Annotated in this window: 41 protein-coding genes and 1 tRNA gene; 11 read left to right on the top strand and 31 right to left on the bottom strand. The window is 60.5% G+C overall.

The window, feature by feature from the left end; genetic code table 11:
• The 11 genes from DXB98_RS07135 to bilR all read right to left on the bottom strand — a co-directional run.
• A partial coding sequence (locus DXB98_RS07135; RefSeq protein WP_117743641.1) for an NADH-quinone oxidoreductase subunit C occupies positions 1–509 on the bottom strand: 509 nt, incomplete at its 3' end.
• Positions 509–1,084, bottom strand: coding sequence for an NADH-quinone oxidoreductase subunit B family protein (locus DXB98_RS07140; RefSeq protein WP_117743642.1), 576 nt, complete (start codon positions 1,082–1,084; stop codon positions 509–511). The genes DXB98_RS07135 and DXB98_RS07140, both read right to left, overlap by 1 nt.
• 12 nt (positions 1,085–1,096) lie before the next feature.
• Positions 1,097–3,979 carry a proton-conducting transporter membrane subunit gene (locus DXB98_RS07145; protein WP_117743643.1) on the bottom strand — a complete coding sequence of 961 codons (2,883 nt, stop codon included), beginning with the start codon at positions 3,977–3,979 and terminating at the stop codon, positions 1,097–1,099.
• 260 nt (positions 3,980–4,239) lie between these two features.
• Complete coding sequence (locus DXB98_RS07150) at positions 4,240–4,635, bottom strand: helix-turn-helix domain-containing protein (protein ID WP_117743644.1); 396 nt, start codon at positions 4,633–4,635, stop codon at positions 4,240–4,242.
• 698 nt (positions 4,636–5,333) lie between these two features.
• On the bottom strand, positions 5,334–6,041 hold the full coding sequence (locus tag DXB98_RS07155; protein ID WP_117743645.1) for a hypothetical protein: 708 nt from the start codon (positions 6,039–6,041) through the stop codon (positions 5,334–5,336).
• Between the two features lie 89 nt (positions 6,042–6,130).
• Positions 6,131–6,421: a hypothetical protein gene (locus DXB98_RS07160; RefSeq protein WP_117743646.1), complete on the bottom strand. Its 291-nt coding sequence runs from the start codon at positions 6,419–6,421 to the stop codon at positions 6,131–6,133.
• Between the two features lie 14 nt (positions 6,422–6,435).
• Positions 6,436–7,275 (bottom strand): hypothetical protein, encoded by an 840-nt coding sequence (locus tag DXB98_RS07165; RefSeq protein ID WP_117743647.1) that lies wholly within the window; start codon positions 7,273–7,275, stop codon positions 6,436–6,438.
• The gene (locus DXB98_RS07170) at positions 7,276–7,713 is read right to left on the bottom strand and encodes a hypothetical protein (RefSeq protein ID WP_117743648.1); all 438 of its coding nucleotides are present in this window, start codon (positions 7,711–7,713) and stop codon (positions 7,276–7,278) included.
• Positions 7,714–7,767: 54 nt separating this feature from the next.
• Positions 7,768–8,253, bottom strand: coding sequence for a hypothetical protein (locus tag DXB98_RS07175; RefSeq protein ID WP_147330311.1), 486 nt, complete (start codon positions 8,251–8,253; stop codon positions 7,768–7,770).
• Between the two features lie 330 nt (positions 8,254–8,583).
• Positions 8,584–9,888, bottom strand: coding sequence for an ATP-binding protein (locus DXB98_RS07180; RefSeq protein WP_117743650.1), 1,305 nt, complete (start codon positions 9,886–9,888; stop codon positions 8,584–8,586).
• A 257-nt stretch (positions 9,889–10,145) separates the two neighbouring features.
• Positions 10,146–12,176 (bottom strand): bilirubin reductase, long form, encoded by a 2,031-nt coding sequence (gene bilR / locus DXB98_RS07185; protein WP_233505123.1) that lies wholly within the window; start codon positions 12,174–12,176, stop codon positions 10,146–10,148.
• Positions 12,177–12,830: 654 nt separating this feature from the next.
• On the opposite strand from bilR, the gene DXB98_RS07190 reads away from it, so the two are divergent.
• Positions 12,831–14,180 carry a CdaR family transcriptional regulator gene (locus DXB98_RS07190; protein WP_117743652.1) on the top strand — a complete coding sequence of 450 codons (1,350 nt, stop codon included), beginning with the start codon at positions 12,831–12,833 and terminating at the stop codon, positions 14,178–14,180.
• On the opposite strand, the gene DXB98_RS07195 is transcribed toward DXB98_RS07190, so the two are convergent.
• The 5 genes from DXB98_RS07195 to DXB98_RS07215 form a co-directional block, all read right to left on the bottom strand.
• Positions 14,167–15,159 carry a flavodoxin family protein gene (locus DXB98_RS07195; RefSeq protein ID WP_117743653.1) on the bottom strand — a complete coding sequence of 331 codons (993 nt, stop codon included), beginning with the start codon at positions 15,157–15,159 and terminating at the stop codon, positions 14,167–14,169. The two genes, DXB98_RS07190 and DXB98_RS07195, sit on opposite strands and share 14 nt — an antisense overlap.
• Before the next feature lie 195 nt (positions 15,160–15,354).
• The gene (locus tag DXB98_RS07200; RefSeq protein WP_117743654.1) at positions 15,355–16,431 is read right to left on the bottom strand and encodes an NADH-ubiquinone oxidoreductase-F iron-sulfur binding region domain-containing protein; all 1,077 of its coding nucleotides are present in this window, start codon (positions 16,429–16,431) and stop codon (positions 15,355–15,357) included.
• A 17-nt stretch (positions 16,432–16,448) separates the two neighbouring features.
• On the bottom strand, positions 16,449–18,581 hold the full coding sequence (locus tag DXB98_RS07205) for an FAD-dependent oxidoreductase (protein WP_117743655.1): 2,133 nt from the start codon (positions 18,579–18,581) through the stop codon (positions 16,449–16,451).
• Between the two features lie 133 nt (positions 18,582–18,714).
• Entirely contained in the window at positions 18,715–20,220 is a 1,506-nt protein-coding gene (locus DXB98_RS07210; RefSeq protein WP_117743656.1) for an FAD-dependent oxidoreductase, read from the bottom strand.
• A gap of 255 nt (positions 20,221–20,475) precedes the next feature.
• Positions 20,476–21,054 carry a DUF1097 family protein gene (locus DXB98_RS07215; protein WP_117743657.1) on the bottom strand — a complete coding sequence of 193 codons (579 nt, stop codon included), beginning with the start codon at positions 21,052–21,054 and terminating at the stop codon, positions 20,476–20,478.
• A 142-nt stretch (positions 21,055–21,196) separates the two neighbouring features.
• Here DXB98_RS07215 and DXB98_RS07220 point away from each other — a divergent pair, with 142 nt between their 5' ends.
• The gene (locus DXB98_RS07220) at positions 21,197–22,093 is read left to right on the top strand and encodes a LysR family transcriptional regulator (protein ID WP_158553174.1); all 897 of its coding nucleotides are present in this window, start codon (positions 21,197–21,199) and stop codon (positions 22,091–22,093) included.
• 249 nt (positions 22,094–22,342) lie between these two features.
• Here DXB98_RS07220 and DXB98_RS07225 read toward each other — a convergent pair.
• Positions 22,343–22,419: transfer RNA gene (locus tag DXB98_RS07225), tRNA-Met, on the bottom strand.
• Between the two features lie 196 nt (positions 22,420–22,615).
• Between DXB98_RS07225 and DXB98_RS07230 the strand changes: the two genes are divergently transcribed.
• Positions 22,616–23,389, top strand: coding sequence for a type III pantothenate kinase (locus DXB98_RS07230; protein WP_158553175.1), 774 nt, complete (start codon positions 22,616–22,618; stop codon positions 23,387–23,389).
• Positions 23,390–23,494: 105 nt separating this feature from the next.
• Here the strand turns inward: DXB98_RS07230 and DXB98_RS07235 are convergent, their stop codons facing one another.
• From DXB98_RS07235 to DXB98_RS07250, 4 genes are all read right to left on the bottom strand, one after another.
• Positions 23,495–24,691 carry an ATP-binding protein gene (locus DXB98_RS07235; protein WP_117743660.1) on the bottom strand — a complete coding sequence of 399 codons (1,197 nt, stop codon included), beginning with the start codon at positions 24,689–24,691 and terminating at the stop codon, positions 23,495–23,497.
• 252 nt (positions 24,692–24,943) lie between these two features.
• On the bottom strand, positions 24,944–25,645 hold the full coding sequence (locus DXB98_RS07240; RefSeq protein ID WP_117743661.1) for a hypothetical protein: 702 nt from the start codon (positions 25,643–25,645) through the stop codon (positions 24,944–24,946).
• Entirely contained in the window at positions 25,646–27,391 is a 1,746-nt protein-coding gene (gene folP, locus DXB98_RS07245) for a dihydropteroate synthase (RefSeq protein ID WP_117743662.1), read from the bottom strand.
• Positions 27,392–27,485: 94 nt separating this feature from the next.
• A complete protein-coding gene (locus DXB98_RS07250) occupies positions 27,486–28,238 on the bottom strand; it encodes an NAD-dependent protein deacylase (protein ID WP_117743663.1) in 753 nt (250 codons plus the stop codon).
• Between the two features lie 135 nt (positions 28,239–28,373).
• Between DXB98_RS07250 and DXB98_RS07255 the strand changes: the two genes are divergently transcribed.
• Positions 28,374–29,192 (top strand): exodeoxyribonuclease III, encoded by an 819-nt coding sequence (locus DXB98_RS07255; RefSeq protein ID WP_117743664.1) that lies wholly within the window; start codon positions 28,374–28,376, stop codon positions 29,190–29,192.
• A gap of 350 nt (positions 29,193–29,542) precedes the next feature.
• Here DXB98_RS07255 and DXB98_RS07260 read toward each other — a convergent pair whose 3' ends face one another.
• From DXB98_RS07260 to DXB98_RS07270, 3 genes are read right to left on the bottom strand one after another with little or no spacing between them, the layout of a single operon-like run.
• Positions 29,543–30,256 (bottom strand): DUF6580 family putative transport protein, encoded by a 714-nt coding sequence (locus tag DXB98_RS07260; RefSeq protein WP_117734767.1) that lies wholly within the window; start codon positions 30,254–30,256, stop codon positions 29,543–29,545.
• A gap of 4 nt (positions 30,257–30,260) precedes the next feature.
• Positions 30,261–31,715, bottom strand: a complete 1,455-nt coding sequence (locus DXB98_RS07265) for an ABC transporter ATP-binding protein (protein WP_117743665.1) — start codon at positions 31,713–31,715, stop codon at positions 30,261–30,263.
• Positions 31,715–32,602, bottom strand: a complete 888-nt coding sequence (locus DXB98_RS07270) for an energy-coupling factor transporter transmembrane component T (protein WP_233505124.1) — start codon at positions 32,600–32,602, stop codon at positions 31,715–31,717. Before DXB98_RS07270 ends, DXB98_RS07265 begins: the two co-directional genes overlap by 1 nt.
• A gap of 199 nt (positions 32,603–32,801) precedes the next feature.
• Between DXB98_RS07270 and glmU the strand changes: the two genes are divergently transcribed.
• From glmU to gltA, 6 genes are all read left to right on the top strand, one after another.
• On the top strand, positions 32,802–34,214 hold the full coding sequence (glmU, locus tag DXB98_RS07275; RefSeq protein ID WP_117743667.1) for a bifunctional UDP-N-acetylglucosamine diphosphorylase/glucosamine-1-phosphate N-acetyltransferase GlmU: 1,413 nt from the start codon (positions 32,802–32,804) through the stop codon (positions 34,212–34,214).
• Positions 34,215–34,405: 191 nt separating this feature from the next.
• On the top strand, positions 34,406–35,392 hold the full coding sequence (locus tag DXB98_RS07280; protein ID WP_089573682.1) for a ribose-phosphate pyrophosphokinase: 987 nt from the start codon (positions 34,406–34,408) through the stop codon (positions 35,390–35,392).
• Positions 35,393–35,844: 452 nt separating this feature from the next.
• Entirely contained in the window at positions 35,845–36,972 is a 1,128-nt protein-coding gene (locus DXB98_RS07285) for a hypothetical protein (RefSeq protein ID WP_117743668.1), read from the top strand.
• A 351-nt stretch (positions 36,973–37,323) separates the two neighbouring features.
• Complete coding sequence (gene pth / locus DXB98_RS07290; RefSeq protein WP_199407150.1) at positions 37,324–37,953, top strand: aminoacyl-tRNA hydrolase; 630 nt, start codon at positions 37,324–37,326, stop codon at positions 37,951–37,953.
• A 196-nt stretch (positions 37,954–38,149) separates the two neighbouring features.
• Positions 38,150–38,989: a sulfide/dihydroorotate dehydrogenase-like FAD/NAD-binding protein gene (locus tag DXB98_RS07295; protein ID WP_006235793.1), complete on the top strand. Its 840-nt coding sequence runs from the start codon at positions 38,150–38,152 to the stop codon at positions 38,987–38,989.
• Positions 38,980–40,389 (top strand): NADPH-dependent glutamate synthase, encoded by a 1,410-nt coding sequence (gene gltA / locus DXB98_RS07300; protein WP_117734771.1) that lies wholly within the window; start codon positions 38,980–38,982, stop codon positions 40,387–40,389. Before DXB98_RS07295 ends, gltA begins: the two co-directional genes overlap by 10 nt.
• Positions 40,390–40,622: 233 nt before the next feature.
• On the opposite strand, the gene DXB98_RS07305 is transcribed toward gltA, so the two are convergent.
• Both DXB98_RS07305 and DXB98_RS07310 read right to left on the bottom strand, forming a co-directional pair.
• Positions 40,623–47,222, bottom strand: a complete 6,600-nt coding sequence (locus DXB98_RS07305) for a leucine-rich repeat protein (protein WP_117743669.1) — start codon at positions 47,220–47,222, stop codon at positions 40,623–40,625.
• Positions 47,223–47,395: 173 nt separating this feature from the next.
• Positions 47,396–49,444 (bottom strand): hypothetical protein, encoded by a 2,049-nt coding sequence (locus DXB98_RS07310; protein ID WP_117743670.1) that lies wholly within the window; start codon positions 49,442–49,444, stop codon positions 47,396–47,398.
• A 226-nt stretch (positions 49,445–49,670) separates the two neighbouring features.
• On the opposite strand from DXB98_RS07310, the gene DXB98_RS07315 reads away from it, so the two are divergent.
• Entirely contained in the window at positions 49,671–51,074 is a 1,404-nt protein-coding gene (locus tag DXB98_RS07315; protein WP_117743671.1) for a helix-turn-helix transcriptional regulator, read from the top strand.
• Between the two features lie 51 nt (positions 51,075–51,125).
• Here the strand turns inward: DXB98_RS07315 and DXB98_RS07320 are convergent, their stop codons facing one another.
• From DXB98_RS07320 to DXB98_RS07340, 5 genes are all read right to left on the bottom strand, one after another.
• On the bottom strand, positions 51,126–51,749 hold the full coding sequence (locus DXB98_RS07320; RefSeq protein WP_055251542.1) for an AAA family ATPase: 624 nt from the start codon (positions 51,747–51,749) through the stop codon (positions 51,126–51,128).
• Positions 51,750–51,920: 171 nt separating this feature from the next.
• Positions 51,921–52,559 (bottom strand): amino acid ABC transporter permease, encoded by a 639-nt coding sequence (locus DXB98_RS07325; protein WP_117743672.1) that lies wholly within the window; start codon positions 52,557–52,559, stop codon positions 51,921–51,923.
• A 3-nt stretch (positions 52,560–52,562) separates the two neighbouring features.
• On the bottom strand, positions 52,563–53,309 hold the full coding sequence (locus tag DXB98_RS07330) for an amino acid ABC transporter permease (protein ID WP_117743673.1): 747 nt from the start codon (positions 53,307–53,309) through the stop codon (positions 52,563–52,565).
• Positions 53,310–53,334: 25 nt separating this feature from the next.
• Positions 53,335–54,210 carry a transporter substrate-binding domain-containing protein gene (locus tag DXB98_RS07335; protein ID WP_117743674.1) on the bottom strand — a complete coding sequence of 292 codons (876 nt, stop codon included), beginning with the start codon at positions 54,208–54,210 and terminating at the stop codon, positions 53,335–53,337.
• A gap of 8 nt (positions 54,211–54,218) precedes the next feature.
• On the bottom strand, positions 54,219–54,950 hold the full coding sequence (locus tag DXB98_RS07340; protein ID WP_055251548.1) for an amino acid ABC transporter ATP-binding protein: 732 nt from the start codon (positions 54,948–54,950) through the stop codon (positions 54,219–54,221).
• Between the last annotated feature and the right edge of the window lie 343 nt (positions 54,951–55,293).

Here is a 55,293-nt window from a genome sequence, read left to right on the forward strand (position 1 = left end):
GCAGCGCCCTCCCCCGCAGCAGCCGCAGCCGCGGCGGCCTTCTCGGCCGCGGCCTTGCGCGCCTTGGCCTCGGCGGCGGCACGGACCTTCATGGCTTTCTCGCGCGCGGCCTTCACCTCGGGCGTGATAACGCTCATGGGCTCAGCAGTCGAAACCTGGTAGAAAAAGCCCTTAAAGTCAATCTGCATGTCGGTGATGGCAAGCCCAAACAGATCGTGCGCTTCGTTTTCAAACGGGAACACCGCCGGATAGTACGAGCTGATGGACGGAATCTCCTGGTACTGGTCGATGCCCTCGACTACCAGGTTCTCAATCGCATAGCTGCCGTCCTGCACAATATGCTCCTGAGCAGCACGAACGTTGATAAACGTATAGACCAAGCGATACGTGCCGTCGTCGACGTTGCGCTCGGCGTGCATTTGCACAAAGCGCGCGCCGACGCCCTTGAGCGCCTGGACATGCGACAGGAGCTCGTCGATCCCAACGGTGGTATAGATAGCCTTTTGCATTACTCGGCCTCCTTTGCAGCGACGGGCGCGGCGGGCGTCCCAGCGGGCGTGTCGCCGGCCCCCGCAACTGCCACAAACCCGTCCTCGCCCAACTCAACGCCACCGTCCCAGGTAGCGGCACCTCCCACGGTGAGCGGGTCGCCACCGGCACGCATCACGGCCTCCTTCTGGTCCAGAATGCCGCACGCCTCCACGATGGCATCGATCACGGTCTCGGGGCGGATGGCGCATCCGGGCGCGTACACGTCCACGGGAATCGCGCGGTCCACGCCGCCGATCACGTTATAGGCATCGCGGAATACGCCGCCCGAGCACGCGCAAATGCCGCAGGCCACCACGCACTTGGGCTCGAGCATCTGGTTGTAAATCTGGCGCACGACGGGCAGGTTCTGGGCATTGACCGACCCCGTCACCAAAAAGATGTCCGCATGCTTGGGGTTGCCGGTATTGACCACGCCAAAGCGCTCCGCATCGAACAGCGGCGTGAGCGAGGCCAGCACCTCGATATCGCATCCGTTGCAGCTCGAGCCGTCGTAATGAATAACCCACGGCGAGCGCGACATTTTTTGATCCATGGATGCCGCCTCCTAAATAAACACGTCAACGAGGATGGGCATAAGGTTGAGCAGGCCAAACACCAGCGCCACGCCCCAGCCGAGCTTAAAGCAGCTGCGCCAGGTGCTGCGTGCGAAGGTGTTGTCGATCAGCACCTCGACAAAGTACGTCGCAACCATCACGACCAGGGCTACGACCCAGCTCACCGGGTTGTCCCAGACAAAGAACATGCCCACCCACATCAAAAACAGCACGGTCTCACACCAGTGCATAAGGGTCATCTTGGCCAGCGTACCGCCGCTCATCTCGGTGGCGACACCCTGGACAATCTCTTGATGCGCGTGATGCGAGTACGAAAGGTCAAACGGCGACTTGCGCAGTTTGATGGTGAGCACCGCAAGCAGCGCCAAGAAAATGGGCGCACTGTACGCGATGATGGGCGCCGACTGCCCCGTCACGGCGATGGAGTCGAAGCTATCGGTGGCGAGATACAGACCCACGCTCATCAGCAGAACGGCGGGCTCGTAGCTCATAACCTGCAGCAGCTCGCGGTCGGCGCCAACCTGGGCAAACGGGCTTTGCGTCGAGGCGGACGCCAACACCACAAAGATCGCGGCGAGCGTCACCATAAAAGCGCACAACAGCGTGTTGGAACCCGACACAAAGATGCCGCCGCCCACCACGGTAAAGATGAGCGCGCACGCCATGTAGGTATCATCCATGGTGTTTACGCTGGCAGGGGCCTTGCGCAGCAGCTTGGCAACGTCGTAGAAAGGCTGGAGCAGGCGCGGACCCACGCGGCCCTGCATGCGGGCCGAAAGCTTGCGGTCAACGCCGTCGATCAAACCGCCCACAAGCGGCGCCAGCAGGGCGAACGCCACGGTACCAATAAATATGCCCACGACGCCCGAACCTTCAAAATACTTACCGCGCAGCACCGAGGGCGCGCTCATGGCAAGTCTCTCGGGCCCGATCCACGCGCAGCACAGCAGCGCAAACAAGATAATGCTGCAGCACACGACGCTGCCCGCGGGGCCGATACGCTTCTCGCCAAGGGCGTCCTCCGAGTACCAATTGCGCTTTTCGGCCTTCACCTCGTGACCCATCGAGCCACGGAAATGGCGGTAATTGTCGGTCCCCACGCCCGAAAGATATACGTTTACGTGCGGCTTGTTGCTCACGCGGAATGAAGTCAGCAGCACCACGGCAATAAACGCCACGATAACCACCATCAGATACATGGCATCCTTGCCAATAACGTACGGCACGCGGCCAAACACCATGGCCAAGTAAGGCGACACCAGACCGCTCGAGATAACCGGGAACGCCACGCAACACAGAATCAGCAGCGCGGCGATGGTGTTGAGCGCCATCCATTCGGTCTTATGGACATTGACCTCAACGTTTTGAGCCGTGGGGTCGACGCCCGAAAGCTTGGCAAGCCACTTGCCCCAGAAGAAGAACGTCGCGGCCGAGCCAAAAGCAAGCACCATGATCATGAGCACGTTGCCGGTCTGCGCAAACGCCACCAGGGCGCCCCACTTGGAAACGAGCATGCCAAACGGCGCCACAAACATACCCATGATGCCCAGCATCATCAGACGCGTCAGGTGCGGCATGCGGCTGAACATACCGTCCATGTCCTCAATGTTACGGCTGCCGATATGATGCTCGGCGGTGCCCACGCACAGGAACAGCAGCGACTTGGCCACCGTATGGAACAGGATCAGGAAGATGGCCGCCCATACGGCCTCGGGCGCGCCGACACCCAAGCAGGCACTGATGAGGCCCAAGTTGGAAATAGTGGAGTACGCGAGCACGCGTTTGGCGTTGCTCTGCGAGATGGCCATGAGGGCAGCAAGCAAAAACGTGATGGCGCCCACACTCGTAACCATAAAGCCGGTCACGGGATAGATGGCATAGAGCGGGCTCAGCTTGACCATCAGGAACACGCCGGCTTTGACCATGGTTGACGAGTGCAGCAGGGCGCTCGTGGGCGTGGGGGCAACCATGGCGCCGAGCAGCCAGGTGTGGAACGGCATCTGTGCGGCCTTGGTGAGTGCGGCGAGCGACAGCAGAACGACCGGCATCACCAGCAGCGCAGATTGCGCGGTACCAGCGCCGGCAAGATCGATCATGCCCGAGATGGTCAGCGGCATGCCGCTAACGTGCAGGTACATGAGTCCGACCAAAAACGCGATGCCGCCCAGCATGTTGAGGATGATCTGGGTAAAGGCGTTTTTAATGGCCTCGGGCGTGCGCGTGTAGCCAATCATAAGGAACGAGCACACGGTGGTGATTTCCCAACCGCAGAACAGCCACTCAAGGTTGTCGCTCGTCACGATGACGAACATGGCCGAGAGGAACAGGAACATGAGCGCCAGGAACTGCGGGCGACGGTCGGGCGCAGTCTGCCCGCGCAGTGCGGCCTCGTGCTCGTCGTGGGCCTGGAAGTCCTTCATGTAGCCCAAGGCGTACACGCAGATCAGGCTGCCGACGATGCCAACGGCGAGGACCATGATCACGCTCATGTAATCCAGGTAGAGCGGCGTAGCGGTGACGGCTTCGACCGCGGGCAGCGTCATGGCCGCAAAGGCGACCGAACCCACCAGCTGGACGATGCCGAGCACGCCGGTAAGCACACTCTTATATTTATGCGCGTTGTACAGGATGACGGCGCACAGGATCACGTCGATGACGGAGCTGATGATCGAGAGCACGTGCGAGGTGCCGGGGGCAACCTCAAAGCTCTGCGGACCCGTGCCAAAAAATAAGACGGCAACTACAACCGTTGTCGCCATAATGACGCCGGAGCCTACAAGCCCTACCGCATCGCGAGCACGGTCACCGCGCGCAAGCAGCATGCCCAGCGCCGGTACCAGCGGAAACAGGGTAAGGAAATACAGTAGCGTCATACCATCACTCCCCCATGCAAAAACGCTATACATGCATTACGTTATAGCGCTAATTTGAGCACCTGAAGGCGGGCTTTCGGCCAACTGTGAAACTTTAGACGTGCGAGGTAAGAAGCCTGTCCGTATTGAAGCAATATGGCGGGCCCCGTCGCGGCAGTGCAGGGCGCGCGCCCCATTACATGACAACCTCCTCTGCTCCGAAAGAGCCTTTAGAGGGGCATCGCGATAGAAAAAATGCACCCCGTAGGCGCACGTTTTCGCTACTCCGCTTTCTTGGCGCGTGGTTTACGACCGCGCGGCTTATCAACCAGCGCGGCCTCGCCGCCGTCGCGATACTGGCGGCACCAGGCCTTAACCGAAGACTCGCTGGGAATCTGGTGTTTGATCATGGCCTCGCGAACCGTCATGCCGTTTTCCAGGCGATCCTTAACTACGGCGAGCTTAACCTCGTACGAATACGTGTGATGGTGAGTGCCCGCGTTGAGCACGGCATCGGCACCGCCCACGGCATATGCGCGGGCCCACTGACGAGCCGTTGCCTGGGGAATGCCAAGCTCCGCGGCGAGGGCGCGATGACCGACCCCCTCTTGGAGGACCTCGACGGCGCGCTGCCTAACCTCAGGCGCATGCGTGCGAGTCCTAGTTGCTTCTGACATACCTGCCACTTCTTAGCCTTAACCGTTAATCTGCTTTCTTACGTGCATGTTAGATAGTAGCATTTTGCTGTTCGCGCGTAGCAGTTAATTGAAAATAGCAACGGCGGCATCTGGGCATTTGCCATTTATTTGCGACATTTCTTTACGTTCTATTTACGCAGCTAGTTAGCTCGCAGCTCATTGAGGGTGTTTTACCAACCAGATTGATATCTTTTTGTTTGGCTCGGTATGGTTTGCGTAATTATTAACCCCTCCTAGCCCCTAAGTTAACGCGGCGGGCCTTCCGTTTACTCTCCAGCTTTCCGCTTAACTTTCCAGCTTTCCACCCTAGATGTTAAGTTAAGTGGAAAGCTGGAAAGATGCTGGGAAGTCGGCAAAGCTAAAACGCCTTTCTCCAGCGGCAGCTGGACAGTTAGTTCAGATTCGTATTTTTTGACAGCGCCGAAACTCTATTCTGGCCCCCTGAGAAGCCCCGTTGGCAGCTCACTAAATGCAAATCGAGCTCATATCGGCCAGCTAACCATAGTTCTGGACTGTTTTTTGCCCCAAAACGAGCGCCGGATGCGCCTGCTGCGGTCTGGAATTATACGTATCTGAACTAACTGTCCAGCGGAGTCCAAGACTGGGATCGCGCAGACTAGGGGGGGGCGGCAACTGGGTGGTTGCCGCCCCCCTTGCGAAGCTAGTCGGCTTCGGAATCAGTGATCGATGCCGTTGAGGTTCACCCTCGTGAGCGTATAGGTCACATAGTCGGGCGATTGAGGCGTTGCGCTCGCCATGTCACCCTTAACCAGGCTCGCTGTCATCACCAAGCGATAGTTCGCATAGAACCGACTCGGCTCAACCTGCGTTTTGACCGTAACAGTAAAGGGCAGGCTAAACGTAGTACCAGCGTTCTGCGTTTTGAATTTGCCATTCTCCTTCGTGTCGGTGAAGGTAATCGCATTGCCCTCAGCTTTAACCTCGGCAAGTTCACTCGCCCCCGTTACATAGTTGGAAATGCCATCCGTTACGTTCTCATACAAACCATCGGTCCCGCTGCGGACGCACCCGATCACGCCGCCAAAAAACGCGCCCGGCACGCCAGAGGCGTCTTTATTCTTATGTGCAATAGAGGCCGCCTTGCCCGAGTATTCAATGTTCAGATTACTCACAACGCTACCGTAGCTATACGGGATCAACCCAGAAAGCGCACCTGTGTCCTTGGAGTTGCGGATCTTGATAGCCGCCTGCGTAGCTACCTGCGACGAGCCCCTCAGATTACCAACGATAACGCCACGGAACGGGTAACCTTTATTACCCAAGCCCTGAAAAACGGCAGCGTCCAGCTCAAGCGTGTCAATGCTTTCCCCCTTGTCGTTCTCCGGCTCGATGCTGTAGTAGGCACTCTGGAGATAGCTATGCATCGTCGCGTCGTCAAGCGTATCTTTGGGGTCGGTTTTGTTAGGCTCGACCCGTCTCTCTCATGTTTTGCTCGCCTGCTTGTAGACGTACGTCACTTCATTACTAGCATCCGCTGGGCACGGTCGAGCTCGTCGCTGCTAGGCGTACCCATGTAGCCCGTGAGCAAATCGCTCGCAAACAGGCTCTGAGCGGTACCCGTCGCGGCGACGGACTTAAGAAATCCGTTGGCGATGTAGGCGGAATAGGTAAAGTAACCACCCATCACGAGCGCCACGGCGCAAACAAGTGCGATTGCCGCCACAACCAGCTTGTTCTTGACTAGGCTTTTGCTTTTTGCCAGCTGCTCGCGCTCGGCATCCTGCTGCTTCTCCCGCTTCTCCATGTGCGCCCCCTCTCCTACTTACCGCTCGTGTTGCGCGCGATCAGGTAGATCACATCGGTCTCTTTGGCGCTCTCGTCCCACGAAAGCTTGATGATAAAGTTGAGCGTGTCCTTGCCATTCGAGCCGTCGAGTGTCTTGGCGTTGAGTTCGCTTTTGCTGAACACCTTGAAACGGTAGAGCGGGCGCGCGTTGCGCTGGACGTTTTGATAGTCCTTGAATGTAGGGTCGCTTGCGCCCTCGCCCGGCACGGCTGCCAGGCCGTCGCCCGGGTCGTTGATGGGCGTGAAGCTCTTCAGCAGATCCGTTTCAGACATTTTCATGCTATAGGGCTTGCCACCCGCAGTGCCGCTCACGTCGGGAGTATCACCTAGGCCCTGATTCTCGGCTTTATACAGCTCGATAGTGAGACCTTTAATATTGGTCGTATTCGCAAGCTGCAGCTCAAACCCATCGCCGCCCGTCTGCACGCAAAACGGGCGCTTGAGCGTCACCGTGTTGCCGGTCTTGGTATCGCCGTATTCGGGGTTGTAACTCAGGTCGATCTGCTCGGCGGCCGTAGCGTTGGGGCCCAGCACCTTGAGCTCTGCCGGCTCCTTGATCTTGCCGACGGTGGAGCCGCGATTGGCATCGACAAACCATCCGAGCGTCAACCCCAGCAACACGAGAAGCACGGCCAACAGGCCCATGATGGCCAGGGATTCGCGACGATGGTTGCTGGTCCACGTCTTGATGCACTCGATGCGGCCAACCGGACGTGCTTCGCCGTGCGAGCCGAACCCGTTGCCGCCGGGGTTTGCCGCTCCTTCGTTGTGTTTGATATCGCCCTGCTCGCGGGCATTAAGCTGCTCGTCCATTTATTTATCCGCCTCCTTGGCGGTAAAGCGCACGCGAATGTACTTGATGTTCTTGCCGATAACCTCGTCGGCGTTGTTGTAGTAGCTGGCGCAGGTTTCCACATCCGCAGCGAACATGCCGGCTCCGACAGGCGGAACCGCACTAGGCGCCTGACCTGGCACACTCGTGCTATCGGCGCGGAAATGGCGCGCGTGGTTACTGTTGATGTCGCCGACGAAGGCTGCGTATCCCGCGGCGGGGTCCGTGCTCGCAAAAAGGTTGCCGCCGTAGCCGGCGTTGCCCGTGCGAACGTAGCTCTTAAACTGCTCCGGCCAAATCCAGTAGAGGGTTTTGGGTACGGTTTTGGTCGTATTGTTTGAGCCCTCAACGCGAAAGCTCCTCGCCGGAATGGCAAAGCTCTGCGTGATGACGGTAACGCTGGCTCCGTCCTGGGTCACCGTGGTTGTCGTGGGAACCAGCGGATTGGAGTAAAAGCCAGAGGTGTCTTTGCCCTAGAAAACCAGGATATGACCGCGCACCAAATCTTTAAGCGAGTTGATGATCTCTTCGTTTTTCGATGCGTCCGCGGCGGTGCCCGTACCCGCAGCGCTCGTCTGGACAGAAATCTCCCAGGTCATCTCCACCGTGATATCGTGCAGGTCGTTGCAGAGCGGCTTGACGTTGAGCCGGAGCTGGCCCGCCGATCCCGGAGAGAGACTGCCATCGGCACTCATGTTATTGAGGTTGAAAAAATTGTTCACGGCAAGGCTTGTACTGTCCGACGCGTAGTTGTCCTGGGCGTCGTACTTGCCCGCCGTGCCGTCCTGCGTTCCCGAGAGCACAAACCGCGGGCCCTTCGCCGCGATCGTGCTTCCCGTGGCGCTCACTCGGTTATTCGCGGAAAACCAGGCCAGGCATGCAAAGATGGCAACGATGGCGGCCAGCACAAACAGACCGCTCACCAGGAAATCCTTCCAGAAATCCTTGAGGGTCCGCACATGCTCGTCGGCAGCTTGGCGGTACTCGGCCGCCGTCTTGTGCTGCTAGAGCTCGCTATGTCGGTCCATGCCACTCATCGTTTACGTTTGCCCTGCTAGTGGGCGTGCCATCCTTTCCGCTTGGTCGTGCTCAATCCATTGCTCGTAGGCATAGAATTCAGGCAGAATACAACACCATACGATAAGGCAAGAGAATAGCATTGACCTGCGGTTTTCTCCACAACACAAGCCTTAATGATGTCTTAAAAGTCGAGCCCTTGGTGCAAAGTAACCTGACCCCCTTGCACCAATCCGTAGCACCGGGCAGCGGACGCACGACGTACCGCCCCCTTAACACCCCAACGCGCGCACGGGTATCACGTAGATACCGTTCTCGACCTCGCGGGCGTACTCACCCACCCCCACAATCACGGCCATAAACTCCGGTTCGCGTGTGCGTGAACGAGGATTTCCACAGACCTTCTTGCGAACGCGCTTGAGGCTCTCGACGCCGGCGCTCGCCTTATCTTCGCTCACCTTAATCTCAAAGGCGGCCCACCGTCCATCGGCTAGCTGCACGATGGCATCGCATTCAAGGCCCGAATCGTCGCGATAATAGCGCACGGGCGTACTATCCAGCAGGTCGAGCGACCGCGCGTAGACCGAAAGGTCGCGTATGACCATATTCTCAAACACCAGACCAAATGTCTGCCAGTCGGCAAGCAGTGCCTGCAAGGACATGCCCAGCAAGGCGCAAGCAAGGCTTGGATCTGCCAGATAGCGCTTGGGTTTGACGGTAAAGCGTCGTTTGTCGCGCGCGGCGGGAACCCAACCGGGGACCTCCTCGAGAATGAACATGCCTTTGAGGGCATCCAGGTACCTACGCACCTTGGTCTCGTCGGCAAACGCTGCGGGTTCCTCCTCGGCACCGAACATATCCATAAGAATCGTTTTATACGTGGTCGCCCGTCCCAGATTGCGCGCGATCGATGCGGAGACTCGACGAGCAATATCGGGGTCGAGACCAACCGCCGGGAAGCTGCTCGAAAACGTGGTGTTGAGATATTCGCGGGCGATGAGCTGGGCGTCAGCCGAAACCATATCGATCGCCTCGGGCCAGCCGCCGCGGCAAGCGGCTTCGACAAGCCCCGGCGTATCGCCATCGCACCGGCAGGGCTCAAAACGATGCTCAAACAAGCCCGCCAGGCTCACCTTGCCGTTAGACTCACCTGTCTCGACAAGCGTCATGGGGTGCATGCGGACGCGGCCGATGCGGCCGGCTCCACTATGCGCTGGCGCCTCCGCCTTTGAGCCAAACGCAGGTGTGGCGGAACCCGTGAGGATATAGGCGCCGCGCGTACCCCGGGCACGGTCGACCTCGTGTCTAACGTAGTCCCAAATCTGGGGAACGCGCTGCCACTCATCGATAATATGCGGACGGTCTCCCAGCAACATCATCGCCGGGTCGGCACGCGCGAGGTCGAGATTCTCGTCGACATACGAGACGGACGCCCCGTGCTCAAGCGCGGCCCACGTCTTGCCGCACCACTTGGTGCCTGCAATCTCGACCGCGCCAAAGACACGAAGGTAGCGCTCGATTTGCGCATCCACGATACGTGGGATGTATCCGTCCCGATGTAGCCTCTCGCCTGCCATGAGCCACCCCCGCAGATTTCCAGTTCCTGCTTTCTGATTCTTCTATTCCACTGTAGCAAATTCGGATTTTCGGGTGGTTGCGATTCGGATTTTCGTGTTCATATAATTCGGATTTTCATGTTCTAAAGAGTCGGATTTTCTGGTGCATGAAATTCGGATTTTCTGAACCCACTGGTCAGGGGCGCCCTCATTGACAAAAAGGCGGGGAGCGCCGATACGGCACTCCCCGCCCACTCAATACGCGATAGCTTTCTTACTTAGAGCTCGTTGGCCGCGTGATACGCCGTGCGGATAGCGCTCGCAATGTCGGCGGTGCGCTCGCCCGAGCAGTCGCCCACGCAGGTCACGGGCACCGTCACGCCGTCCAGGTCAAACGCGTTGGCCTTGGAGCCCACGGCCATCACCACGTAATCGCAGGCAATCTTCACCGGCTCCTCGGCACCGTCCTCGGTGGTGCGAACGGCCTCAACGCCCTCGTCGGTAATGGCGGTCAGGCGGGTCTTAACATGCTGCTCAACGCCATGCTCGGCAAAGTCGCTCATAATCAGCGGCAGAATGGTCTCGGACTCGCCCGCGGCAATCTTGTCGAGCATCTCGATGATCGCCACCTCGCAGCCGTGCTGCAGCAGGTACTCGGCAGTCTCGGTGCCCACCAGGCCACCGCCAATGACGGCGACGCGCCCGCTGAGCTCCACCTTGCCGGCCAGCACGTCCCAGCTCGAGACAACCTTCTCCGAATCGGCACCGGGTACGGGAATGACCACATCGTGCGCGCCCACGGCCACAATCGCGGCGTCGGCGGCGTTGAGGTCCGCGGGGCTAGCGGTGTGGTTGAGCTCAACCTTCACGCCCAGGCCGGGCAGAATCTTCTCGTAGTACTCGACCGAGCGCATGATCTCGTCCTTGCGCGGAGGCGCGGCCGCCAGCACAATCTGGCCGCCCAGATGGTCGCTCGCCTCGTAGACGGTCACGTCGTAGCCGCGCTTTGCCGCCACGCGCGCTGCCTCCAGGCCGGCAATACCGCCGCCCACCACGGCGATCTTCTTGTCGCCCTCGCCCGGCTTAATGGCGATGGTCGCCTCGTCGCCGTTCTCGGCATTGAGCACGCACGAGATGTATTTGCGGTTTTGGATCGCGTCGACGCAGCCCTTGTTGCAGTTGAGGCACTCGCGGATGGGCTCACCTGTAGCGGCCTTAAGCGCAATGTCGGGGTCGCACATGAGCGAGCGGCCGTACGCGACGATGTCGGCCGAGCCGTCTTCCAGGATCTTCTCGCCGGCCTCGACCGAAACAACGCGGCCGACGGTTGCCACCGGCACGGAAACCAGGGCCTTGACGCGCTCGGCCACGGGCAGCGTCCAGTTGTAGGGCATGGCGCCCATGGGCGGAATGGTGTCGCCCATGTTGCCGGTATGGTTGGCCTGTGCGACCTGGATCATATCGATGCCCGCACCCTCGAGCAGCTTGGCGAACTCGCAGGCCTCATCGGGCAGCAGGCCGCCCTTGCCGCGCGGCGTGCCGTCGGGGTTCTCCATGATCACGGGGAGCTTGTACTCCACCATCAGCTCCGGCGCGGCCTCCTTAATAGCGGCGACGACCTCGAGCGCGTAGCGGACGCGGTTCTCGAACGATCCGCCGTACTCGTCGGTGCGCTGGTTGAGGATAGCCGAGCACAGCGAACCCACCAGACGGTCGCCGTGGACCTCGATGGCGTCGATCCCGGCCTGCTGCGCGCGGGCGGCCGAAGCGGCGATGGCTTCCTTGATCTGGGTGAGCTGCTCCACACTCGCCTCGTTCACAAAGTGCTGCATGTCGTGGTGCAGCTTGGCGTAGGCCTGTTTGCGGATCTCGTTGGACTCGGCCATCTTGGCGGCAAAGGTCTCCTCGTCGCCGGCGGCCTTGGCCTCCTGCGCGGCCTTGGCGGCGGCCATTGAGCCCATGACCATGCGGCCGACGCCGGGGACGTCGTACTCGGGGTGGAACAGCTGCAGTGCGACCTTGGCACCGTGCTTGTGGACGGCGTCGGCCAGTGCCTTAAACGTGGGGATCTGAGCGTCGGTCGCCAGCTTGGGCGTGGGGCTTGCGGTCATAACGGGAGCGACGTCGCCGATGACGATGTAACTCACGCCGCCACGGGCCAGGCGCTCGTAAAAAGCCAGGCTGCGCTCGCCGATGGAACCGTCGCGCTCCTCGTAGCCGGTGGTAAGCGGCGGGAACATAATGCGGTTCTTGAGCTCAAGGGGGCCAACCGTAATGGGTTGAAGCAGCTTAGACGCAGGTGTGGTCATGGACATTCCTCTCTTGTAGGTGCGGCGGCGATGATGCCGCGTAGTTGTCTAGAGGATATGGCATGGGGGCACAGCGGCACAACGAAAATCGGCGGATAGCAGGTAGCGACAGATGGATGGGGCGAGACGACCCTTCGGTTTGTCTCGATCTGTAACAGTTACTCGGCATAATCCGTCCCTCGTGTTACAGATCGAGACATTCCCCTCGGCCCATCCTCAGCAATCTAAATCTGTAACACCTAGACCCACTTTTGGCCCCTACCCGTTACAGATCGAGACAAACCAATCTGGCCTGACGAAAGATCTAAAACTGTAACAGTTACTCGGCAAAATGGGCACCAGATGTTACAGATCGAGACAAACGGGACCCGCCTGCAAGAAAATCTCAATCTGTAACAACAACTCGGCAAAATCCGTCCCTCGTGTTACAGATTTAGATAAACGGGGCCGGCGCACCGGAAATCTCAATCTGTAACATCTACAGGCCAAAATCGGACCCATCTGTTACAAATCGAGACAGCCCCCGGCAGCACCGTCCCCGTTCGAGGAAACGACCGCCACACTCACCGTTTTAAACAACCTGACACCGCTCAGCCTGCGATAATTATTTGGTCACGCGTCGACTACGGCGAAGACGCGGCAGAAGGGACACCCATGCAACCGAGTACCACCGATACGTCTACCGCAAAGCAAGCGCTGCTCGAGGCGCTCTTGAGCGACGCGGGGCTCAAGAGCCTCACGCAAACAGCCTCTGCCGCTATGGACAACCCGGTGCTCGTCGTCGATCCCGTGTACCGCTATGCCGCCCGCGGCGGCTTTGAGCTCGACGATGACGACGACTCCCCCTTTGCAGCCATCACCCGCGCCGAGCTCTCCGAAGGTGACATGCTGCAAGACGAAGCCGTGCGCTACATCATCGAATGCGGCTTAGACGAGAAGATCGCCCGCTCGACAGGCCCGCTTACGCGTTATAACGACATGTTTTGCCTCAACACCATGACCGACGCGATCAAGGTGCACGGCACGTGCCTGGGCCGGGTGATGATGATCGAGCGCAATCACGCCTTTGGCGATAGCGATCGCGAGGTCTTTGAGTTCTTCGTCCGTCTGCTCGCACAAGAGCTGCAGAAAGGCGGCTTTCTTTCGATGGGCGGCCCGCAACAGGGGCCATATTTTCTCTCGCGCCTCCTGGACGACGAAATCCCCAACCCCATTACCTGCACACGCAAAATGCAGCTCGTCGGTTTTACGCCGCTTCCCGCCCTCTACGTTGTATGCCTGCTCAAAAAAGATTCCCAGCTCGAGGCGCGCGAGGCGGAGAGCGTCCGAGGACAATTGCAGCCGTTGCTGCACCATAGCCTTATCACCATGTACGAGGGCGAACTCGTGGCGCTGGTAAGCCGTCCTCCCTCCACGCAGCTACCCGCCAACGACGAGGCGATCCTTGCCCGCGTTGCTGCCACGAACAATTTGTTCATTGGTATCAGCAACGAGTTTTCCCAGGCAACAGATGTGCGTGCACACCTCAATCAGGCACGCGCCGCCATTCGCTACGGCTCGACCTTTACCAAAATCCTCGAAGACACCCATGTGTATCGCTATTGCGAATACACCTACATGGAAATGCTCGATATCTGCAATGACCACATCAACCTTATGAACTACTGCCATCCGGCAATCTGGGCACTTTGGAAGCATGACCAGTCGCACGATTCCGAGCTGGTCGAGACGCTCTTTGCCTTTATGCAACACAGCTGCAACACGGCGCGCACCGCCGCGATCTTATCGCTTCACAAAAACACGCTGCTCTATCGCCTAAACCGCATCAAGGAAATCACCGGCAACGACCTGGCATCGGGAGAGGACCTCTTTTTGTTCCACCTCTCGATTCGCGCCCTAATCTACCTTGGCTTTCTTGAGCCGAGGATTAAGCCCCGCACCAGCGCCGACCTGCACTGTCGCAAATTAGCCGAGCGGGGCTTAAACAAAACTAGTCGCGCTTAATCTCCAGCGTGGGGAACGTCATCTTGGCGTACTTATCCATCAGCGGCTTGACCTCGTCCATGTGGGCAAAGAACTCGTCGCGGGTCTTGTTGATCTCGTTGAGGTGCTCGGCGCGCGCATGGTCGTCATTGCGGTCGCGGATCAGACCGTTCTCGGCAATCTTGAGCTTGGGACGCCCGGTGCGCTCGTCGGTCACGATATCGCCACCGGCACCGCAGACCGCGCACTCCCACGGGAACTCGACCCCATCCCAATGCTTGTCGCCGGGGTACACCAGGGAGCTGTGGCAGTTGGGGCACACGCCGTCATCCGGATCGCCCAGCCAGCAGCGCTCGTCAACAGGCGTGCGAATGGCCTTGACGATGTTCTCGCCCATCTTGTGGGCGCGGGCGATCTGTCCGCCCCATTCCACGTCGTCTCCCCACACAAAGGTATTGCCCGGGCGGCCATCACGTTGCGCCATATAGCGATCGACGACAGTCATCGACATGGTAAACATAGTCGCCTGCAGGCTCTCCAGCGCCAGGGACTGCCAATCGTGCATGGAGCCGCCAACAGAAATAAGGCCGGCAACGGTATGCGGATTCTCCTTTACGGCACCGATGGCAAGCAAGAACGAAAGCTCGTATGCCAAGAAGCGCTGCGCAAAGCGGGTGTACACCGAGCTGGGCGTAAGGTCGTAGGTCGGGACCGAGAAGATCACGCCCTGGCAGGTCTGCAGTTCGCGAATAATCGCATCTACATCATCTTTGTTTTTAAGGACGCAGCCATGATATTCCTTTTGCAGGCCGGCGCCCATCTTTCCCATCTGCATGGTGCAGCCCTCGCAACCGGTGCAGGGCAAGATGTTATAGTCGAACAAATTGATCAGCTCGACCTCGCCGCCGGCCTCGCGCACCGCGCAAAGGGCCTCTTTGGCCAAAGCCTCGCCGTTGCCACCGTGCCTACCGGCACAAATCGCCATCACTTTAAACGACATGGTCGCTCCTCTCCAGAGCATTTTGGACACGGATTCTGCCCGTGTGTACTTCGCAAAAAGCGTACGGCAGACGCAAAACGTGCGCACCGTCCAGGCAACCAAGGCTCGTGCGAAAGTCTGCAGGACGCCTCGTGCAGATAAACAAAGGCCCCTCCCGCATGCCTACAAGGAGCAAAACGGAAGGGGCCGGCGCTCTTATTTGCGCTTAAAGGGAATGGGTTTGGGTGGGCACTTGGGCTTGACGGCCCCAGCCGTGACAATCGCGCCGTTGTCGCAGATGTCGAGGCAGGCACCGCATTGGCTGCAGGCCTTTTGGTCGATCACGTGGATAAAGCGTGGCCTTCCCAGGATCGCGTCCTCCTCGCAAACGTCCGAATCGACGCACTTGTTGCAGGCCTGGCATTTGGAAGCCAAGATATGGAAGGTCAAGAATGCCTGGCATTCCCCGGCGGCACAGACCTTCTTGGTGGTGTGCTGCATGATCTCGCCCTCGAACAGGTCGAGGAACGACTGCACCGTACGCGCCAGCACGCGGCCTTGCTCGCACAGACACTGCGCCTGCATCACGGGGCAAAGGTCGCGGAGGAGCGCCAAGTCGCCCGGTTTGCCCTTCTTGCGGCAGATATCCGCAAGAATCGTTGCAATCTGATGCGAGCCCTCGTAGCCAAAGACACAGCGTCCGCAGCTCTCGTGACGATAGAGCGTGCAAATGTCCAAAAGCGCCTTTGCCATGCAGTTTTTGGCGGTGCAGACGCGGACGTAGTCACTGCATAGCTCAATCTTTGAGGTGTCGTCGGGCCTCAGCAGCAGACCGCTGGGATAGCCAATCCCCACCGCTTTGGCGTCGTCGACGCCCGCCGCGGCAACCAGGGATTCCGCACTCACGACGTGGTCAAGCTCAACGGGCTCATCGGCTCCGTCAAACCACACCCAGCGCTTGCCTTTGGCGGCAAGTAACTCTGATCCGCTCAGGCAGCGGTCGTCGCCTTCACCCTCGCAGCAAGATGGGAGAGGCTTTTCGCCGTCGAGCATCTTGGTCGCGGCCGAACCGTTGGCATAGACAAAGCCCAGGCTCGGGTCGCACTCGATCACGCGGCAGGATTCGCCCAACGCATCCGCGAGCGCGGCAGAGACCTCATCGCCCGCCGGCACCAAAACCGCCTGGGCGCCAGCCTCTGCAATTTTTTCCGCAGCGGCCGCCACGTCCTTCTTAAGGAGCCAGAGCGCCACAGGCGCCTGTCGATGCACAGGCATAAAGTTGATGATCGTCATGGGTTATCGCTCCTTTCCTAGTACTCGTTCCACAGGCGCGGCGTGCTGATCGTTAGGCGCAAATCGCACTGCAAGCAGCGGCTCGCCTCGCACGCGGCCTCATGGTCGGTATAGGGGCACTCAAACGTATCGAAGTTGTCCTTACGCATCTGGGCATCGACAAACTCGGGCTGCACGGCATCGTCGTAGAAGCCCTCGGGGGCATGCCCGACCCACTGCTCGGGAGCATCGTGCTCGGTCAGCTCCTCGTCGATGTCGCCATCGCCACCCAACGCGCGGTCGATGGCCGAAGCACACGTGCGACCTGCAGCAATTGCCGCGATCACCGATTTGGTACCCGTCACGCAGTCGCCCGCCGACCAAATGCCTTCGACGCTCGTCTTGCCCTCGGCGTCGGCCACGATGTACGGACCGTGCGTAAGTTCAAGGCCCATCTGGGCCGTGCCCTCGGGCTTTTGGCCCACGGCAAAGATCACGCAGTCGGCATCGATGGTCTTCTCGCCGCCGTCGAGCAGTTCGGTGACGGCGCGGTGGTTCTCGTCAAAGTAGAACCGCTCGATCTTGTGGATCGTCATGGAACCGACCTTGCCAGAACCGTCCTCGGTCTCGTTGATGCTGGTAAAAGCATAGGCATCGTGCAGCACCACGCCTTCCTCGGCGGCTTCGGCACGCTCCTCGGGCGTCGAGGTCATCGCGTCTTGGGCCTCAAGGCAGGCAACATCGACCGATGCGGCGCCCAGGCGCACGGCGGTGCGGGCGCAGTCGTACGCCACGTTGCCGCCGCCAAGCACCACAACGCGCTTGCCCGTCAGGTCCGGGGCGCTGCCCATACGGGCGGCCTTCAAAAAATCGGTGTTGCGCAGCACGCCTTCGAGGTCGTGACCGGGCATGGGGAGTACCGTTCCGTCATGGGTACCCACCGCAACCAGCACGGCATCGAAGCCCTGGTCAAGAAGGGCCTTGGGCTCGGCGATGCGCTCGCCACAGCGCGGCTCAATGCGCGGCTCGGCGTCATCACCCTGGGCGATTTCCAAAATCGTCGCGACCTCGGCATCGACCGTGGCATCGGGCAGGCGATACGCCGGAATGCCGTAGCGCATCTGGCCGCCGACCTTCTCGTTGGCCTCGAACACCACGACCTTGTGGCCTTTCTCGGCGCAATAGAGTGCGGCGGTCAAACCGGCGGGACCGGCACCCACAACGGCGACCTTTTTGCCGCTCAGCGGCTCATGGCGCACATTTGCCTTCCAGTCGCCCGTATCGCGCACGGCCGCAGCGCGCTTAAGGCGGCAGACCGAAACCGGCGTGCCGTTGAGCTCGTTGCGCTTGCAGGCATCCTGGCAGCTATGGACGCAAATGTCGCCCAGGCTCTCGGGGAACGGGACCTTCTCGCGCACCACCGCGGCGGCGCGAGTGTACTCACCGTTGCGAATATGACGCAGGTAGCGCGGGATATCCACATGAGCGGGACAGCCCGAGCGACAGGGGACCACGTTATCGGCATAGGACTTGTTCTCGTCAAACATATTAAGCGTGTCGACGATCGAGCCCGTGGGGCACACCTCGATGCAGGCACCGCAAAAACGGCATCCGGCCTCTTGCAGGCTCACGCTGCCGTCCGTACCAATGCGAATGCCGTCCTCGGTGCGCTGGTAGTCCAAGACGCCGGCGCCCCGCAGCTCACGGCAGGCGCGCACACAGCGACCGCACCGGATGCAGCGGGTGAACATATGGGTGATCAGCGGGTTCGATTCGTCCGTGGCGACCGGACGGCTCTTGGTGCGCCAGCGCGCAGGCGAAACTCCCAGGTACTGATACATAGACTGCAGCTCGCACTTGCCGTACTTGGGGCAGCCGGTGCAATCGGCGGGATGCGTGGCCAAAATAAGCTCCATTGCCAGCTTGCGCACGCGCTCGGCCTGTTCGCCTGTCGTGTTGACGGCCATTCCCTCGGCAACCTGCGTCTTGCAGGCACACACCGGCTCGTCTTGGCCTTCGATCTCGACCATGCACAGACGGCATCCGCCGACGGCCTCAAGATCGGGGTGTTTGCACAGATGCGGAATGTAGATGCCGGCATCGAGCGCGGCTTCCAGGACATTTTGCCCTTCGCGTGCCTCGACCTCGGCTCCATTAATCGTTAGCTTCATTCGTTCCCCTCAAAATGTCGCTCTTGTCCAGAAAGGCGCCCGGGACCAAAGCGATCCCGAGCGCCTCGCGTGTAGGGCAAATCCCCGCCTGCACCCAACGCGTGGGTGTCTGCAGACGCGAATAGCTACGGTGTTACGACCACTCCTCGTCGCCCGCGTCCTCAAAGAGGGCAGCAGCGGCGTTTTCACCGGCGATGCGACCCGAGTTAAGGCAGAAGCCCATGGTGTTACCCGGAATGCAGTAGTTATAGGAGTCGCCATAGATGGTGCAGGCATCGGTACCAACGCAGTACAGGCCAGGGATGACCTCGTAGTCGTCGGTCATGACCTCCATCTTGTGGTTGATAAGCACGCCGCCCAGGGTGCCGTAGGCGCCACAGTACTGCTTGCAGCAATAGAAGGGGCCCTTCTCGAGCGGCTTCATAAACTCGCGCTCTTTCTCAAAGATGTCGTCCCAGCCGTTGTCGCACATCTCGTTGTACTCGTCGACGTTGGCGAGCAGGCCCTCCACGTCGATACCCGCCTTCTCGGCAAGCTCCTCCAGCGTGTCGGCCTGGCAGATTGCCGGGTAGCCAGCCTCCAAGTCGCGGTTCCACTGCTCCTCAAAGCCGTCGTACAGGTCGTGCGGATGGACATGGCTGACGATATCCGGGCCATCCTTCTTCCAATGCTTGAGCATGCGGGAATCAAAGATGGCATAGGCGACCTTGCCGGGAAGATGGTTGATGGCATTGCCGACAAAAGTGGTGTTGAAGATCTCGTCCTCCGGCATAAAGCGCTCGCCCAGGCGGTTGCACCAATAGCACGGCTGACGGAATGCACCCTCGACATAGAAGTGGTTCATGTTGTCGGGGATCTGATACATGAGCTCCATGGTCACCGGGGTGTGGCCGCCGCCAACCTCGTGGCACATGTTGATGCCGTCGCCGTCCATGCCCGGAATGGCAAACGAGAACAGGTCGGTACCCCACTCAAAGTCGAGCTTTTCCTTGATGAGCTTGGCGTTGTGGCCAAAACCGCCCGTGGCGACAATCGCAGACTTGCACGAGATCTGGTACTCCTCGCCGTCCTTGTCCTTGGCGGTCACGCCGCAGATGGCGCCGTCCTCGCCCTTGATAAGGCCGGTGCCCGGGCACTCGAACATAAACTCGACGCCCAGGTCCTGAGCACGCTCGGTCATGCGCTTGGTCATCGTGGTCGCCGCGCGAGGGCCAGGCTCCGAGCCGTCCTCGGGCTGCACGACATGCCAGGTATACTCGCCGTCGGAGTAGGCGCGCGTGCGCTCGCGGGCGCGGAACGCCGGGCGCACAGAGTTAAACTCCACGCCCATGTCCTGCAGCCATGCGATGGTATCGCCCGACTTAAAGTAGTAGTCGCGCACCAGGCGAGCATCGACCTGGTAATGGGTGTAGAACATATGGCGACGGAAGAGCTCGCCGGGCGTGACCTCGATCATCGAGGCCTTCTGAAGCGGAGAGCCAGCGGCGGCAGGTCCCATGCCCATGTTGGCGGCACCACCGGTAATGGGGGCCTTCTCCAGGGCAATGACGCGAGCGCCCGCCTCGGCTGCAGCGACCGCTGCGGCAAGGCCGCTCAGACCTGCGGCGACGACAACGACGTCGGTCTCTAACTGTTTCATGCGAATCCTCCTTTATAGGGCTCTTGGACGAGCCCGGGCTTCATGCGAATTGCATGCGTATCGACAGCCATACTTTCGCTCGAAAACAGCCTCAAAACCATGTGCAGGCGCACCGATGTTTGCCCATAGCATCCACGGGCTTTGTGCAGATGAACCATGCGCTTGGGCAACGTTTTCGAGCGCATGGTCTTGGCGCCATACGCACAAAGGGGGCGGTGTGCCTTATGGCACCCGCCCCCTGATAATCGAGTTTTCTTATTTATGATTCTGCTGCGCCTCGAGAACAGCGAGCGGCGTAAGCGCCTGAATAGTGCGCTCTTTTCCAAAGATCGCCGAGCACACGAGCGTTCCCGACATGACCAGGCAAACCGCGAGCGCGATTCCAAAGGCCCAGAACGCAAAGAGGTGGCCAAAGTTGATCGGCTGCTGCAGCATAAACGTGAAGAACGACGTGGCAAGACCCATAAAGACGCAGGGCACATTGGAGCAGATCTTGCCTTCGAGCAGGTTCTCGTGAGTCGTCAGGATACAAAAGATAACGAGGATGGTCGGAACGATATTGCTCATAACCATGTTGTCGGCGCCAAAGGCCGAGACGAATACGCCCATGACCAGCGAATTGATCACACACCAAACCTCACCGACGGCATAGCTCACCAGCATCTCGGGGATCTTCTTAAAATCGGCCCCAAAGGCAAAAAACATCAGCAACGGCAAAAAGCACATCCAGGTGTACTGCCCATACCCAAACACCCCCATCAGCTGCATAAGGAGTGTGAGCACAACGGCACCAGTGGCGGCCTGAACAAGCTTGATGGTTTTACGGCCCTTCATCGAGATCCCTCTCTTCAAAAGAAATTTGCGGTGTTGTCGATACGCACGCAAATAACCGCTCCTAAATCATAAAAGGGAAATCGCTGGGCGTTTGCGCTAATCTATGCATTACGTGATAAGGAAATCTAATGTACGGAGAACCATGCGCATCAAACAGCTGGAGTACTTTATAGCCGTGGCAGAGGCACGCTCTTTTTCGAAGGTCGCCAGGGAGTTCTTTGTTTCGCAGGCAACGGTTTCAAACCAGATAGCGGCGCTCGAGCGCATCGTGGGAAAGCAGCTGTTCGAGCGCGATAACCATCACGTTGAGCTTACGATGGCGGGAGCCCTGTTCCTCGATGACGCCCGTGCAATTGTCGGGCGAACTGCCGAGGCCGTAAGACGCGCGCGGACGGCAGACGACATGCCCGAAGGCGAGCTCAAGGTTGGCTACATAAAGGGATACGAGCGGACCGATCTTGCCGACATGCTGTTTGGGTTTCACCAATGCTACCCCAACGTGCGACTGAGCTTTATGCGCGACAACGTCTCGGAGCTCTACGACGCCCTGCGCCGAGAAGATATCGACGTGTGTATCAACCTGCTCTACAACGAATACCGCATGTCCGATATGCAATGGCAGGTCTTGAGGTCCTATCCGCTGCACGCCGTGGTACCGCTCGATCACCCGCTCGCCCATCGGCAATCGATTCGCATCGAAGACCTTAAGGGGTATCCGATTGTCGATGCCACGCGCGGAGCCAGCGGATACGGCGAATCGGAGGCGATTGCGGCCACGCTTGCCAAAATAGAAGAGCGCCCCAAGATTGCCTATGTGTCCGAGGACGTCGAGACAAGCGTGCTGTGCGTCGCCGCGGGCCTGGGCTACGCGCTGCTGCCAGGGTATCTAACGCAGACCTTTCCCACCAACGGCAAAGTCGTTGCGATTCCCATAGAAGGCAAATCGGCCGAAATGACAATTGCCGCCGCCTGGCTACCACAGCGCAAGAACGACCTGCTCGATGTCTTCCTAGATGAGTTCCTGATTACCAACGACTAGAACCGCCCAGGCGGGAGGTCAGCGTCTCGATCTGTAACAGTTACTCGGCAAAATGGGCCCAAGATGTTACAGATTTAGACAAACCGTCCGGGCGGGGACTCAACATCTCGATCTGTAACATCTAGCCGTCCAAATGGGGTCTAGGTGTTACAGATCGAGATGTTGTTTGAGAGGCCGAGAATTGGACCGAAAACACGGTCCCGGGATAACAAAAAAGCTCGCCGGCTAGGCCGACGAGCTGCAAGTTCTTGGTCGCGGGGGCAGGATTTGAACCTACGACCTCCGGGTTATGAGCCCGGCGAGCTACCAGACTGCTCCACCCCGCAATGTCTGGGCGCCTCATGTGCGCAAAAAAGAATATTACGCGGGAGTTCGGTAAACGGCAAGGAAAATCTCGTAGAGCATAGTTCCTTCATATTTAAACCCCTCAGCCCCTATCACCGTAAACGAATCGCAGCCGAGCGCCGTCGACGGCACGTATACAATGGTGCGCGTCCTTTTATGCCGACACCGGGAGTAGACATGCTGCTCGCTATCGATATGGGAAACACGCAAACGGCAATGGGCCTGTTTGACGGAGACGAGCTGGTGCAGTCGTGGCGCATGCCCACCGACCGCTCCTATACCGCCGACGAGATCCACGTGCGCCTGATGGGTTTCTTTAAGATGTACGACCTTTCGCTCGATGCGGTCGACGCAATCGCCTTTGCCGGCGTGGTGCCGCAGCTCTCGCGCGAGTGGCACGCCGTGGCCGACCGCATTGCCGCGGACGCCATCGTCATCGGGCCGCAGACTGCTGCGGTGACCAAACTGCGGGCGGCGCGCCCCCAAGCCGTTGGTGCCGACCGCATCGCCAACGCCGTCGCTGCCGAGACTTTCTACGGCGCCCCGGCGATCGTGGTGGACTTTGGCACCGCAACCAATATCGACGTCATCGACGAGGACGGCTATTACATTGGCGGAGCGATCGCGCCGGGCATCCGCATCTCCATGGACGCGCTTGCCGCCCGTGCCGCCAAACTCGCCAGCGTGCCGCTCGAGGCGCCCGAGTACGCCATCGGCCGCGATACCGAGGAGTGCATCAAGGTCGGCGCCGTGGTGGGCGCCGCCGCCATGGCCGAGGGCCTGGTCGCGCGCATGAAGCGCGAGCTGGGCCGCAAGGATGTCACCGTTATCGCCACGGGTGGCCTCGCCAGCATCGTCGCCGGTTCGACCGATGCCTTCGACGTGGTCGACGGACAACTTACCATTAAGGGTATCTGCGAAATCTATCGTCGCATGCAGGAGCTGGGGTAAGGCAGGGGCTTAAGTCGAGCACGGGCGCGAGCGGCGGACTAAGCAATGCATCGGTCCTATTCCTCAAAAACGATATTATTTCAGTTTTGAGGAATAGGCTTTCTGCTACGCCTCGCCGCACAACCACCTCGCCAGGTCCACGATCTGCACTCCGTCGCGATCCGTGGCCTCGTGATGCGTGCGGGCGAGAATCATCTTGGGATACGCATCGCCAATGCTCAGCAGTGGCGAAATCTCGCGTTCAAATGTCTTATCCGAGCTGATGTCGTCGCTCACCTGAATGTAGAGTTTCTCGCTCCGCTTGATTGCTACAAAGTCTATTTCCTTTTTATAGAGCACGCCGACGTATACCTCGTATCCGCGACGCAGCAGCTCGATTGCCACCATGTTCTCGTATACGCGTCCCCAATCCATATCACGTGTACCAAGAAGCGCATATTTAAACGCATGGTCCGCCAGATAGTACTTCTCGCCGCTCTTAAGGTATTTTTTGCCGCGAATGTCGTACCGACGAACTTTATAGAAGGCAAACGCATCGCACAGGTACCCCATGTACGTGCCGACCGTCTTGTTCGTAATCTTTAGCCCATCCGCATTTAATGCATCAGTAATGTTGCGTGCCGACGTAATGTTGGAAACGTTGTCCATCATGTAATCGGCAATGCGCAGCAGTGCCGATTCGTTTCTCACGTTATGCCGCTGCACGATATCTCTCACAATGAGCGTCTTGAAGACGTTGGAGAGATATTGATAGCGCTGCTCCTGCAGTGGATAAGGGTAAGAGCCGGACATACCGCCGGTTCTCGCGTACTCATCGAAGTCGCGGTCGACCTCGCCCTCGTCGCCATAGAGACGATACTCCTCAAACGAGAATGGGAAAACCTCGATCTCGAACGTACGCCCCGTAAAGAGCGTCGACAGATCGCTCGACAGCAAAAAGGCATTCGATCCGGTAATGAATATGTCGTACTGCTCGGATGCGTGAAGGCTATTGATCGCACGCTCAAAACCGTCGCACATCTGAACTTCATCGATAAGCAGAAAGTTTTGTTTGCCGGACACTCGATGCTCTTTTACATAGGCGAGCAGCGCGTGATACTCGAGTAGGTTCTCGAACTCATCGAGGTTGTAGTTGATATGGATGACATTCGAATTGGACAGATGTGCCTCCACGTAATCGCGGAGGGCCTCGAGCAATTTTGATTTACCGCTACGACGGATGCCCGTGATGACCTTGATGTCCGGCACGCCAATAAGACTCGTCAACGTGTCCATATATGACGTTCTATTGATGAGTTTCATCGGGGCCTCCTCGCGGTCTTTTATCGCTATTCCTCAAAATTGAAAAATTTTCAGTTTTGAGGAATAGGCTCTATAGCGAATATACCTCGCGAAAGACCGAGCTGCCTTAATCCTATTCCTCAAAAACGAAAATTTTTCAATTTTGAGGAATAGGGCGCTGGCAACCCATTCCCCAGATAGGCGGAACCCTCCCCGGCACAGGCCGAAGAGGGCTTCGGTGTCATCGTTATCTTTGAGCGCGGGTGCCTCGCGTTACAGTCCGCGAATCCGTACGGCCTCGGGCGGAAACTCCTGCTCGCCGGCATCGGTCTTGATGGTCGCACGGCCCCAGATATCCAGGCCCGCAAACACACCGACCGCGAGCGGCAAGCCGTTGGGCGACACCGCCGCGACCTGACGACCCAGCAGCGGCACCATATCGAAGTACTCACCCAGCACCGGGGCCAGCGGACCGGCGGCGCCCTGCGGCGTGTTGGCAATAGCCGCCCAGGCGTCCACGCGGGTCAGCACGGCGGCGGACAGCGCCTCGACCAGCGCCTCGTCGGCCATATCCACGCCAAGCCCGCTCAGCGCCGTGCGCTCAATATCCACCGTCACGGCACCGAACATGCCCGCGGCACCGGCGCCACCGTTCACGGCAACGCGTGCGAACGGCGTCTCGAACGCGGGCGCGCCGCACACGATGTTGCTCGGCCACTCAATGCCCACCTTGCCGGCAAGGCCCAACCCCGGCGTCGAAGCCGTGCCCACAAGCGCGTCCATCATGCCCATCGCGGCCACAAACGGCAGGCCGTGGAAGGCGTGCATGTTCACATCGGGGCGCACGACCAGCGAAAACGTCAGCGATGCATCGCCCGCGCTCCACGCGCACCGGCCCGCGGACGCACCCTCGCGGCCCGCGTCACGCGCCGCGTCGAGCTCGGTACCGGCGGCAACAGCATTCATCTCGATCATCTACATACGCCCCAATTCGCCCACGATATGGCCCACGCGATCCTCGGGCTCCTTGACCTCGACGCCGTTGTAGCGGAAGAACCGAGCCGGGTCGTGCATCAGGTCCTCGAGCGGCACCAGCACAAAGTCACGCTCGCCGATCAGCGGATGCGGCAGGCGCAGCTTCTTGCCGCCGTGGGTCTCGCCATCCATCCACAACAGGTCCAAGTCGATGGTGCGCGGGCCGTTGACCTTGGCCTTCTTGGAGCGGTCGCGGCCCAGCTCGAGCTCGATCTTCTGCAGCTCGTCAAGCAGTACCAGCGGCGCCAGCTCGGTCTTGATCTCAATGACGGCGTTGGCAAACGCGTCCTGGTGCGTCTCGTAGGCCGGCTCGCTCTCGTAGATGCGCGAGCAGTTGGACACGCAGGTGAGCGGGATCTCGGCGATCATGTCGCGCGCGGCTCGGATGTTGTCGCAGCGATGCCCCAGGTTGGAACCCACGGCCACAAACGCGCGGCGCGGCTGCGGCTTGGCGACGGCCCAGTAACCGTTCAGGAACTGCGCGAAGCCGGTGACGTCGTGCACGCGCACGATGTTGGCACCGGCCTGGATGGCGCCCAGGCACACACCAAACGTGGCGGCATCGCGCGCGGCCGCCTCGGTCACGCCCGAGACGGCGCCCACAAAACGCTTGCGCGACACGGCGCACATGAGCGGATAGCCCAGCGATGCCATCTTGGCGGTCTCGCGCTGGATGACGATATCCTCGTTGGCCGTCTTGCCAAAGCCCGGGCCGGGATCGATGCAGATACGGTCGCGCGACACGCCGGCATGGATGAGCGTGCGGGCCTGGTCGGACAGAAAGCCCATGACGCGGCGCATGATGGGCGCAGAATCGGGCAGGGTAAAGCGGCGGAGCTGCGAGGTGGGCACATAGGCTTCCTCACGGCGGGCACTGCGGCGCATCATGGCGGCCAGGCGGTCATTGGGCTCCGGCGCGGGCTCGGGGGTCGCGGGCGTGGCCTCGGGCGCAGCGGTATCGGCGGCAGGCGCGGCCTGCTCGGCGCCCGGCGTCTCCTGCCCCAGTTCGTCCGTAGGCTCGGACGCGGGTTCCGGATCGCCAAACGGCAACGAGGGCTGCACCACGCCGCCCGGAAGCTTTGCCTCGGGCTTAGGGTCGCCCAGCAGCTTGCCACGGCGGCGACGAGCGGGCTTCTCGGCCTCGCGCGCGGCCTCGGCAGCCGCCTCGCGCGCCTTCTCGGCAACAAACGCCGCGGCCGAGGTATCGAGCTGCACCGTCGCGTGCGTACGAGCGGGAGCGGCGACCTCGCCGGCGTGCATCACGATAACGCCGCAAGTGCTCGTCTTAACAAACTCGACCATCTTGGGGTCGGTGAATCCCGTCACGTCGTTGACGATCGAGGCGCCGCAGCGCACGGCCGCCTTAGCAACCGCCACGTGGCGCGTGTCGATCGAGACGATGGCGCCCTCTTTGGCCAGCGCGCGCACCACGGGCAGCACGCGGCGAGCCTCCTCATCGGGATTGACCGGGGTAAATCCGGGGCGCGTGGACTCGCCGCCCACGTCGATGATGTCGGCGCCGGCGTCGAGCATCGCCAGGCCGTACTCGATGGCGGCATCCGGGTCGAAGTGCTCCCCGCCGTCGCTAAACGAATCGGGCGTCACGTTGAGGACGCCCATGATGCGCGGACGGTCAAAGCTGAGCTCGTACTTTCCGCACCGCCATGTCTTGCTGTCGTTCGCCATGAACATCCTCCTAAAATGCCCACGCCGCCGCGCTCGGGCGCTGACGGCGTGGTCGCTTTGCAATCAGTCTTTCTATTGTATCCGCGCACGCGGGCTAGAACGCAAACGCGGCCGCGATGTCGCAAGAAATCAGCAGGTCGGCATTTGCATCCTGATCGGTGGGAGCAAGGTTGCATATGGCCAGCGTATCGCCGGTAAAGTAGCGTGTAAGGCCCGCCGCCGGATACACCACGAGCGAGGTCCCGCCTACAATGAGGGCATCGGCCGCGGCGATGGCGGCAACGGCACCGGTCATCACATGCTCGTCGAGCGGTTCTTCGTAGAGCACCACATCGGGCTTGATGCGACCACCGCACGCGGGGCACACGGGCACGCCCGCGGCGTCCTCGTGCTCGCGCGAGCAAATCCACTCGGCGCTATAGACTGCGCCGCACGCCTGGCAAATGTTGCGGTGGACCGAGCCGTGCAGCTCGAACACGCGCTGCGAGCCGGCCATCTGATGCAAGCCGTCGATATTTTGCGTCACCACGGCGCTAAGCTTGCCGGTCCGCTCCGGCTCGGCCAGTTTGGTGTGGCAGCGATTGGGCTTGGCGCCAAGCGCGATCATCTTGGTGCGGTAGAAGTCAAAGAACTCGGCCGGATGCGTCTCGTAAAAGCTATGCGAGAGCATAGTCTCGGGCGGGTAGGCAAACTGCTGATGATACAGGCCGTCCACGCTGCGGAAATCGGGAATGCCGCTCGCCGTGGAAACGCCCGCGCCGCCAAAGAACACCACGCGCTCGTGGGTATCGAACAGCTCCGCCAGCGCCGCGGAGGCCTGCTTGGGGTCCGATATTGCCTGCGTCATACGAGTCCTCCGTCCTGGTTGGTCGGGCAGCGTCGGGCAATATCCCAGCACGCGGCCCTTGGGTTGTCACGCGTGGTGCCCGCTCCGCCCTTGTTGCGCTAATCTTAAGCCTGCCAACCCCGTCGAAAGGACACCATGCCTCAGACTTACACTTTCGCCTCGTGGAACGTCAACGGCCTGCGCGCCGTGCTCAAAAAGGACCCGAGCTTTATCCAGATCGCGCAGGAGCTCGATGTTGACATCTTGGCGCTGCAAGAGACCAAGCTGCAAGAGGGCCAGGTCGATATCGACCTGCCCGGCTATCACCAAACCTGGAGCTACGCCGAGCGCAAAGGCTATTCGGGCACCGCGGTCTTTAGCCGCCAGGAACCGCTGCGCGTGCTGCGCGCCGATGCGCTGCTGCCCTACGCCGGCGAGGGCGAGGCGGCAGAGCTCGTTGCCCAGGCCGCAACCGAGGGCCGCGTCTGCGCGCTCGAGTTCGATAAGTTTTGGTTTGTCGACGTCTATACGCCCAACGCCCAAAACGAGCTCGCCCGCATCGATGTGCGCATGGCGTGGGACGATGCCTACCGCGGCTTTTTAAGCGCACTTGAGCACGATGCCGGTAAACCCGTGGTGACCTGCGGCGACTTTAACGTGGCGCACGAGGAGATCGACCTTAAGAACCCCAAGTCCAACCGCGGCAACGCGGGTTTTTCGGACGAAGAGCGCGGCAAGTTCACCGAGCTGCTCGATGCCGGCTTTACCGATACCTGGCGCGCGGCAAACCCCGACGTCGAGGGCGTCTACAGCTGGTGGAGCTACCGCTTTAATGCTCGCAAAAACAACGCTGGCTGGCGCATTGATTACTTCCTGGTGAGCGACGCAATCGCCGGCAACGTGCGCGACACGGGCATCCGCGGTGACATCTTTGGCAGCGACCACTGCCCCGTTACCCTCGCCCTTGAGCTCTAACCCAACTGATCTCCCAAAGACGAAGAAAAGCGGGGCGTTTTCGTCTTGCGGGCGGGTTCAGCTGATTCCCTGGGACGTCTGGGGACGGAAGAAAACGGATCAATTTGGCTCTCTGAGGGCCACGATGCCCGTCATGTCAACCGGCCATTTCAAAACTATGCCGGTTTACGGGGCTAAATCGCAAACCCCCAACCATACGCAATTCCGAAATAATAAAACTGCAGGTAAACGGCTTACTCTATTTCGAAAAAAGCCGGTATGGCCTGCCTGTGCCAATCTAGCCCCGTAAACCGGCATAGTTTTGAAATGGCACTTCGACAGTATTGATTCCCGCCCCGACACAACCAGCCCTACAGCCCGTACTTCACGACGACTCGGTTGATGCGGCGACACCAGGGCTTGTACAGGGCGGCCAAAAACACGCAGGTCGCGAGTCCGTGCGTGATGTCGAACGGCACCGCCGTGGCAAGACGCGCCACGGCGCCCGCCCACGTGAGCGGCTGCACAAAACCGATGATGTCGTATGCGTTGATCACGACGCCATAGAGCAGGCCCGATGCAAAACCGTACGCAAGCAATGCCGGCATGCGCACGGTCCCATCCGCACGGTCGAACGCACCCGCATGCGCCAGGGCGCCGCCAACATAGCCGACGAGTCCCCAGGCATACATCTGCCACGGCGTCCACATACCCTGGCCAAAAAAGAAGTTGCTGGTCAGCGCCGCCAGCGCGCCGACCATAAACCCGTTGCGCCGGCCCAGCGTCGCCCCCGCGATAATGGCGATGGCGCTCACGGGTTTAAAGTCGGGAATGGGGCCAAACAAGATACGCCCCGCCGCGGCCAACGCCGCCAGAACCAGCGTTGGCATAATCTGGCGCAGGCCGGGGCGCGATACCTCGTAGCCCGCAAAGAACAGCGCGAGCACCAACGCCACCACGACAAGCATGGCAAGCGCCGCCTGTTCAACGCCCGCCAGCAACGCCGCAGTCATCACTGCGGGGACCGCCAGCAGCAGCGGGATTTCCATTTTTGCAAGTAGGCGCGAGACGCGATAATCCGCCATTCCATCACGCCCTATAAAACACGTTTTCGGCAAAGAAGTCGGTCGGCGGCTCCACGCAGGCGATCTCGCCGTCAAACATCATGGCGATTTCGTCAGCGACCTGCTCGGCAAAGTCCAGGTCGTGCGTGGCCATGATGACGGTGCCGCCGGCCTGCGCATGCTCACGCAGGGCTCGGGCGATAATGCAGCGACTTGCCAGATCAAGGCCCTTGGTGGGCTCATCAAGCAGCAACAGCTCGGGGCCAATCAGCAGCAGCTTTGCCAATGCAAGCAGTTGACGCTGTCCGCCCGAAAGATCGCACGGGTGGCGCCCATCCAGGCCCGACAGCCCCAGACTTGCTGCGCGCTCCTGTGCCACGGCCTCGTCGTACCCGCAGGTCGAAGCCCATTCCATTAGTTCATCGCGAACCGTCTCGGCAACCAGCAGGGCCTTGGGATTCTGAGGCAGCAGCGCCGCCGAAGCCGTCCCACGCACCATGCGGCCACGCTGCAGCTTAGCCGTCTTGGCCAGCACCGAGAGCATCGTTGACTTGCCGCAGCCGTTTCCGCCCACGACCGCATGCACCACGCCGGCCGAAAACGCCACGTCGAGCCCGCGCAGCACCCAACCGCCCGCGCGATCGTAGCGAAACCAGCCCTCGCGGATAGCCGCTGCCGCACTCGTCGCCGCCCCCTGCGCGGGCCGGCAAGAGTCCAAAGCCAAAAGTCCCTCGCGACTACCCAAACTCGCTAGGTCAGCCGCCTCGCGTACGCGACCGCCCTTAATCCGGTACGCATACGTCGCATACTCGAGCATCGGCCGCGGCTGGTGCGTTGCCACAACAACCGTGCAGCCCAGCTCGCGATTCACACGAAACAGCGCATGCATAAAAATTTTCTCGGCGACGGGGTCCAGCTGGGACGTGGGCTCATCGAGCAGCAGCACGCGCGGGCGCAACGCCAGCACGGCCGCCAACGACAGCAGCTGCTTGCGTCCGCCCGAAAGCGTGTCGGTATCGCGGTGGAGCCAATCCTCCAACCCAAAGAAATAGCTGGTCTCGGCCACGCGACGGCGCATCTCGTCGCACGACATGCCCAAGTTTTCCAGGCCAAACGCCATCTCGTGCAACACGGTCTCGCACACAATCTGGTTTTCGGGGTCCTGAAACACATAGCCCACGCGCTCCGCGGACGCGCGCACGTCCATGTCGGCAACGTTCTCGCCCAGCACGAGCAGTTCGCCAGTGCGCTCGCCCGCCGGAGCGATCTCGGGCTTGAGCAGCGACAGCAGCGTCGACTTACCCGACCCGGTACCACCAACGAGCAGCGCAAACGCGCCTTGGGGAACAGCCCAGTCAAGCCCCTCGAACACCGGCGCCTCGGCCCCGGGGTAGGCAAAGCGCAGGCCTCGCACTTCAATCGCCGGCTCATCCGAGCCGCGCACCATGCCCGTCATCATGCTCCCGTCCAACCGAGTCATCAGCCAAACCTCTTTTCGTCAACCGCGCGCAGCACGCAGGGCAGTGCCATCCAAGCCGCGCATACAACATAGCCCGGCCACGGCGCCGGCACCGAAAGCTGCGGGTAAAACGAATACTGCGTCGTCGCAACCCATGCCACCGCTACCGCGGCGGCACCAAACGCCGCAAGCCCAACCAGCGCGGCAACATCGCCGCGCCCCAGCCGATACCGCGCGTACGTCGTGCGACGCGTCGCGGCACCCCACCCGCGCGAGCGCATCGCGTCCGCGCGCTCCAGCGAATCTTCCATGCCCCAGCCCATCAGCACGCTCGATGCCCGCAGGCGCGAGCGCACGGGGTCGGCCGGCGCGCGCCCCGGCACGTCAATCGCATCTTGCACCGCCAGCACCGTGCGGCCGCGGCGCAAAAACTGCGGGATAAGCCGCATGCACATCGAGATCATGAGCGCGATCACCGGCGCGGCGTTACCCAAAAGCGCAAGCACCTTATCGTATTCGAGCATCGACGCCGCGGCCTCAAACCACAGCACGCTCGCCACAAACAGCCCGCCCATGCACAGGCCGTATACCATGCTCTCCAGATACACCGCGCGCATACCAATACGGAACAGCTCCGTCGAGCCCGAGGCGCTAAACAGAGGATTGACCAGCGCGATAATCAAAATCACCGGCAGCTGCCAGCGAAGCGCCCCCAACGTGCGCGCAGCACCGCGCGTCGCAAGCCCGTACGCCAGCCCGCCCGCAAGCGACAGCGCAATCAACACCGGTTGCATCGAGAACATGGTAAGCCCCAGCGTCAGCACCATATAGAGCGCCGGCACCGCCGGGTGCGACATCGAGAATGCCGCGACGGGCTCACTGCCCGATTCCTCTCGCGTGATGTCCACGGGCACCCCCATCCCCTCGCTCAAACGCCAACGCCGCAGCGCCGCCGGCGCCATACACAACCAGCGTAAACGCCACACCGGCGACGCAAGCCTCAACCGCCGCAAACCAATCGTTACGCGCTCATCATATGCCTGCGGTATCATATTGCGCCGTGTATCGTTTCCAAACACACGTCTCTATAACGTAACAGGAGATCACATGGACGCAACCGCAATTATCCTCGCCGCCGGCGAGGGCACCCGCATGAAGTCGAACCACTGCAAGGTTTCGCACAAGATCCTGGGCAAGCCCATGGTTCAGTGGATCGTCGACGCCACCATCAAAGCCGGCTGCAGCCGCGTCGTGGTCGTCATCGGCAGCCACGCCGACGAGATGCGCGCCCTCATCGACGGCGCCTACGCCAACAGTGCCACCAAGGTCGAGTGCGTTGAGCAGACCGAGCGCCTGGGCACCGGCCACGCCGTGAAGGTCGCACTCGAGGCCTGCGGCATCACGCAAGGCCCGGTCGTCGTACTCAACGGCGACCTGCCGCTCATCACCGCCGACACGGTCGCCAAGTTCGCACAGACCGTCGCCACCGGCGAGCTCGCCTGCACCGTCATGACCATGACCCCGCCCGACCCCTTCGGCTACGGCCGCATCAAGCTGGGCGACGACGGCCAGATCGAGCGCATCATCGAGCAGAAGGACTGCACGCCCGAGCAGGCCGCCGCGCTGCTGGAGTGCAACGCCGGCTGCTACGCCTTTGACGGCGCGCAGCTCGCCGCCCACATTGACGAGATCGGCAACGACAACGCGCAGTCCGAGTATTACCTGCCCGACATGCTCGAAATTCTCAAGGGCCACGGCCAGGCGGTCTCCATCTTCCACTGCGATGATTACCGCGACGGTCTGGGCGTCAACAGCCGCATCCAGCTCGCGCAGCTCACCGCCATCGCGCGCGATCGCATCAACGAGCACTGGATGGCCGAGGGCGTCACCTTCATCGACCCCACGCAGGCTTGGATCGGCCCCGATGCCGTCATCGGCCGCGATACCATCGTGTGGCCGCAGACGCACCTGATCGGCCACGTCACCGTGGGCGAGGAGTGCCAGCTCGGCCCCAACAGCCGCCTCACCGACACCACCGTCGGCAGCGGCTGCGTCATCGATGAGACTATCGCCATCGAGGCCGTCATCGAGAACGGCGTCGACTGCGGCCCGCGCGCCTACCTGCGCCCGGGCACCCACATGCTCGACGGTTCCAAGGCCGGCACGCACGTGGAGATCAAGAAGTCCACGATCGGCGAGGGCTCCAAGGTGCCGCACCTGTCCTACATCGGCGACACCACCATGGGCTCCGGCGTCAACGTGGGCGCGGGCTCCATCACCTGCAACTACGATGGCGTCCACAAGCACAAGACCGTCATCGGCAAGGACGCCTTCATCGGCTCCGACACCATGATGGTCGCGCCCGCCCAGATCGGCGACGGCGCGCTCGTGGCCGCCGGCTCCGTCATCACCGAGCCGGTTCCGGCAGATGCACTCGGCCTGGGCCGCGCCCGTCAGGTAAATATTGAAGGCTGGGCCGCCGATTATCGCCGCCGTCTGCACGAGGACGACGAGGTATAACGTTTTATCAAGCATCTAAGGAGCTGTTCCCATGGGGACGGCTCCTTTTTCTATGCTGACCTGCGCGACCGGATGAGTGGTCGGTTCGTGTCCGTTGACGGTAAAGACGTTATCAAGACTCGATAAACCCCGCCGCGCGGTTACAATGCAACAAGGCATCTATATGGCATTCGATATAAAGGAGAAGGGTAATGCCGATTAATGATCCCGAGAAGTCGGAGAATATGCGCAAGTCCATCCGCGTGTATTCCGGTTCCTCCAACCGTCCCCTCGCTCAGAAGATCGCTGAGTACCTTGGGGTCGAGCTTTCGGGCCTTACGCTAAAGCAGTTCGCCAATGGTGAGATTTACGCCCGCTACGACGAGACCGTCCGCGGCGCCGACGTCTTCCTGATTCAGTCCGTGGCCGGCGGCAACGTCAATGACATGCTCATGGAGCTGCTCATCGCCACCGACGCTGCCAAGCGCGCGTCTGCCCGCTCCATCACCGCCGTCATCACCCACTACGGCTATGCCCGCCAGGACCGCAAGGCCGGCCCGCGCGAGCCCATCACTGCCCGCCTCGTCGCCAACCTGCTCGAGCGCGCCGGCGTCAACCGCATCATCACCCTCGACCTGCACCAGGGCCAGATCCAGGGCTTCTTCGATATCCCGGTTAACCACCTGTCCGCACTGCCGCTGTTCGGCCAGTACTACAACGACATGCACTTCGACACCGACAACCTGGTTGTCGTGTCCCCCGACGTGGGTCGCGCCAAGGCCGCCAAGAAGCTGTCCGACATGCTCGGTTGCGATCTCGCCATCGCCCACAAGGGCCGTCCGCGCCACAACGCCGCCGAGGTCATGGGCATCATCGGTGACATCAAGGGCAAGACCTGCATCATCAATGACGACATGATCGACACCGCTGGCACCCTGTGCGCCAACGTCAAGGAGCTCAAGGCCATGGGCGCCGGCGACATCTACGTGTGCGCCACCCACGGCATCTTCTCCGGCCCGGCCATCGAGCGCCTGAACGACGCTCCCATCGTCGAGTGCGTCGTCACCGACGCCATCCCCGTCGAGGTCGGCGGCAAGATCAAGACCATCTCGGTCGCCGAGGAGTTCGCCCAGGCCATTTCCGCCGTTTACCACGAGGAGCCCGTCTCCACGCTCGTCGGCGGCGACTTCGCACTGTAATCCAACGCGCATCGCATCATCTTTGATGCTTTTAAAGGGCCGGAAGCTCGCTTCCGGCCCTTTTTCTATCCCTCGCCAACCTTCCCTGGACAATTAGTTCAGATACGTATTTTTTTAAAGCCCCAAAGGGCCGTTCGGAGCCTTCTGAGCTCCCCGGCGGATGCCATGCCGCCCAATGCTCATCGTTTTCGAGCACAATCGCCGCATATTTACCCTCAAATCGCCCTCGAAGGCCCTTAGAAACGCCTCGAACGCCCGCCGTCTTATACGTATCTGAACTAACTGTCCAGTAGCTATCGTCAACCTTCGCGGCAGAGCTCAATTTCCTGCAATCCCCTCAACCGATTCCATCGATTTCATAACACCCAGCCGTTCATGGCGCGCAGCGCCCCGCTGAGCGAAAAGAACGGTATGGCGGTCGCATTCTGCCGCCAACTTAGTACGTTATAGCTATGACGACCGTGATTTCACATCTCTCCGCCCTCCGCGCAATTCGTCGCGCACGACGGGCGTACTCTGCCCTACCCTGGGACTCCGTTGATAGTGAACAGCAAGCACAGGTCTTGGCTAGCTGCATTCCCAATAATGACGCGATAGACTTTGGCGCACTTTCGATACTCGACGCCTGGAATGAAGATGATTCCGAACTGCTCGATCTTCTCGTTTCAAGCGAAGACAACAGACGCCCCGACAAGCGACTTCTTCAGCATATTCTCTCCGCTCCTCTTCCTGAAGGTGCAATTATGCACGTCGAGGCCGACATCTACGCAACGTCTCCTGCCATGACAGCCATGCTTTGTTCCAAAAATGAATCAGTCGCCAAAACCTTGATGCTTCTCATGGAACTGCTCGGAACCTACTCCCTTCCTCCCGGGGCAACATACCCCATTGCCTATGACGACGTCTGGCCCAAGGGCGATGGCTACGAAGCGATGGACGACCTCGATTGCCGGGGCGATCAGTCGGCGGCCGAACAGCAGAACGAAACCCGCTACGAACAGGCGCACTACAAATGTGAGCCCGCCACAACTATCGAAGAGCTTGAGGCGGTCGCGCGCTTCGCCAAAAGTAGCTCATACACCTCGTTTCGCACGGCAGTCAATCTCACCCGACCCGGATCTGCATCCCCAGCCGAATCCCAAATGTTTGCCGTTCTCGGAGCGCCCATGCGCTTTGGCGGATTCGGATGCTGCAGCCTGCCCATGGGAGGCCTGCTACTCAACCATCGAATCGACTTCGACACTCTTGCGGTCAACATGTCCTCCGGCATCCCTTACGCCATCTGCGACCTATATTGCCCGGCAGCCGGAGTCGACAACGAATACAACGGAATTGGGCATGAGCTTCAAAACGCTCGCATCCACGATGGCAATCGAAATAATGGACTCAAAGCAATGGGCATCCACGTCCTGGTTATCAATCGCGACCAAATGAAAGACCTTGTTGCACTCGAAGCCTTCGCCCAAACGATGCATCGACTCGCGGGAGTCCGATTCCGGTATCGCATCAAGGGCTATCGCAAGCGTCAGGCCGCTTGGCTCAACGCTCTGCGGGCCGGAATCGGCCTTGCGCCGGTCTAAACGGCGAATCACCCGTGCGCCGTCGAGCAGGGCTGGACAGTTAGTTCAAATACGTATAAATGGACACAGTGAATTAGGCTGTTTTGCAGTTATCTCTATACCATTCGCCCTATTTGAAGGCAGGGTAGACTTCAAAACGGCGCCATATGGACTAACTAAAGCTCCAAAACAACGTATCGGCATCGAATTAAGCACTTCGAGTCCTCAGAACTTATACGTATCTGAACTAACTGTCCACCTCGGATTTTGACGGCCGTCCAAACGCCCCCAAACAACCTCAATTGCCCTCCATTTGACAGTGGCAACAGGGTCGCTCACCATAGCAGGCGACAAATCAACGAAAGGATGAACATGGCAGCTGCACAGCCGCTTAAGATTCGCATGGTTGCCGGGCTTGGCAACCCGGGCGAGGAATATGCCGAGACCCGCCACAACGCCGGCTTTAAGGCGATCGACGAGCTGGCCCGTCAGGCCGGTGTCACGTATTGGAAAAACCAGGCCGGCGCCGAGGTCGCGCTCATCAACATCAACGATGCCGAGGAAGAGGACGGCAAGCGCCAGATCGTGCTGGTCAAGCCGCAGTCGTACATGAACACCTCGGGCGGCCCCATCTCCAAGCTCTGCCGCGAGTACAAGATCAAGGCCGAGGAGCTGCTCGTCATCCACGACGAGCTCGACATCCCCGCCGGCGATGTGCGCGTCAAGGTGGGCGGAGGCCATGCCGGTCACAACGGCCTGCGCTCCATCATCGACAAGATGGGCAGCCGCGACTTTAGCCGCATCCGCACCGGCATCGGCAACCCTCCCGGCAAGATGGCCGTCGCCGACTATGTGCTCAAGCAGCTGCGCGCCCGCGAGGCCGAGGACTTCCAGGACACCTGCGCCCGTGCCGCCGACGCTGCGGGCCTCGCCATCGTGCACGGCGCGATCTATGCCCGCGACCATGTCAACGGCTCCGCCTCCGCCAACGGCAAGCACTAAAACCTGCCAAAATAAACCTGTCCCTTTTTGGCAGGTCACTTTTCCCACCTGCCGAAGATACACGCAAGCGACATGCCCATGAGGGTATAATTTGCACCGTATGTCTGCACAACGCCTGTGCGCGTACGGTTCTAATCGGGCTGCCGTCCATTTCCGTGGAGGCACGGTTCGGTCGCCCTAACAAGAGAGGGGTTCTATGTATAAGATCCTGGAGAAGACGCAGTTCTCGGAGAAGGTGTTCAAGTTCCGCATCGAGGCGCCCGCAATCGCCAAGCATGCGCATGCTGGACAGTTCCTCATGGTTCGCGCCAACGAGACGGGCGAGCGCGTCCCGTTCACCCTGGCCGGCTGGAACGGTGACGAGGGCTGGGTCGAGTTCATCTTCATGGTGATCGGCAAGACCACCGAGATGCTTTCCACCTACGAGGCCGGCGAGTCGCTGCGCGACGTCGTGGGCCCGCTGGGCGTTCCCACCGAGATGGCCGAGGGCCCCTGCGCCGTCATTGGCGGCGGCGTCGGCCTAGCAATTGCCTTCCCGGTCGCCAAGCACCTGGTCGAGACCGGTCACGAGGTGCACGCCATCATGGGCGCCCGCACCAAGGACCTCCTGCTCATGGAGGACCAGTTCCGCGAGCTCCTCGACGAGGACCACATCCACATCACCACCGACGACGGCTCCTATGGCGAGCAGGGCGTTGTCACCGCTCCGCTGGAGCGCCTGCTGCAGGACAAGGCCGTGAGCCAGGTCTTCTGCGTCGGCCCCGTTCCGATGATGAAGTTCTCGACCCTCACCGCCCAGAAGTACGACACCCCCATCACCGCGTCGCTCAACCCCATCATGGTTGACGGCACCGGTATGTGCGGCTGCTGCCGCGTCGAGGTGGGCGGCGTGACCAAGTTCGCTTGCGTCGACGGCCCCGACTTCGATGCCACCCTGGTCGACTGGGATGACCTTCGTGCCCGCCAGGCCGCTTACCGTTCCGAAGAGGGCGAGTCCCTCAAGGCCTATGAGGAAAAGAGCTGCGCATGCCACTAGTTAACGGTCGTTTCGTTGCCGATATGAAGTCGCCCCGCACCCCCGATAACGAGGAGCCGGCTGCCGAGCGCGCCTGCGACTTCCGCCCCGTCGACAAGGGCTTCACCGAGGAGATGGCGCTGGCCGAGGCCGAGCGCTGCCTCAACTGCAAGAAGCCGTTCTGCGTTGAGGGCTGCCCCGTCAACATCAACATCCCCCGCTTTATCGAGCAGATCCGCGAGAAGGACTTCGGCGGCGCCCTCGATACCATCCGCGAGGACTCCATGCTTCCCGCCATCTGCGGCCGCGTCTGCCCGCAGGAGAACCAGTGCGAGGGCAAGTGCATCCGTGGTAAGAAGTCCGAGCCCGTGGCCATCGGTCAGCTCGAGCGCTTCCTGGGTGACCGCCCCGAGCTCGCCTCCACGCCCAAGATGGCCCCCAAGAACGGCAAGAAGGTCGCCGTCGTCGGCTCCGGCCCGTCCGGCATCACCTGCGCCGGCGAGCTCGCCCGCAACGGCTTTGACGTCACCGTCTTCGAGGCTTTCTTCACCGGCGGCGGCGTGCTGGTCTACGGCATCCCCGAGTTCCGTCTGCCCAAGGCAGTCGTCAAGCGCGAAATTGACGGCCTGGAGGACATGGGCGTTAAGTTTGAGTACAACTCCGTCGTGGGCAACATGGCCACGGCCGAGGAGCTGTTCGAGCAGGGCTTCGACGCCATCTACGTGGCGACCGGCGCAGGCCTGCCCAAGTTCCTCAACGTCCCCGGCGAGAACCTGCCCAACGTCTTCTTCGCTAACGAGTACCTCACCCGCGTGAACCTGATGAAGGCCAACAAGTTCCCCGAGTACGACACCCCCACCAAGCACGGCAAGAACGTCGTCGTCTTTGGTGGCGGCAACGTGGCTATGGACGCCGTCCGTACCGCCAAGCGCCTGGGCGCCGAGCACGCCATCATCGCCTACCGCCGTACCGAGGATGAGATGCCCTGCCGTCGCGCCGAGCTGCACCATGCTAAGGCCGAGGGCGTCGAGGTTCTGCCGCTCGTTTCCCCGCTCGAGTTTGTCGCTGGCGAGGACGGCTCCGTGTGCGCCGTCAAGGTCCAGAAGATGGAGCTCGGCGAGCCCGACGAGTCCGGCCGCCGTCGTCCGGTTGCCATCGAGGGTGCCATCGAGGAGATCCCCTGCGACGTCGCGATCTCGGCTATCGGCACCAACGCCAACCCCTTCGCTGCCAAGATCGGCGGCAAGATGGAGCTCAACAAGTGGGGCTACATCGTCGCTGACGAGGAGACCGGCCAGACCACCGATCCCCGCATTTGGGCCGGCGGCGACATCGTCACCGGTGCCGCTACGGTCATTCTGGCGATGGGCGCCGGCAAGAAGGCCGCCGCTTCCATCACCAAGAGCCTGCTGGGCGAGTAATCACCTACAGCGCTAGCCATGAAACGGCAAAGTCCCCGTCGAGCACACGCCCGGCGGGGACTTTTTCTATGCCGGCCGTCCAAACCACCACAAAGGGGACAGGCACCTTTGTGGTGGTTTTGAACTCGCCTGGTCGTTTCGTCTCAATCTGTAACACCTTGAGTCCAAATATCTGGCTTGGTGTTACAGATTGAGATTTTGTAAAAGCCGGGAATGGGCGCCGCCACCAAAACCTAGCGCTTGCGTCGCTTGGTCACGGCGACGCCGGCGGCGGCAACGGTTGCGCCGGCGATGCCCAGGGCGGCGACCGTCATCGCGGCGGAGTCACCCGTGCTGGCAAGCTCCGTGGCGCCGGATTTCTTGCCGTTTTCGCCCTTACCCTTGGACTTGTCCGTCGTCACTGTGGTCGTCGTCGAAGTCGAACCACCCGCAGGAGCCCCGGTACCGCCAGAGCCATCCGCACCGCCACCCTGCTCGCCACCGCCAGGCGTCGGCTTGGGTTCCGGTTTGGGCTCGGGCTCCGGCCCGGGCTCCGGCTTGGGCTCAGGCACCGCCTCATCGGTCACCGTAATCGTAATGTTCAAGCGCTCCGAATACTCGCTGTACGACATGCCGGGGCGTTGTGCCGCAATGCGCACATACATGTTGCTATCGAGCGCAATAGGCTCGGTGTACTTTACGCGGCCTTCGTCACGGCAGGGGCAGGTGTCGTTGGTGGTGTACCAAATGGTCGCGCCATCCTCCGCCGAAAGCTCCAGCTTCGTGCCCTTGGGCACCGTAATGTAATTCTCCTTGGGCGACCACGAGCCAAACGTCGTCGCACCAATCGTCGCCGCCGGTCGCGCCGGTCGCACGGCCTCGGCAGACACGCGCACGTCAACCTGCTTGGACAGCGCCGTGCCATCCACCGCCGCCGTCAACGTCGTCAAACCGGGCAGAGCACCATGCAGCACAAACGTCGCCGCGCCGTCCTCGCCCGTCACGGCCTGGGCGGCATCGACAGAGCAGATAGCCGAGGACTCCAGCCCAACACTAACCTTGGCGCCCGCAAACGGCTTGCCCGCCTTATCGGTCACATGTGCCACTAGCTCAAAGTCGCCGCCCTCAAGCATGGTCACAGCTTGTTCCACGTTGAGCTTGAGCTTGTCGGCACGAACGCCCACGGCAAGCTCCCCGCTTGCCCAGCGCGACATGGCCGTGCCCGCATAGTTCCGAGCGCCATCAAGCTCAAACGCCACCGTCGAGCCTGCCTCACGCGCATCGGCATAGCGAATACGCAGCACGCGCGACAGCGGCTTGCCATCGGGGTCATCCTGCTTATCGAGCCAGCTGTACGTCACATCGCCCAAGCCCTGCGCATTCAGCGCGGCCAGAGCATCGTCACTCGCGTCCATATACTGCGCAAACTCAACATCGATGCAATCGGTATAGGCATGGGCCGAAGCCACCTCGGGCGCCGCCGTCGACACCAAACCAATGTTCACCTCAGTCTGAATCGGCGGCACGCGCAGCCAGGCGGAGCACGCCTCCTCATACCCGTCCTTGGTCACGCGCACCTGATACCAGCCGGTCGGCGTATTCCAGTTGTACGCACCGTCCGCACCCGTTGCAAGCGGATTGTCCTGCTCATACTCCTCGGCATCCCAACGCGTGGCATTGGTGCCGGCGGCATCGTCGGCGCTCCACAGCTCAACCGTTGCACCCTCGACCGTATTGGACAGCAGGCCCTCATACACCACGCCCGCAGGATCAGGTGCGGCCTTGGCGGCCACATGGCGGTAACGTGCCTCAAAGATCGACTGCATCTTCTCGTCCGAGATCAAGCCGTCCTTGTTGGCGTTATAGACCTCGGCATCGGTCAGCTCACCCCAGTTGACCGTAATACGATTCTGGCACGCGCGCTCCACCCGCTCACAGGCGACATCGTAGGCGCACTCGGCATTGGTTAACTTAATCGCGCGCTCCGAGCCCACACTCGTCGAAGCCGCATCATAGGCAGCGCCCACCACGGTACCCGCCGAACCGGCCGTCAGCACGCCGGCGATTGTCATAATGGAGCCCACTGCCACATCGGTGCTGTCGTGGCAGAGCTGGCGATACAGCAGATCCTCAAACGCACGCGCCTTCTCCATGGCGTCACGCAGCGCGTAAATGCACTTCCAGTCGTCCTCGGTCTTCTCGGGCTTGGCAAGCAAGCGCGTATGCTGAAGCTCATAGCCCTCGCGCTCGCCCTTCACCTTCTGCATACGGACGTTCACGTTCTCCCAGTTCTTGCTGGCATCGTTCACGCCGTAAATGCCGGTAAAGATGCCGATGCCCTGGGTCGCCGCGGGAAACGCCTGGCCGGCCGCCTTCCACGCATCGGTCTTAAAGACCCGTCCGAACATCTCGCACTCGATCTTATAGCTCTTGAGCGAACGGATCGTGCGGATGAGCTTCATATGGGCGCTCACGTCGCCGTTGAGCTTCCAGGCCATGAGCCATCCGCGCACCTTGGAGTTGTTGAGGCTATGGACCACATTCCAGTTGTCGTACAGGTTGTCCAGAATGTCGCACTGCATGGCAATCGAGTTAAACAGAAGCGCCTGGTTCTTGTTGTTATTGGAGTTCTCGATAAATTCCGACTCTATATAGGCCGTCTGCTCGCCATCGGGCGCGGCGACCTTAAAGCCCTTGACGGTATCGTCATCAGCCGCCTTGTAGCTCAGCGAGCTGCCGAGCGCCTGGCCCAAATCGTTAAACCCGCTCGTCGACTGCCCGTTGTACTCGCTGGCCTTAATGCCCGCACACTTGTTGAGCGCCGCAGCGGTTGCGTCATTCCAGCTTCCGTATTGGTTGAGCTGGCCGATACCCATCGACTGGCCTACCAGATCCTCGGCCTGCTGGGCAATAAACTCCGCTCGCGACGCATGGTCGACGAGCTCCTTGATGGCGGCCGCATCCGCAGCGTTCGCGCCCTGGGCCGCCGCGAGTTCCTGATACCAATCCTCGCTGGTGCCGTAAGCATCCTCAAAGATCATCTTGTCCACGTTGACGCCATAGCTGTCGCCCTGCTTGGTCAGCAGCGCCGACGAGCCGCCAACCGCAGCCTTGAGCTCGGCCGCAAACTGCGCGGCCTCGTCGTTGCCAGCATCATCACCCTCGCCGTCGCTGGTGGCAGGGGCACGGCGGGCCTTGCGAGCAGTTCCACCTTGGGCTTCGTCCTCTTTACCGTCCTTGTCTTCCTCGGCAAACGCATCGGCGACCATCTGGTCAATCGCGTCGTTAAAGGCCTCGTCGACATCATTAAACGAGTTATCCATCATATACTCGTGCCACTGCTGCACGGCATTCGAGAACTCCTGCTGGCGCTCCTCGGCCGCGGCGGAATGCTTTTTGGCCGAAGCGTTGGCATCAAAACTCAGCATGGTCATAAGCTGAGCATTGGAGATGCGGTAGGTCTGCGGCATAAAGATCTGCTCAAAGTTTCCGCAGTTCACATAGGTCGAGTCATTCGCCTTGTTAAACTCGTCGAGCAGTTTAAGGTAGCCCTCGTCCACATACTCCGCCACATAGCGTACACGGGTGCCCTCGCGCGACTTTTGAGTCAGAGGAATCGTCACCGTCTTGCCATCCACGCAGTCCACGTACAGGTCGAGCGTGTCGGCGGCCTCTTCGTTTCCCACCTCGAGCGTGATATCGAACGTCCAGTAGGCGTTCTTCTTTTGCGGCAGATGATGGAAGGTCCACAGGCTCTTGCCGGTGTCCTTGCCGTCCTTGACCAGGCTTTGCGTACCGCCACGATACGTCACATCAAAGTTCCAGACCGAAGCGCCCGGAACATAGCGCACATAATTGCGAGCCGCCACCTCTGCGGCAGCGGCGGCGACGTCGGTCGAGCCCACGCGCGCCTCGAGCGTCACGCGCTCGGCGGCAAGCGTATCCTGCGGCAGGTCGTATTCAATCTTGGCACGGCCGAGTTTATTGGTCTTGCCGGTGTACTTTGCAGCCGAGGCGCCCGTGCCCACGGTGAGCTGCACGCTCTTGCGCGGCGCCGCATAAACGTAGGCCACATTGCCCAGCAGGCTGTGAACGTCGGTGCTGTCGACCTCGATGCGCGATCCGCTAACCTCGAGCGTGGTGCTTCCCAGCGGCAATGTCACCTCGCCCAGCGTAATAAGCGGCGAGATGGCATAGATGCCCGCGGCCTTAGGCTTAAAGCGCACAAACACATCGGCGCCCATGCCCTTCTTCATATCGAGAACGAGGTTGTCGCCCTCCCAAGTTGTGCCAACCCACCCGGCATCGGAGCTGGCGCCGGCTTCGCGAGAGCCTGCGGACACATCCTCGACGGCATCCTTTGCCAGCGGAATCTCAATCTTGGCAGCCTGGCTGTTCTTGAGCTCGTAATGAATGCGTAGCTCGGTCTCCACGCCAACGACCGCGGACGAATCAGCGATAACCGAGCCCGCCGTCAGCCCGCGCTCGGCACGATACGTCTCCACGTCAAACGTGGGAACGTCGAGCGTCACGTCGAGCTGTTTGCCGTCCTCAATCTTCACCTGCTTTTGCGCGATATGCTCACCCACGGTCAGCCCTAGGCGGCTAAACGTGGAGTAGTCCTTCGCCTGAATGTCGTAGCTCGTCTTGTTAAAGGCAACGATCGTATAGGAGCCGGCCTTAAGGCGCGGCGTTTCGGCCTTCATGATGGGCGTGGCGCCGTCATCCTCATAGCCCGTCAGATAGGTGACGCCGTCGGCGACCAGCTTGCCATCGGATGCGCGGAACACGAGCACGCGGTTGGCTCCCATATACTCGCCCTTGGTGGTAACCGTCGCCGTACCCCAGGGCTTCAAGTCGATAGCGACCTTACCAGCCGAAGGCTTCACCGTCGCCGTCGCCCCACCCAGCTTGAGTCTGTCTTTGGGCTCGAGCGTTATCTCCAGATCCTGGTCCGCGTCGGCAATAGCCTGCGACACCACGAGCACCGTGCCCTGGATGCGATAGTCGTTTTCCTTGTCACCCTTGGCCGGCTTGAGGGTCTTGCCGCCGCTCTTCACCGTCAGATCGATGTTATCGAGACTATCGAGCTCAATGCGTTCGGTCTTATCCTGGCCCACAATCGGTTCAAGATAGCCCACGTTGAGCTCAATCGCGCGCGAGGCCGGAATCTTGGTAAAGTCCTCGGCATTGATCTCCCCGACGTCCCACGTGCCCGCCATTTGATCGCCCGGGCGAGCGAGCACCATATCGTAGCAACCATCGAGCGATATGCGCAGTGTGGCCGCCATCTTGGAAAGGGCATCCACCGTAAAAGCACCGTCATCGCCAACCGCTAACGGTGTGGACTGTCCCGCCTGCATGAGTATGGCCGTCGCACCCTGGGGAAGCTTTCCCGTTACCTGGGCAGCCTCGCCCATCCACTCAAAAGTGTAGGCAGGACGCGAAGGATCGGCCGAGTCCATGCGATCGGCAACGGCATCGGCAATTTTCTTAATCATCGAGGGGTTGCCCGCCGAGTCCGTCGCATAGGCATAGATGGTCTGGCCCTCGCTAAAAGGCATCGAGTAATCGACGCCGTCGATCGTCACGTTATTTGTGTACAGGCCTGCCTCTTCGAGCTTGACATCGGGATTCATGATGCGCAGCGCCACCGCGTTGTGATTAGTGGTTGAGCTGCCGGCGCTGCTGGTAATACGCGTATTGTCAAACGGCTCCAAACCAATCGACCGCACGCTCTTGGGCACAACGATTTCCTTACCGGCCAGTGCGGGATCGAGGTAAGTAAACGCATGCGCTCCGATATATTTGACGCCGTCGCCGATCGTCACCGACGACACATGCGAGCACCCGTCAAAGGCATAGCGCTCAATCCGCTCCACCGTGCCCGGCACGTTGATCTGCGTAAAAGTGAGCTCCGTCTCGCCCGATACGTAGAACTGCGGCACGCCGCAATTGGCGAAGGCACGATAGTCGATAGTCTTAACCGAAGGCGGCAGCGTTGCCACCACCTTGTCGTCAAGTTGTTCGCAGCCCTCAAAGGCCTGCTCGGGAATCGTGGTAAAAGCCGCGTTGTTGGGCCAGGTCACCGTCTGAAGTGTCTTGCTTCCGGTAAACGCATTCCAGCCCAACTCCTCAACCGAATCGGGCAGCGTGATTTCCTTGATGCTGCTGCCGCCCAAACCGCCCACAGAGCGGATATGCGAATCGGGAGCAAACGTAATTGATGTGAGCGCAGCGTTTCCCATACCCGTAAGGCTTACGACATGCTTGCCGTCGATGGTCGAGGGCACCTCCAACGTGGTAATGCCCGCGTCGCCATACTCGATAGAAATTTCGTTGGTGAGGCTATCGATCGAGAAGTAGTACTGCGCGGGAGTCTGCTCGCCGGCCACGTAGCCATCATCGTCTTCACCCTTTACGCCCGTGGCGCCCTTCGAGGTCATCCAGAGCCCAAGACCCTCATTCCAGGTTGCTTCGGCTTCGGCGGTCTCCTCTTGCTTCTGCTGCTCGGCGAGTTCCTTGCCCTCGACGAGATCGGTGGCGAGCGTACCCGCAGGTGTGCTCTCGGTCTGCCCGGCGCCCGTCAGGCCCGCCGCCGATGCAATCTCGGAGGCCGGGGGCGCAGGCGTGTCACCGGCATCGAGCGCTGTGGGGTCGGCAGCGCCGACATCGGGCATGGGGCCGGCGGAAGCAGCGTCGCCTGCTTGGCCGTTATCCGTCTGTACAAAAGTGCCGTCGGTGTTGAGGGCCTCGGCAAACGCGCCCGCGGGCAACGAACCCGTCACCATGGTGAGGGTCACAGCGACAACGGTCAGGCGGCAACAAAGCGCTCGAACAGTGGTCCACCTCATGGTCGTTCCTTTCCTGAAAACCAAAAGTCATCCAGCGTAATCGTCGTCCAAAAACAAAGCGAACGGTAGGTTCATATATACGAACCTACCGTTCTACCTGCGCAAACCACCACAAAGGGGACAGGCACCTTTGTGGTGGTTGGGGTTATTCATCCGTCGTGGCGGAGCGCAACCTAACGCTTGCGACGCTTGGTCGCAGCAACACCGGCAGCGGCAACAGTTGCGCCAGCGATGCCTAGGGCGGCGACCGTTATCGCGGTGGTGTCTCCCGTGGCGACCAGGACAGCATCGGGCTTCTTGGCCGGCGTGGTTTTCTCAACCGTCTTGGTCGTGGTGGTTGTCGTGACCGGCTTAGCCGCTGGTTTGGTCTCGGGCTTCACTTCGGGCTTAGCCTCAGGCTTAACCTCAGGCTGCGGTGTCGGCTTGGGATCCGGCGTAGGCTGCGGATCGGGAGCCGGCGTGGCTTCAGGCGTAAAGGTCAAATCGGTGTTGAGCCACAGGGTGTAGATCCAGCCGCTCTCGGGATCAACTACACTCGCTTCGCCCATCTGGTAGCCGCACTCCTGGCCGTTGATCACCAGCTTGGTGTCGGGCGTGAAGTAGAAGCCGCGCGCGGGCTTGAGGTAGATGCCGTAGCGATAGGTCACGCCGGGTTTAAAGGCGTCGATGTGATTGGTGATGTGCTGGTCCCAAAACTCAACGGAATTCACCTCACTGCCGTCGCTACCCGTCCAGTACTCACACTGAGGAAGGGAATTGGAGCCCGTCGGAACATTCGCCGTAAAGACCGGCTTATCGCCCGCCTTAAAGGTGGTCGTGGCGCCGTTGATCTCGATAACGTCGATGGCACGCCATTCGTCAATCGGCTGCTCGCACAGCATATTGTCAGCATCGGGCGCGAAGACGCCGTTGACGGTCTTGATGTGGTGCGCCCAATGACCGTTGACGTGCATCATGCAGTCATCGGCCACGGTATTGTCGCCCTTGAGCCTCAGCTCAACGGAGTACATGTAGAACTTGCCCTCTTCGAAGTGTTCGATCCTCCTCGCGCCCGTCGGATACTTGGCAGGGTCGGAATACCAGAAGGCAACGGGCGTGAGCTCCGCAGGGTCGCTGCCATCCATTTCCTCCCAGCACTCGTAGGCGATCTCGTACTTGTCGGCATCGGCAGTGGGGATCGTCGCGGTCGCGCGCGGCGCCTCGCCGGGCGCGTAGTCGGTTTTCACATCGTTGACGTCCAAGTTATGAAGGGCTTCGTTTTCCGATGCAACAAGCGTAATTTCGCTATTGATGGCATAGCGGAGGTAATAGTCGTCCCTGGTTTCGTTGAGGGTAATCGAGCTGCCCGGCTGATAGGCGTTGAAGATATCATCGGGATCCCCAACAATGATGGCACCGCCCTCATAGTCAGTTCCGGTATACGTCAGTGCCGCGCCAATATAAAGAACCTCATTGCGCGTGAGTCGATACGAGCCGCCCGCCGCGCCACCCGTAAAGGTCAGCGTCAGCCTCGTGTGATCGCCAACAGGCTCAAAGTGAGCCGTCACATCGGACATAGATGTGTCCTGAACTTCAGCCAGGGTGCCCGAAACAGCATTGACCCGGTAGTACTTGGTTTCGACAAGTTCGCAGAGCGGCTCATCCGGCATGCCGCCCTCAACATCGGGAAAATCATAGGTATACGACTGGCCCTTTTCGAGCGCGATGTTGCCCGGAAGCACACAGTCCGTATAATGATCGACCACGGTCGTGTTGAAGTTGACGCCACCCGGGTTCTCGATGGCGTCGGTCACGCCACAGGGCATGATGGCATCGTTTGCCGGCGTGGCGGCGTTGTCGCTGGGAGTGTTTTGTTCGGCGGATGTCGCATCGTTCACCGTTGCCGCCGGTGCGTCCTGCTGAGCCTGCTGAGGTTCTGCCGTGGATTGCGCCACCGGAGCCGAGTCAGCCATCGGCGCAGCCGGGGCCACCGGTACCGGCGCCGAAGCCGCCGTATCCCCCGCAACCGTCGGCGTCACCGGAGCCGCGGCAACCTCATCCGTCCCAGCGGCGGGATCGGCGCATTCCGTCGCCAGCGCCACGCTCGGCAGCAGCAGCTGGCCAACCATAAGCGCGCACGCGCCGGCGCAAGCTATTTTGGCACCCACACAACGCCAGGTACCATGAACCAGCGAGCAGGTGCGCTCACGCTGAGCTTGCTTATCAAAGTCGCTTCCGTACATAACGGCCTCCTTGGTCGTAGGGGCATACCACCACAAAGGTGCCTGTCCCCTTTGCGGTGATTCTGTACCACCAAGATGTGTCAAATGACTCCGTATGCCTAGGTTCGTAGATGTGAACCTAGGCCTCTACCTGCGGTTTAAGTCAATATGATTTCGCCATCGCCACACTCGTCCCGGGAACGCTACAATCGAGGACACGATTATTCGTCCACCCAAAGGACCGTCCTTGAACCTGAGCAGGCCTAAAATCAACGCGCTTCTGGCACTCGCGCTCTTCACCTTCGCCTTCCTTGCCGCCGAGTTTCGCTTCGACATTAATGTCGGGCTGCTCGCCGGTGCCGAGCGTGTTGTGCTCGCACAGGGCTTTATTCTAGGTGCGAGCGTGCTCGGCTTTATCGGATATGCGCCGCTGCTCGGGCTCGCACAGCGCAAAGGCCGGCCTCGGGCAGTTGTCAGCGCCGCCGTCCCCATCGCCATCTTGGGGTTGACTCAGATTCAGTCCCCCACGAGCCCGCTTGCGCTCGAGATTCTGGGATGCCTCGCATTCCTCGGACTCGGCCTACTGGGTGGCGCGGCACACCATGCCTTCGCAACGACATTCCAAGACGATCCCAAGCTCGCCACCGGTGCGGGAGCAGCCTATGCCGCGGGCATCCTGATGCAGTTCGCCATCAACCTGCTCAATTGCGGCGGCATCGCAGAGCTCATCGTCCTTGGCACAGCGACGATCGCCATCTCCACCCTCAGCGTCGTTCCCCAAAAGGCTGCTGAGAGCTCCAGCCCCGCCATCAATCCCCTTGTTGAGCCATCGCACGCCCTTGCCAAGCAGGCGTGTTGGAGCATCGCGCTCGTCATGATTCTGGCCTGCCTGTTCTCTACTCTCGATAACGTGGTCACGTTCTCCAACGCCCACGGCACCATCGCCGTGCAGACCTGGCCGCGCCTCTTTTTGGCAGCCAGCGGTCTTGCCGCCGGTCTTATCTTTGATCTTGCCGAGCGTCGCTACATGGGGCTCGTCATGTTCGGCGTCACGGTACTCTCCACCATTTCGGTCTTAGCCGTCGAAGCGGGAGCCGATCCCAACCTGGGCCTCATTGTCTTTTACCTGAGCTCGGGCTTTTTTGTCACGTTCTTTACCGCCACGTTTACTCAGCTGGCACCGCACATGCACGTGCCCGCCTTCTGGGCCGGCATGGGCCGTGCAGCCAATAACGTGTGCGCGTTCACCACGTCGGGCGTCTCGCTTGCGCTTGCGACCTCTGGCAACGTCGCCCTCATCATGATTGGCGCGGTCGTGCTTCTCGTCGCCGCCTGCGCGGCATTCGTTGCCGCGGGCCTATTCCGCCTGCCCCAAACCGAGCAGGAGCGCGAACATCAACAGCTTGCCGAGGAGGCGCTGGCAGCACCGAGTATCGAGGAGCAGCGTCAGGTCTTCATCACCGATCACGCTCTCACCCCACGCGAAGTTGACGTGCTGGTGGCTGTGACCCAAGATGAGCGCCCGCTCAAACAGGTCGCCGAGGAGCTTGGTATCTCGATGCGCATGGTACAGCGCCACCTGAGCTCCATTTATCAAAAGACCGACACGCAGACGCGCGCCGGTCTCACCAAGGCCTTTCCCTCGGCCTAAAACAAAAACCACCACAAAGGTGCCTGTCCCCTTTGTGGTGGTTTTGGTCGGCTAGCCTTCGAGCTGGGCCACTTTGTAGCGGTAGGCCGCCGCGATGACGTCTTTGCAGCCCTCGCGACCCAGCTTGGCGCGATTGACGACGATGTCTTTACCGCTCGTCATCTTCCACTTTCCGGCGCTATAGCGCTTATAGAACGCCTCGCGCGCCTTCTGCTGCTGCTTGACCAGCTTGGCGCCCTTCTTTTTATTAAGGCCACGCTTCTTGCGCACGATCTCGACGCGGTCCTCAAAGGGTGCGGTCACCAACACGGCAATGTGATTGGGATTGTTACGCAGCAGGTAATCGGACAGACGGCCTTCGATAATGCAGCTCTCGGTCTCACCCAGATCCAAAATCACCTGGCTCATCTTTTGGAACAACTTGTCCGAGTACGAACGGGCATCGTAACGGTCGGGCAGAAACGCCATGTTCTCCACAGCCAGACGCTCGTCGTAGGCGGCCATCTTATCGAGCGACTCGCCCGCGCGCAGCGACGCACGCACCAGCAGTTCGTTGTCATACAGCGGAATCCCCAACTCGTCGGCAAGCATGCGACCAATCTCGTGGCCCTCGGCGCCAAAGTCGCGCGCGATGGTAATGACCACAGGATTCTTCTTATTCTCCAGATCGCTCATCGCGATTCCTTTCTAACAAATGAGAAAAAGGCAGTCTCTGTTTCCCATTTTGTCACTTACGCCGGTCCTGGTTTCCCAAGTGCGGCAGATTGCCCCGAAAGAGGAGCGCCGCGTACTAAATGTACGCAAGCGGCGATTGAGGGGCAAGGTGCCGTGCTTGGGGAAGCAGGACTATGCGGCCACCATTCGCCTCTGATATGCCCTCACCAGCAGCGAAATACCAAAGTTGAGCACAAAGTACATCGCAAACACCAGGCCGTAGAGCATAAGCACCTGCGACAGGTCGATCGCATGGGCCATCACGACGTTTGCCGTGTACATGAGCTCGGCCACGTTAATGCCCGAAAGATACGAGCTGTCCTTGATGACGGTCGTGCACTGGCTGAACAGCGCCGGAATGATCGTCTTAAACGTCTGCGGCAGAATGATGTAGCGCATGGTGGCAAAAAAGCCAAAGCCCTGGCTCTGCGCTGCCTCAAACTGGCCGCGCGGAATCGAGTTGAGGCCGCCGCGCACAATCTCGGCCATAACAGCGCTGGTAAACAGCGTAAAGGCGATGGTTGAGATCACAATATCCAAACCCTGCACCGTAAAGTAGATAAACAGGATCCATAGCAGGTTCGGCGTGCAGCGGAACAGCTCAATGTAGGCGCTCACCAAAATACGGAACGGACGGGGCGCATAGCTCTTGATGAGCGCCAGCACCGTGCCAAAGATGAGCGAGAAAAAGATCGACAGCGCCGAGATCTCGATCGTCTTAACAAAGCCGCCCCAAATGTAGAGCAGGTTGGTCGCGTTGAAGATTTCCATGCGCTAGGCCTCCTCTACGTTGTCGAGCCCCAGCTCGGCCAGGCTCACACCGCGCGGACGCTCCTTGGAGCGGCGCTCGAGCCACTGCACCAGCATGGCGAGCGGAAAGCAGATGATGAAATACATAAGGCAGCAGACGATGTATCCCTGCAGGTAACCGTACAGACTCACAAAGTTGTCGGAACGGTACATAAGGTCGCCGCCGGCTACGAGCGCCAGCACCGACGTGTTCTTGACCAGGTTGAGCGCCTGATTACACAGCGGCGGCAGGATGATCTTGAACGTCTGGGGCAGCACGATGTACCAGTAAGCCTGCGCGCGGGTGAAGCCCTGGCTCTGGGCCGCCTCCATCTGACCGCGCGGAACGGCCTCGATGCCGGTACGGATGACCTCCGAGATGTATGCCGCGTGGTACAGGCCCACGCCCAAAAAGCCCAGCACAAACGGCGCGATGCGCACCGGCTGGTCGGCGCCGGTTATGGCCTGCAAAAACTGCGGGCCGGCCATGTACATAAAGAGTACCTGCACGGGCAGCGGAGTGTTCTGGTAAAACTCCACGTACACGCGGCTGATGGCACGCAGCACGCGCGAACGGGTGGTCGAGAACACGCCCAGCAGCGTGCCCAGCGCCAGCGACAACAGCAGACCGGCAACAACCACCTGCAGCGTCACGCCAAAGCCCTCCCAGAAGGGCCCCATGTTTTGAAATGTCGTCGACCAGCGGTCGGCGTCAAACAATCCTTCGAGCATTTGATTCCTTCCTTGGACGATGCGCCTACACAAGACCCCAGGTCTTGACCTCTTGATCGAGCCAGCCGTCGGCCAGGCGATCGCAAACCACCTGATCGACCACGGCCGAAAGGTCGCAGTCCTTCTTGGTCGCCACGCCGTAGCCCTGCTCGCCAAACTTGACCTCGGGCTGCAGCAGCTCGACGGTCTCATTCATATAGCCGGCCAGCGTGGAGCGGTCCATGGCAAAGACGTCGATATTGCCGGCGTCGAGCGAACTCTTGATGATGGGATAGCCACTAAAGGCCCTAAATTCGGGCTCGCAGCTAAAGCCGTTATCCTTGATCATCTGCTCGATCAGGCCCTGTGTGGTGGCACCCTGGCTCACGCCGATGACCTTGCCGTCCAGGTCCTCAATCGAGGAAAAGCCCGAACGCTTCTTGACCATGAGTCCCACGTAGTCGGTGCGATACGGCGTCGAGAAATCCCAGCTCTTCTTGCGCTCGTCGGTGATGGTGTAGGTCGCCGCGACCACATCGAGTTGGCCGTTGTCGATCAGCGGGCCGCGCGTCTTGGGCGTTACGTCGGTAAACTCGACCAGCTCCTGGGCGCGGGCCTCCTTGTAGCTCACATCAAAGACGGCGGCGGCAATCTGGTAGCACAAATCGACTTCCATGCCCTCAAAGCGACCCTTGGCGGTGTCGTAATAGCCGTAGCCGGGAACGTCCTTCTTAACGCCGGCATTCAGATGACCGCGCGACTTGATGGCCGCAAGCTTGGAGCCCTTGTCGGAGGCCTCGCCGCTGGTGGAGTTGCCGCAACCGGTGAGCGCGGTCCCCGTCAGCGCGAGCATGCCAGCGCCCGCCAGCTGCAAAAAGTGACGGCGCGACACGGCCGCCCTCGTCATATCCGTCATGTCCATCACCGCGCCTAATGCAGAATCTTGGACAGGAACTCGCGGCAGCGCGGGTTCTCGGGGTTATCGAAGAAGTGCTCGGGCGTGCCCTCCTCCAGGATGCGGCCGTCCTCCATAAAGATGACGCGGTCGGCCACCTGGCGCGCAAAGCCCATCTCATGCGTCACGCAGATCATGGTGATGTCCTCCTGCGCGAGCTCAATCATAACGTCGAGCACCTCCTGCACCATCTCGGGGTCGAGCGCCGAGGTCGGCTCGTCAAACAGGATGATGGGCTGCTTGGTGCACAGGGCACGGGCGATGGCGATGCGCTGCTGCTGACCGCCCGAGAGGTTTTGCGGATACTCGCCGGCCTTATGCGCCATGCCGACGCGCTTGAGCGCGGCGATGGCGATCTCGGTCGCCTCCTCCTTGCTCTTCTTTTGCAGCTTGATGGGCGCGAGCGTCAGGTTGCCGAGCACCGTCATGTTGGGATACAGGTTGAACTGCTGAAACACCATGGAGCTGTACTTGCGAGCCATCTCCAGGTGATTCTTCTTGGTGAGCGGCGTACCGTCGATGATGACCTCGCCCGATGTGGGCTCCTCCAGATAGTCGACGCAACGGATGAGCGTCGACTTGCCCGAACCGGAAGGCCCGATCATTACGAGCTTCTCGCCGCGCTTGACGGTGAGGTTGATATCTTTGAGCACATGCAGGTCGCCAAAGTACTTGTTGAGATGCTTGATCTCGATCATGTCTGCCATGAATGCCCCTTCCCTGCGTTTACACGAATTGCATCATTGTACGGAAAGAATCGCGTTTCCGCAGCCCACACTGCACCCCCGTAAAGAACCCGCAATCTTCCACCCACTCGTTGGCACCCATTGGGGACAGACTTAAATGAGTACCTGCTCATTGGGCACTCATTTAAGTCTGTCCCCAATGGGTGCCCCACCAAAAAGGGGCGCGACCATGACGGCCACGCCCCTCAAGACCCGAAAATAATACAACCGCCCTTGTTGAGCATAAGTCAGCGAAAACCCGTACACGCGAGCAAGGTGACGTGAAATCAGAACCACCCTTAAAAAGGGTGGTTTGCTCTTAGGG

The sequence above is a fragment of the Collinsella sp. OM07-12 genome (genome assembly GCF_003438275.1).
Classification (GTDB): domain Bacteria; phylum Actinomycetota; class Coriobacteriia; order Coriobacteriales; family Coriobacteriaceae; genus Collinsella.

Coding starts and splice junctions, on each gene's coding strand:
- DXB98_RS07140 (WP_117743642.1), bottom strand. CDS start 1,084: ATGGATCAAAAAATGTCGCGCTCGCCGTGGGTTATTCATTACGACGGC.
- DXB98_RS07145 (WP_117743643.1), bottom strand. CDS start 3,979: ATGACGCTACTGTATTTCCTTACCCTGTTTCCGCTGGTACCGGCGCTG.
- DXB98_RS07150 (WP_117743644.1), bottom strand. CDS start 4,635: ATGTCAGAAGCAACTAGGACTCGCACGCATGCGCCTGAGGTTAGGCAG.
- DXB98_RS07155 (WP_117743645.1), bottom strand. CDS start 6,041: ATGCATAGCTATCTCCAGAGTGCCTACTACAGCATCGAGCCGGAGAAC.
- DXB98_RS07160 (WP_117743646.1), bottom strand. CDS start 6,421: ATGGAGAAGCGGGAGAAGCAGCAGGATGCCGAGCGCGAGCAGCTGGCA.
- DXB98_RS07165 (WP_117743647.1), bottom strand. CDS start 7,275: ATGGACGAGCAGCTTAATGCCCGCGAGCAGGGCGATATCAAACACAAC.
- DXB98_RS07180 (WP_117743650.1), bottom strand. CDS start 9,888: ATGGCAGGCGAGAGGCTACATCGGGACGGATACATCCCACGTATCGTG.
- bilR (WP_233505123.1), bottom strand. CDS start 12,176: ATGACCACACCTGCGTCTAAGCTGCTTCAACCCATTACGGTTGGCCCC.
- DXB98_RS07190 (WP_117743652.1), top strand. CDS start 12,831: ATGCAACCGAGTACCACCGATACGTCTACCGCAAAGCAAGCGCTGCTC.
- DXB98_RS07195 (WP_117743653.1), bottom strand. CDS start 15,159: ATGTCGTTTAAAGTGATGGCGATTTGTGCCGGTAGGCACGGTGGCAAC.
- DXB98_RS07200 (WP_117743654.1), bottom strand. CDS start 16,431: ATGACGATCATCAACTTTATGCCTGTGCATCGACAGGCGCCTGTGGCG.
- DXB98_RS07205 (WP_117743655.1), bottom strand. CDS start 18,581: ATGAAGCTAACGATTAATGGAGCCGAGGTCGAGGCACGCGAAGGGCAA.
- DXB98_RS07210 (WP_117743656.1), bottom strand. CDS start 20,220: ATGAAACAGTTAGAGACCGACGTCGTTGTCGTCGCCGCAGGTCTGAGC.
- DXB98_RS07215 (WP_117743657.1), bottom strand. CDS start 21,054: ATGAAGGGCCGTAAAACCATCAAGCTTGTTCAGGCCGCCACTGGTGCC.
- DXB98_RS07220 (WP_158553174.1), top strand. CDS start 21,197: ATGCGCATCAAACAGCTGGAGTACTTTATAGCCGTGGCAGAGGCACGC.
- DXB98_RS07230 (WP_158553175.1), top strand. CDS start 22,616: ATGCTGCTCGCTATCGATATGGGAAACACGCAAACGGCAATGGGCCTG.
- DXB98_RS07235 (WP_117743660.1), bottom strand. CDS start 24,691: ATGAAACTCATCAATAGAACGTCATATATGGACACGTTGACGAGTCTT.
- DXB98_RS07240 (WP_117743661.1), bottom strand. CDS start 25,645: ATGATCGAGATGAATGCTGTTGCCGCCGGTACCGAGCTCGACGCGGCG.
- folP (WP_117743662.1), bottom strand. CDS start 27,391: ATGGCGAACGACAGCAAGACATGGCGGTGCGGAAAGTACGAGCTCAGC.
- DXB98_RS07250 (WP_117743663.1), bottom strand. CDS start 28,238: ATGACGCAGGCAATATCGGACCCCAAGCAGGCCTCCGCGGCGCTGGCG.
- DXB98_RS07255 (WP_117743664.1), top strand. CDS start 28,374: ATGCCTCAGACTTACACTTTCGCCTCGTGGAACGTCAACGGCCTGCGC.
- DXB98_RS07260 (WP_117734767.1), bottom strand. CDS start 30,256: ATGGCGGATTATCGCGTCTCGCGCCTACTTGCAAAAATGGAAATCCCG.
- DXB98_RS07265 (WP_117743665.1), bottom strand. CDS start 31,715: ATGACTCGGTTGGACGGGAGCATGATGACGGGCATGGTGCGCGGCTCG.
- glmU (WP_117743667.1), top strand. CDS start 32,802: ATGGACGCAACCGCAATTATCCTCGCCGCCGGCGAGGGCACCCGCATG.
- DXB98_RS07280 (WP_089573682.1), top strand. CDS start 34,406: ATGCCGATTAATGATCCCGAGAAGTCGGAGAATATGCGCAAGTCCATC.
- DXB98_RS07285 (WP_117743668.1), top strand. CDS start 35,845: ATGACGACCGTGATTTCACATCTCTCCGCCCTCCGCGCAATTCGTCGC.
- pth (WP_199407150.1), top strand. CDS start 37,324: ATGGCAGCTGCACAGCCGCTTAAGATTCGCATGGTTGCCGGGCTTGGC.
- DXB98_RS07295 (WP_006235793.1), top strand. CDS start 38,150: ATGTATAAGATCCTGGAGAAGACGCAGTTCTCGGAGAAGGTGTTCAAG.
- gltA (WP_117734771.1), top strand. CDS start 38,980: ATGCCACTAGTTAACGGTCGTTTCGTTGCCGATATGAAGTCGCCCCGC.
- DXB98_RS07305 (WP_117743669.1), bottom strand. CDS start 47,222: ATGAGGTGGACCACTGTTCGAGCGCTTTGTTGCCGCCTGACCGTTGTC.
- DXB98_RS07310 (WP_117743670.1), bottom strand. CDS start 49,444: ATGTACGGAAGCGACTTTGATAAGCAAGCTCAGCGTGAGCGCACCTGC.
- DXB98_RS07320 (WP_055251542.1), bottom strand. CDS start 51,749: ATGAGCGATCTGGAGAATAAGAAGAATCCTGTGGTCATTACCATCGCG.
- DXB98_RS07325 (WP_117743672.1), bottom strand. CDS start 52,559: ATGGAAATCTTCAACGCGACCAACCTGCTCTACATTTGGGGCGGCTTT.
- DXB98_RS07330 (WP_117743673.1), bottom strand. CDS start 53,309: ATGCTCGAAGGATTGTTTGACGCCGACCGCTGGTCGACGACATTTCAA.
- DXB98_RS07335 (WP_117743674.1), bottom strand. CDS start 54,210: ATGGACATGACGGATATGACGAGGGCGGCCGTGTCGCGCCGTCACTTT.
- DXB98_RS07340 (WP_055251548.1), bottom strand. CDS start 54,950: ATGGCAGACATGATCGAGATCAAGCATCTCAACAAGTACTTTGGCGAC.